We start from the raw sequence: 56212 nt of genomic DNA on the forward strand, positions 1-56212 counted from the left end.
CGGCCTGACCGAGGACGCGGCAGCATGAGCGAGGGGCCTGTGATTACCAAACGACGCTTTATCGCCGGGGCGGTCTGCCCGGCCTGCAGCGAGCCGGACAAATTGATGATGTGGAACGAAGACGGCGTACCGCACCGCGAGTGCGTGGCCTGCGGTTATTCCGACACGCTCAACGAGCAAGGCCTGTCGGTGCCCAAGGAATTGGGCACCCGGGTCAACACCTCGGCGCTCAAGGTGCCGGACGCCAAGGTCCAGGCGGTGCAGTTTTTCCCCAATCCCAAGTTGAAGAAAAAAACCGACTGAATGATCCGGTATCACCTTCCGGGCCCCACGGCCCGGAAGCGATACATATATATCGCCCTGCCGCACACCGGCCTGCCCAGACTGTTCATCCCGTTCAGTCCATGGAAGGCTTCCGATGCCCACCGATGACAATCCGCTGTTGCAGGCCCATGACCTGCCGCCTTTTTCCCAGATCCAAGCCCGGCATTTTTCGCCGGCCCTCGACCAGATCATTGCCGAGAGTCGCGCTCAAGTGGCCGAGATCATCAGGACCCAGACACCGTTTCCCACCTGGGACGACCTCGTGTTGGCAATGGACGAGATTCACGCCCGGTTGAAGGGCTTCGGTTATGTGCTGGAGCGTCTGGCCTGGAACAGGATCGGTGACGACTGGGTGCAGGCTTCGCTGGACTGCAGCGAACGACTACAGGATTTCCAGCGATCGCTCAAACACAACCCCGAACTGTTTCAGCTTTATCAGCGGTTGGCGAACAGCCCGATAGCCCGGCATTTCACCCTGGCGAGAAAAAGAACGCTGGAAAAAATCCTCCGACAGTTTCGTCGCAACGGATTGGCCGACACCACGCAGACAGGCCTGAAAGACCTGAAGCTGCGCATCCAAGGCGCTCAGATGCTGTTCCTGGAACATGTGTACGAGGCCAATAAAGCCTGGCGCACAGCGTTTGACGATGAAACCCGATTGAGCGGCCTGCCGTCGTCGTTCAAACAACGCATGGCCGACCAGGCGCGCGATGCTGGACACACGGGGTGGTTGCTGACGCTCAATGAAGAGTCGTTTCGCATCGTCACCTGTTACGCCGACAATCACCTTTTGCGTAAGCAAATGTACGTGGCCTACAGCACTCGCGCATCGGATCAAGGACCGCACGCCGGCATATTCGACAACGGTGAAGTGCTCCGGCAATTGCTCAGGGACCGTCATCACTACGCTACCTTGCTGGGCTATTCGAGTTATGCCCAAATGGCGATCGAACCAGAGCAAGCCGAGTCGCCCGAACAGGTCCTGATGTTCTTGCAGGAACAACTCAAACAACAGCAAAGCGTGTTTATCCGGGACGCTCAACAACTGGAGGCATTTGCCACAACACAAGGTTTCAGCGAGCTACAGCCCTGGGATTATCCATACCTGGCAGAAAAGCTTCGTCGGCAGGCGGCTGGTGTTTCAGAACAAAGCGTCAGAGCCTGGTTTGCGCTGGATACCACGTTTTTGCAGCTGACGCTGATCGCAAGGGACCTGTTCGGCGTGGACATCATCGAGCGTAAGGACGTGGCTACTTGGCATCCCGACGTAAGCCTTTTTGAAATTCGCGAGCGGGACGAGACCCTAGGCTATCTCTATTTCGACCCGTTCGAGGATGAGAACGAACAAGGCTTCCCCAATACCACCACCTTGCGAAATCGTCGCGTCACCGCCGAGGGCCGCCCGCGGCATCCCATTGCCGTTCTACATGGCTGGTTACCACGCGCCTCAGATGCCAATCCTGTCCTGTTGGATCATCGGCAGCTACGCATCCTCTTTCATGAGTTCGGCCATTGCTTGCACCACTTGCTGACCCGGGCTGAGTATCGCGATGTTTCGGGCATTACCGAACTGTCCAGGGATACGGCGGAATTTGCCGGAGTCCTGTTCGAGCGATGGTGCTTTTCCAAGCCATGCCTGATTCGCATATCCAAACACCACCAAACCGGGAAGCCTCTGCCGGACAGGATTGCCGATCAGTTGCTGGTCTACCTCAATACCCAGACCAGTTGGGGGTTTGCCGCGTTCTTGCGCGATGCGTTGTTTGACATGCAGGTGCACCATCACCACGGCGACGGACGTACGGCTCAAGACGTGTTCGATCAAGTCAGCGCACACGTCGGCCACCTGCCCGTGTCCGCCACCGAACGCTGGCCCAATGGCCTGGACTATCTGGTGACCGGCTATGGCGCCGGGATCTACGCCTACGCCTGGTCGAAAGAACTGGCGAATAGCGTCTTCCAAAAATTCCAGCGCGACGGGCTGTTCAATCCGCAAACCGGGCGGGCGTTGCGCGAGACGATTTTCGAGCCGGGCGATACGCGACCGTTGTCCGAATCGATCCAGGCGTTTTTAGCCACATGACCGATCAGCGCTCGGGAAGCACAGCCTGAGGATCAAGGTGATGGGCCGTGGTCGTCGAGTTGACCCAACTCTCCAGAGAACAAAGGGCAAAGACGCTGGTGCTGCAATCGCCGTTCGCCAGCGCCGTGCGGAGTTTGTCGACATCGGCCTGCATCATGTAGCGCACGCCGTCCTTGAAGTGATGACTGTCACCGAAGCCACCTTCGGTCATCTCGTTCAACGCGTCCTCCTTGCTCCAACCCTGGACCACCACCCGGTACATGGCGGCCACCAGCCCGGTGCGGTCCGAGCCGTGCTTGCAGTGCATCAGCACCGGCCCCTTGGCTTCGGCCGCCTGGACAGCGCGCAAAGCCCTGAGTATGTCGCTGTCGTCGACATGGTTGGTGCGATAGGGCAACTGCACTTGCTCGATGCCGGGGGTGGACAGCCAGCGTTGGTCCGACTCCGGCAGAAAGTTGATGACCGTGCCGATCCTGAGCTTCGTCAGCCAGGGCAGCGTCCCGCCGTCCGGCAGGGAGCTGCGGTAAAGCGTCGGAGACATCTGATAGAGGTTGTAGTCCTTTGCCACCGGCTGTGCCCATTCAGCGGGCCTTGCATCAATGGAATCGGCCGCTTGGGCGGGCGCCTCGGCCAGCCCGGTGAGCAAGGCCAGGCACAACAACGAATGGGAACAGAGCTTGAGCATGCACGGACGACCGAGTACGAAGAAACACGAGAGGCTCAGTGTCGGCTCGCTCCGGTTAAAAGCCTGTGAGCAGAACGTCAAAGCGTTGTGAACGCCGATCCGGTATTTGGGCTGCTCAATGGCACTGGTCTTAATCGAACACAGCGAATACTGTATGCACATACAGCCATCGGAGTATTCCCATGCCAGCCTCCCTTCCACCGCGCGGCCGCGGCACCGCGACCAACCCGCACAACCGCTTCGCCCCGAGTCGCTCGGTGGCCGAAGATGACGGCTGGTACCAGGAAGTCCCGCCGACCCAAGGCACCGAGGTGCGCATCGAAACGGCGAAGACCATCATTACCCGCAACACCTCGTCCGATATTCCGTTCGACCGCTCGATCAACCCGTACCGAGGCTGTGAACACGGTTGCATCTACTGCTACGCACGGCCCAGCCATGCCTATTGGGACCTGTCGCCGGGGCTGGATTTCGAAACGAAGCTGATCGCCAAGACCAATGCCGCCGATGTGCTGGAAGAGCAATTGTCCCGGCGCGGTTATCAGTGCGCGCCGATCGCACTGGGTTCCAACACCGATCCCTATCAGCCTATCGAACGCGAACAGCGGATAACCCGCCGGATTCTCGAGGTGCTGCTGCGTTATCGGCATCCGGTGACCATCGTCACCAAGGGTTCGCTGATCCTGCGCGACCTGGACCTGCTGACCGAGCTGGCGCAACAGCGCCTGGTGCACGTGATGATCAGCCTCACCACCCTGGACGATGAACTCAAGCGCATTCTCGAACCCCGGGCGGCGGCGCCCAAGGCGCGGCTGCGGGCGATCAAGGTCATGCGCGAGGCGGGCATTGCCGTGGGGGTACTGTGTGCACCGATGATCCCGATGATCAACGACAGCGAGATCGAGAGCCTGCTGGCCGAAGCCCACGCCGCCGGCGCGCAGAATGCCGCCTACGTCATGCTGCGCTTGCCGCTGGAAGTCGCGCCGCTGTTCGAGGAATGGTTGCAGGTGCACTACCCACAACGCGCCGCCCATGTGCTGAGCCTGGTGCGCCAGAGCCGCGGTGGCGAACTGTATGACAGCCGCTTCGGTGCGCGGATGCGCGGCGAAGGCCCGTTCGCCGACCTGCTGGCCCAGCGATTTGCCAAGGCACTCAAGCGCCTGGGGCTGGAGCGCCGTGACGGATACAATCTTGACTGCGATGCCTTCTGTCCGCCGGGCCGACAGATGTCGTTGATTTGATTAAAGTTGACCCTGTAAAGGCCACTGGACATGATCTGCGCCAGTGTTTCGCCACCCCTGGAATCGTTGTCCTAGAGCCTTCGATTTCAGTTTGAGTTAAGTTTCGGCCGCTACCTTGTTCAGCGAGTGACTGACGGGTCGAACATCTCGACCTGGATGTTTTTTAACCAGCCACTGGCGTCATACCGTCAAAGAGGATGAATCATGAGTGACAAGGATAAACAGCCGTTGGCTGCGTCGGCTTCAGCCCAACCCGAGGCGGAAACCGCCGATGCAGCGCTGCAGCATATTGTTGACGGCTTTTTGCATTTCCATCACGAGATCTTTCCGCAACAGGAAGAACTCTTCAAGAAACTCGCCACCGCCCAAGCGCCCCGGGCGATGTTCATCACCTGCGCCGATTCGCGCATCGTGCCCGAGTTGATCACCCATAGCTCCCCCGGCGACCTGTTCGTGACCCGCAACGTCGGCAACGTCGTGCCGCCTTATGGGCAAATGAACGGCGGCGTCTCCACCGCCATCGAATACGCCGTGCTGGCCCTCGGCGTGCAGCACATCATTGTCTGCGGCCATTCCGATTGCGGCGCCATGCGTGCGGTGCTCAACCCCGACACCCTGGAAAAAATGCCCACGGTAAAAGCCTGGCTGCGCCACGCCGAAGTGGCCAAGACCATGGTCCACGACAACTGTCCGTGCGGCGATGAAAAACAGACCATGCCCATCCTCACCGAAGAGAACGTGATCGCGCAATTGCAGCATTTGCGAACGCATCCCTCGGTCGCGTCGCGCATGGCCAGCGGTCAGTTGTTCATCCATGGCTGGGTGTACAACATCGAGACCAGCGAGATCAAAGCCTTTGACGCGGACCAGGGACGTTTCCTGCCGCTCGATGGCAGCCATCCGATACCGGTGGCGACGCCCAAAGCGCGCTTCTAACCACTCTTAAACTTGTGTGGTTCAAGCCTTGCCGCCATTTGCGCGGTAGGGCTTCGCCATGCCTGAAGAAAACTTCGGGAGAGTCGCCATGCGTGCTGCTCAATTAAAAGCTGTTCTACCACGGGAGCTACTGGCTTCGGTGGTTGTGTTCCTGGTGGCGCTGCCCTTGTGCATGGGCATTGCCATCGCCTCCGGCCTGCCACCGGCCAAAGGCCTGATCACCGGCATCATCGGCGGTCTGGTAGTCGGTTTTCTGGCCGGCTCCAAGCTGCAAGTCAGCGGCCCGGCCGCCGGGTTGGCGGTGTTGGTCTTCGAACTGGTACGCCAGCATGGCGTGGCAATGCTCGGGCCGATCCTGTTGCTGGCCGGTCTTCTGCAATTGTTGGCCGGGCGTTTTCGCCTCGGTTGCTGGTTCCGGGTCACGGCGCCTGCGGTGGTGTACGGCATGCTGGCGGGTATCGGCGTGCTGATCGTGTTGTCCCAGGTCCATGTGATGCTCGACGCCGCGCCCAAGCCCTCAGGGCTGGATAACCTCGCGGCGTTCCCGGCGGCGGTGGCCCAGGCCTTGCCGTCCTTCGGCTGGCAGGCCGGCCTGCTCGGCCTGTCGACGATTGCGGTGATGTGGCTGTGGGAAAAATTTCGTCCCCACAGCCTGCGCTTCGTCCCTGGCGCCTTGCTGGGTGTCGGCTTGGCGACCGTCGCCAGCCTGCTGCTGGCCTTGCAGGTCAAGCGCGTGGAAGTGCCGGAGAACCTGGCCGAAGCTATTGATTGGCTGCGCCCGGCAGACCTGTTGAACCTGGCCGACCCGACGCTGCTGGTCGCCGCATTCGCGGTCGCCTTTATCGCCAGCGCCGAAACCCTGCTGTCGGCGGCCGCCGTCGATCGCATGCACAGTGGTGAGCGTGCGGACTTCGATCGGGAGCTGTCGGCGCAAGGGATCGGCAACATGCTCTGCGGCCTGCTCGGCGCCTTGCCGATGACCGGGGTGATCGTGCGCAGCTCGGCCAACGTCCAGGCCGGGGCCACCACGCGGATGTCGACGATTTTCCACGGCCTGTGGTTGTTGCTGTTCGTGCTGTTGCTGTCCAGCGTGCTGCAAAGCATTCCGGTGGCAAGCCTGGCGGGTGTGTTGGTCTACACCGGTTTCAAACTGGTGGACCTCAAGGCGTTTCGCAGCCTGGGTCGTTATGGCCGGATGCCGATGTTTACCTACGCCGCAACGGCGCTGGCGATCATCTTCACCGACCTGCTGACCGGTGTGCTGATCGGCTTCGGCCTGACCCTGGTGAAACTGGCCTGGAAAGCCTCGCGCCTGAAAATCAGCCTGATCGACCTGCCCCAGGAAGGCGAGATGGAACTGCGACTGGTCGGGGCGGCCACCTTCCTCAAGGTACCGGCGCTGACCCAGGTGCTGGGCACCATACCGACAGGCGCGACCGTGCATGTGCCGCTCAATAACCTGAGCTACATCGATCACTCCTGCCTGGAGTTGCTGGAAGAATGGGGCCGGGCGAACGCCAGCAAGGGTTCGAAGCTGCTGATCGAATCCCGTGGGCTCAAGCGCCGGCTGGAAGGGCGGTTGCGTACCACCGTGGGGGTTGGCGCAGCCTCTGCCTGACACCTCGCTCCCATAGGAGTTGGGTGTAGGGCACATGATTCATAAACACCACAGACCCAATGTGGGAGCGAGCTTGCTCGCGATAGCGATGTATCAGCCAACTGCGATGTTGCTGGTCCAATGCAATCGCGAGCAAGCTCGCTCCCACAGGGGTTGTGGTGTCGCGCATATGATTGATGAACACCACAGATTCAATGTGGGAGCGGGCTTGCTCGCGAAAGCGGTGGATCAGTTAGCTAAATGCTGCCTGACACTCCGCCTTCGCGAGCAAGCCCGCTCCCACAAGGGGTTTGCATTTCAACTCATCAAGCCGCCGGCTGATCCAGCTCCAGCCCAACGCCCAGCTGGCGTGACAGGCAAGGCCAGCGCTTCCAGGCTGCACCCGTGTCCGGGCTGCCGATTTTCTCGCGGTAAGACTCCACCGATTCCAGCGCAAAGCTGTCTTCGTCGAGCATTTCATCCACGGCGTGATGCACGGCTTCGTCCAACTGGTTGGCGAACGGCTCGCCGATCAGATGGTGAGCGATCAGGTTGGCGACGGTCATGTCCAACGGAATCAGCGGCTGGCTGAAGTGCTTGATGTACAGATCGTTGACCTCCTCCACCAGCCGGTGGGCCAGGTAGGCCTCGTCCAGCAGGCTGTCCAGGCCAACGTGGCCTTCCATCAACTTCGGTGGCTGAAGAAAAAACTGTTCGGCGATCTTCAGCACCGGCTTGATCTGCGATTCGATCCCGGCTTCGCGAGCCACCTCGTTGGCGGCGTCCAGCAGGTCCGGTACTTGCTCGATGTAAGCGGTGACAAAACGGGTCATGACGCCCTTCGCGTCGATGTCTGGCAATTGGATCGCGGCATGCAGGTGCGGCAGCTGGGCCTCCAGCTGGCGGGTCAATTGGCCGGTCTCGGCTTCGTGTTGTTGGGCTTTTTGGATCTGCTCGCGCAATGCGGCGGTGTTCATGACAACTCCAGGAAACAAGGCAATGAAATAGGGAAGACATAACTTAGCTGGCGCAAAAACACTCCTAAGACCTATTTTTCATAACCGCCTCATCCTTGCTGCGCCACAGTTATATCGGTTTGCCATCACTCAGTTCGCATCCTTCTCCATTCGTGGGCTCTAGCGCAAGCCCCGGCTGTTTCAAACGATTTACGCCATCGCGTTGCGAGGTTGCAGGTGCTGTCTATACTCGGTTTGGAATGGAGTTAGCTGATGACACCCGATTGCATGTGCAGCAAGGCGCGGCGAGTCAATTAAGCAGTCTGAATAGCCGATCCCTTGCCGCAGGCTTTACGCCTACGGGATAACAAGAACGATAAGGGGAACCCGCAATGACGCGACATCCACACGTATGGATGGGCCTCCTGTTGTGGTCGATTTTCAGCCAGGCACAAGCGGCCTGGACTGTGAATATGGCGCCTGGAGCGACACAGATCAGCAACGCAGTATTCGACCTGCACATGACCATCTTCTGGATTTGTGTGGTCATCGGCATCATCGTCTTCGGCGCCATGTTCTGGTCGATGATGATGCACCGCCGTTCAACCGGCCAGAATGCCGCGCATTTCCACGAAAACACCCGCGTCGAAATTCTCTGGACCATCGTGCCCTTCCTGATCCTGGTGCTAATGGCGATTCCCGCCACCGCCACCCTGATCAAGATGTACGACTCCAGCGAGTCGGACATCGATATCCAGATCACCGGCTATCAATGGAAGTGGCACTACAAGTACCTGGGCCAGGACGTCGAGTTCTTCAGCAACCTGGCGACCCCCGCCGAACAGATCCATAACCAGAGCGCCAAGGGCGAGCATTACCTGCTGGAGGTCGACAAGCCGCTGGTGCTGCCGGTCGATGCCAAGGTGCGCTTTCTGGTGACCTCCGCCGACGTGATCCACTCCTGGTGGGTGCCGGCCTTCGCGGTCAAGCGCGATGCGATCCCCGGGTTCGTCAACGAAGCCTGGACCCGTGTCGACAAGCCCGGTCTGTACCGCGGCCAATGCGCCGAGCTGTGCGGCAAGGACCACGGCTTCATGCCGATCGTGGTGGAGGTCAAGAGCAAGCCCGACTACGAAAAATGGCTGGGCGAACGCAAGGCCGAGGCCGCGCAGCTTAAGGAATTGACCAGCAAGGAATGGACGCGCGAAGAACTCGTTGAGCGTGGTGACAAGGTCTACCACACCACCTGCGTGGCCTGTCACCAGGCCGAAGGCCAGGGCTTGCCGCCGATGTTCCCGGCGCTCAAGGGCTCGAAAATCGCCACCGGGCCGATCAAGGATCACCTGAACATTGTCTTCCACGGCAAACCCGGCACCTCCATGGCCGCGTTCGACAAGCAGCTGTCGGAAGTCGATATCGCCGCGGTCGTGACCTATGAACGCAACGCCTGGGGCAACAACAAGGGCGACATGGTGACGCCTAAAGAAGTGCTGGAACTCAAACAGGCGGACAGCCAATGAGCCGGCCTGACGTTTGTTCCCGTAACCGGTCGGGGCTCACCGCCCCGCACCGTCCAGCCCACTCGTTCGAAGGAGACAGGACATGAGTGCTGTGATCGATGACCACGGTCATGCCGGTGCCGACCACGCCCATGGCCCCGCCAAGGGCCTGATGCGCTGGGTACTGACCACCAACCACAAGGATATCGGCACGCTGTACCTGTGGTTCGCCTTCTCGATGTTCCTGCTGGGCGGCTCGTTCGCCATGGTGATCCGCGCCGAGCTGTTCCAGCCCGGCCTGCAGATCGTCCAGCCGGAATTCTTCAACCAGATGACCACCATGCATGGCCTGGTGATGGTCTTCGGCGCGGTGATGCCGGCCTTCGTCGGCCTTGCCAACTGGATGATCCCGTTGATGATCGGCGCGCCGGACATGGCCCTGCCGCGCATGAACAACTTCAGCTTCTGGCTGTTGCCGGCGGCGTTCCTGATGTTGGTCTCGACGCTGTTCACCCCGGGTGGCGGGCCGAACTTCGGCTGGACCTTCTATGCGCCGCTGTCCACCACCTATGCGCCGGAAAGCGTGACGTTCTTCATCTTTGCCATCCACCTGATGGGCATCAGCTCGATCATGGGCGCGATCAACGTGGTCGCCACCATCCTCAACCTGCGCGCCCCCGGCATGACGTTGATGAAAATGCCGCTGTTCGTCTGGACCTGGCTGATCACCGCGTTCCTGCTGATCGCCGTGATGCCGGTGCTGGCCGGCTGCGTGACGATGATGCTGATGGACATCCATTTCGGCACCAGCTTCTTCAGTGCCGCCGGTGGCGGGGACCCGGTGCTGTTCCAGCACGTGTTCTGGTTCTTCGGCCACCCCGAGGTGTACATCATGATCCTGCCGGCCTTCGGTGCCGTCAGCTCGATCATCCCGGCGTTCTCGCGCAAGCCGTTGTTCGGCTACACCTCGATGGTGTACGCCACGGCCGCCATTGCGTTCCTGTCGTTCATCGTCTGGGCGCACCACATGTTCGTGGTGGGCATTCCGCTGGTGGGCGAACTGTTCTTCATGTACGCCACCCTGCTGATCGCCGTGCCCACCGGGGTGAAGGTGTTCAACTGGGCGAGCACCATGTGGCAAGGCTCGCTGACCTTCGAGACACCGATGCTGTTTGCCGTGGCGTTCGTGATCCTGTTTTCCATCGGCGGTTTCTCCGGGTTGATGCTGGCCATCGCCCCGGCGGACTTCCAGTATCAGGACACCTACTTCGTGGTCGCGCACTTCCACTATGTGCTGGTGCCCGGCGCGATCTTCGGGATCTTCGCCTCGGCCTACTACTGGCTGCCGAAATGGACCGGCCACATGTACGACGAAACCCTCGGCAAGCTGCACTTCTGGCTGTCGTTCATCGGCATGAACCTGGCGTTCTTCCCGATGCACTTCGTCGGCCTGGCGGGCATGCCCCGGCGGATTCCCGACTACAACCTGCAGTTCGCCGACTTCAACATGGTCTCGTCTATCGGCGCGTTCATGTTCGGCACCACGCAGATCTTCTTCCTGTTCATCGTGATCAAGACCATCCGTGGCGGCGAGCCGGCACCGGCCAAGCCGTGGGATGGGGCCGAAGGGTTGGAGTGGAGCGTGCCGTCGCCGGCGCCGTATCACACCTTTACTACGCCGCCGGAAGTGAAATAGATGACACCGGGGCCCTATGTGGGAGCGAGCTTGCTCGCGATAGCGGCGACTCGGTGTGTCAGACACACAGCTATCGCGAGCAAGCTCGCTCCCACAGGGTTCTGGGTAGGGATTGGAAATCATGGCTGACTCGATTTCGCTGAAGAAGCTGGTCACTCGCCTGCTGATAGTGGTGGTGGCGATGTTCATCTTCGGGTTTGCCCTGGTGCCGATCTACGACGTGATGTGCAAGGCGTTCGGCATCAACGGCAAGACCGGCGGGCAGTACCAAGGCGAGCAGACCGTCGATGAATCACGCCAGGTCCGCGTGCAGTTCCTGTCGACCAATTCGGTGGACATGGTCTGGGACTTCTACCCCAAGGGCGATGAGCTGGTGGTCAAGCCCGGGGCGGTCAACGAGATGGTGTTCGTCGCCCACAACCCCACCGACCGGCCGATGAGCGCCCAAGCAGTGCCGAGCATCTCGCCGAGCAACGCGGCGGCGTATTTCCACAAGACCGAATGTTTTTGTTTTACCCAGCAAGTGCTGCAACCCGGCGAACGCATCGAAATGCCCATGCGCTTCATCGTTGACCGGGACATGCCCAAGGAAGTGAAGCATCTGACGCTGTCCTACACGCTGTTCGACATCACCGCTCGTCATCCACCGGTGGCTCTAAACACTGACCGATAGCGTGCCCGATAAGGAGAACAATAAATGGCAACTCACGAACACTATTACGTTCCGGCCCAGAGCAAATGGCCGATCATCGCCACGGTCGGGATGTTCGTCACGGTGTATGGCCTGGCGACCTGGTTCAACGACCTGAAGGCGGCGCGCCCGGATTCCCACGGCCCGCTGATCTTCTTCGTCGGCGGCCTGCTGGTGGCCTACATGCTGTTCGGCTGGTTCGGCGCGGTGATCAAGGAAAGCCGCGCCGGGCTGTACAGCGCACAGCTCGACCGCTCGTTCCGCTGGGGCATGAGCTGGTTCATCTTTTCCGAAGTGATGTTCTTCATCGCCTTCTTCGGTGCGCTGTTCTATGTGCGCACGATCTCGGCGCCGGGCCTGGCGGGTGAAGGCAGCAAGGGCTTGTCGGAAATGCTCTGGCCGAACTTCGAATACGTCTGGCCGTTGTTGAACAACCCCGATCCCAAGCTGTTCCCACCGCCCAAGGATGTGATCAGCCCGTGGGGGTTGCCGCTGCTCAACACCATCCTGCTGGTCAGTTCCAGCGTCACCGTGACCATCGCCCACCATGCCCTGAAAAAAGGCCATCGCGGCGCGCTGAAAATCTGGCTGGCGATCACAGTGCTGCTGGGTTGCGCCTTCCTGGGCTTCCAGGCCGAGGAATACATCCACGCCTATAAAGAGCTGGGCCTGACGTTGGGCTCGGGCATCTACGGCGCGACGTTCTTCATGCTCACCGGGTTCCACGGCGCCCACGTCACCATCGGCACGATCATTTTGTTCGTGATGCTGATGCGCATCATGCGCGGGCATTTCGACAACGAGCATCAGTTCGGCTTCGAGGCCGCGAGCTGGTACTGGCACTTCGTCGATGTGGTGTGGATCGGCTTGTTCTTCTTCGTCTACATCCTCTGAGGCAGCCGTTACCAGGGCGCTTGGGACACCAACTGGCCGCTGAAAAAACCCCAGGCGATCAAGCCGACGGTGGCGGCGGCCAGACTGACCCGAATCGCCAGGGCGATGACCAGGCGATTGGAACTGCTGTCGTCCTTGACCAGAAAAAACAGGCCGCTGAACAGGCTGGCAACCGTGGCAATCAGCATCAGGACGATGGCTGCTTTTAGCATTAGGGACACTCCGGGGGGACGCGATGCACGTGAGTATAGCTATCCCGTTCGATGGCTTTCGGACGGCGCCATGAAAGGTTTCCGGCCAGGCATCGTGCCGTCATTGGTGGTGGCCGTGCTGGTGCCGGTGATGGTGTGCCTGGGGTTCTGGCAATTGAGCCGGGGCGAACAGAAGCGTGTACTCATGGACACTTACGCCGAGCGCCGCGTGGCGTCGCCGATGGACAGCACCGAGCTGGCGCAAACCGCCGACCCGGCGTTTCGGCCGGTCACGCTGCAGGGCCAGTTCGACGCCGAGCACAGCCTCCTGCTGGACAACCGCCAACACGACGGCAAGGTCGGCGTCGAGTTGCTGCAACCGTTCCTCGACCACCGCACCGGGCTCTGGCTGCTGGTCAATCGCGGCTGGCTGCCTTGGCCCGACCGACGCACTCCGCCGGTCTTCAACACACCGGAACAACCCGTAAGCCTCCAGGCCTGGGTCTATGTCGCCCCCGGCGCGACGTTCCAGCTCCACGCCGACCCGGCGAGCGCCCCCTGGCCGCGACTGGTCACCGCCATCGAGCCGGACAAGCTCTGGGCCGAACTGGACCGCAACGGCTTCAACTATGAATTACGCCAACAAAGCGGCCCTGGCGCCTACCGGACCGATTGGCCGGTGGTGGCCATGGGCCCGGAAAAACACCTCGGCTATGCCGTGCAGTGGTTCGCCATGGCGGCGGCACTGTTCGGCCTGTTCCTTTATCTCGGATGGCACAACGCAGGGAGACACCATGGGAAGCACCATGAATCCAACCAACACGTCTGAGGCGCCCGTGACACCCAACCGTCGCAAGGGCCGCGTGCAATTGCTGTTGATCGTGCTCGGGGTGATCGGCCCGATGATCCTGGCCACCGGCATGTACAAGTTCCAGTTCTGGGTGCCTGACAGCCGCAGCTACCACGGTGAGCTGATCGGCAACGGCCAGACCCGCGCCGAGATTGGCGTGCAGGCCGATGAGCAGCGCTGGCAGATCCTGGTCACGGCGCCACAGGAGTGCTCGGTGGATTGCCGGCAACTGGTGTACCTGGCCCGCCAGGTGCAGATCGGCCTGGGCCGCGAAGCCGGCCGCGCCAGCCATGCCCTGGCGATCGCACAACCGCTCGATGCCGAGTACGACGCCCAACTGCAGCGCGAATACCCACAACTGCAACGTTATCCACTGGACCTGCCGGCCTATCAGAAAGGCGCCCAGGGCTCCGGCGGCGCCCAACTGTGGATCATCGACCCCCACAGCAACCTGGTGCTGCGCTACGACGCCCGGGTCAAGGGCAAGGACTTGCTCAACGACCTGCGCCACTTGCTGAAACTGTCGAACATCGGATGAGGGCATCGACATGGCCAAACCTGGATTTCGCCTCGCGCTGTTCGCCACGTTGCTGGCATTGATCGTCGTCCTGCTGGGCGCCTACACCCGGCTCACCCACGCCGGCCTCGGTTGCCCGGACTGGCCCGGTTGCTACGGGTTCATCAGCGTGCCCAAGAGCGAAGCCCAACTGGCCCATGCCGAACTGCACTTCCCCGACACCCCGGTGGAGGCCCACAAAGGCTGGAACGAAATGGTCCACCGCTACTTCGCCGGCGCCCTGGGGCTAATGATTACCGTACTGGCCGCCCGGGCCTGGATGAACCGTCGCCACCCCGGCCTGCCGTTGAAACTGCCGCTGTTCCTGCTGGCCGTGGTCTTCGCGCAAGCGGCATTCGGCATGTGGACCGTGACCCTCAAGCTCTGGCCGCAGGTGGTCACCGGGCATTTGCTGGGTGGGTTCGCGACCTTGAGCCTGCTGTTCCTGCTGACCTTGAGATTGTCCGGCGTGCTGCCGGCGCTGACCGTGCCCAAGCGCCTGCAACACTGGGCCACGGCCGGGCTGCTGCTGGTGATCGGCCAGATCGCCCTGGGCGGCTGGGTCAGCTCCAATTACGCGGCGGTGGCCTGCATCGACTTCCCCACCTGCCACGGCCAATGGCTGCCACCGGCCGATTTTGCCAACGGCTTCCACCTGACCCAGCACATCGGCCCCAACTACCTGGGCGGGCAACTGGACAGCGACGCCCGCACCGCCATCCACCTGACCCACCGCATCGGCGCCTTGCTGGTGACCGTGGTGCTGCTGGGGCTGGCCTGGCAATTGAAGACCGTCGGCATGACCCGGCTGGCCGGGCTGGTGCTGACAGCCCTGGCGGCGCAGATCACCTTGGGCATCAGCAACGTGCTGTTCCACCTGCCGTTGCCGGTGGCCGTCGCCCACAACGCCGGGGGCGCCGCGTTACTGCTGACCCTGGTATTGGTCAACTATCACGCCCGGACCAGCCTGGTCCGGGTCAAGCATCAGGTCCCGCTGCGCTGGCGGTTCAACCCGCATAAACACAGCGTCAGCCCCATAACAATAAAAGGAGAGATGCCATGGCAACCTTGACCGGTGAACGCCACAACCAGGCGATCTGGCGCGACTATCTGGAGCTGACCAAGCCGAAAGTGGTGGTGCTGATGCTGATCACCTCCCTGGTCGGCATGTTCCTCGCCACCCGTGCCGGCGTGCCGTGGACGGTCCTGGTGTTCGGTAACCTGGGCATCGCCCTGTGTGCCGGCGGCGCGGCGGCGGTCAACCATGTGGTGGACCGCCGCATCGACGCGGTCATGGCCCGCACCCACAAGCGGCCGTTGGCCGAGGGCAGGGTCTCGCCGGCCGCCGCCCTGACCTTCGCCCTGGCCCTGGCCGTGGCCGGCCAAGCCCTGCTGCTGGCCTTCACCAACCCGCTGACCGCCTGGCTGACCCTGGCCTCGTTGCTGGGCTATGCGGTGGTCTACACCGGTTTCCTGAAACGGGCAACGCCGCAAAACATCGTCATCGGCGGCCTGGCCGGCGCGGCGCCACCGCTGCTGGGCTGGGTGGCGGCCACCGGTCATGTCAGCGCCGAACCGCTGCTGCTGGTGCTGATCATCTTCGCCTGGACCCCGCCACACTTCTGGGCGCTGGCGATTCACCGCAAAGAGGAATACGCCAAGGCCGACATCCCCATGCTGCCGGTGACCCACGGCGAGCACTACACCAAGATCCATATCCTGCTCTACACCCTGGTGCTGCTGGCGGTGAGCCTGATGCCGTTCGTGATCCACATGAGCGGGATGCTCTACCTGGTGTGCGCGCTGGTGCTCGGTGCCAGGTTCCTGCAATGGGCCGTGGTGTTGTACCGTGGCAGTCGGCCGCACGCGGCGATCAACACGTTCAAGTACTCTATCTGGTACTTGTTCCTGCTGTTCATCGCCCTGCTTGTAGATCATTACTTACTGTTGAGCCTATGACTCGAACCCAGAAAACCGTCTTCATTCTCGTGGCCGTGATCGCGCTGATCCTCGGCCTGACCATCAACAAAGTGCTGTCCGGCAAAGGCCAGGGCGACCCGACCGCGCTGATCGATGCCGGCATCATCCTGCTGCCCCAAAGCCGCAACCTGCCGGACGTGAAAATGACCGACCAGGACGGCCAGCCCGTAGCGATGGACGGCTTGAAAGACAAATGGAGCCTGCTGTTCTTCGGCTACACCTTCTGCCCGGACATCTGCCCGACCACCCTCGCCCAACTGCGCCAGATCAAAAGCGAACTGCCGCCCGAGGCTGTGGATAAGTTGCAGATCGTGCTGGTGAGCGTCGACCCGAACCGCGACACACCCAAGCAACTCAAGCAGTACCTGGGTTACTTCGATCCGCAGTTCAAAGGCCTGACCGCTTCATCGGTTGAAGACCTGCAGAAACTGGCGAATGCGGTGAGCATTCCGTTCATTCCGGCGGATACCAGCAAGCCCAACTACACGGTTGATCACAGCGGTAACCTCGCGGTCATTGGGCCGGACGGTACCCAGCGTGGGTTTATCCGGGCGCCGTTGAATAATCAGAAGTTGGTGGCGCAGTTGCCGGAGATGCTCAAGCGTAAATAAGGCCAAGGCGAGCCCCCTGCGGAATACAGTATCTGCAACACCCCGATCCCCTGTGGGAGCGAGCTTGCTCGCGATGACGCCCGCCCAGACACCCCCATGGCGAGGGAGCTTGCTCCCGCTCGGCTGCGCAGCAGTCGCAAAACCGGACGATGCGGTTTGCCTGAAGAAATGCAGGGGCCTGCTGCGCAGGCCAGCGGGAGCAAGCTCCCTCGCCACAGGGGTTTGTGTCGAACCGAATATCCAGCCCAACGCAGCCCCCTGTGGGAGCGGGCTTGCTCTATCGAGGCGTCATGTGGCACAGGGTATTCATCAGTTGATTGAGCTGAGTTCGTTGCTGGCGAATCGAGTGTTGGATAACGTGGAGCCGCGGCAATAGTATTTATTCTCCAACGAAAAACCTGACGTGTTGCGTCAGGTTTTGGTTTTCCATGGAGGCAGACGAATCCAGTTGAGAATAATATGAAAGTTCGAAAAGCCTTACTCACCGATGCAGAATCGGTGTCCAAACTTCTGAACCAGTTAGGCTACCAAGCCTCGCCAAAGCTAGTCCGAGATAAGCTTGAAGCTTTAGAACTCAGCGCTCGCGATACCGTGCTGCTGGCACAGGAAGGTAAAAATATTATCGGTGTTATAAGTTTGCATGTGCTTGAGCTGTTTCATCAGCCCGGTAGGCTCGGACGCATTACCTCCCTTGTCATTGATGATGACTTCCGAGGACAAGGAGTTGGGGCAATGCTGGTTTCTGCTGCGGATGCGTTTTTTTTAGAGCAACTTTGCGTCCGGGCTGAAGTGACTAGCAGCGACCACCGAATACAGGCTCACACTTTTTATCAGCAGCAAGGTTACGCGGTCGACGAGCGTCGGTTTGTCAAACGGTATGGCTCTTTGGGGCATAGCGGAAACGGGGACAGATCACGATTATGAGACGGTCCGATTACAGGTGAATGAGAAAAGGAGAAAAGGGGACAGATTTATTTCCAGCAAATGATTCTGTCCCCTTTTCAGTCAACGCAGGATGCACCGACCGCTGTCGCCCGGCGCAACTGCGACATGACGTTCCCCGCCGTAATCACCGCTGCAGGCGACATTGGACAGTTGCTCGCGGCCAGCGCCTCTGCGACCCAGGTATTGCAGGTATAAAACAGCGAATAGCGACCCTCGGCCTGGTAGAACCGGCTCTCTCCATACAGGCCTGGCCCGAGCACCACCAAGGTGCCCGTCGCTGAGCGGGTGAAGGTCCCGGCCACGAACGCGAGCAGTCGTTGGTAGCTGTCCTCCGTCACCCGCACTTCGATGACCTCGCTTGTGGCGAAACGCCGCCTGGGGTCCCCGTCAATCTTGACCGCATGCAGCACGGTTGCCGTCGACCCGAACAAGGCTCCCAAGGCGAGGCTCAAGGTGGCCTGTGGGGCTCGATAAAAATCCTCGTCGCCCCAACCGAGCTCAACGAAGTCGCCGTCGCTGAACGCTTCGGCCAATGCGGGAAGCACCTGAAGTAGATCGGGGCGCGCAATGACCAACCCGGTATGCAGGCCATGATTCACTACATAGAAGGACCGCCAATCGCCACCCTCGCCCCTCGGCCGGTCCGACGCGGTAGCGCAGCCGAACAGCATGAGGACCAGGGCCAGCACTACAATGCGCATACACAAGGGCTTGGAGGCTCGCTAACGAAACGTGGGAAAACCCGGCGGGGGTTGGCGCTATATCTCGGCCAGAAGCAACCATGGCGCTTAGACACCCAAAGCAGCCATACGCCACAAGATATCTCAGAGACCAAGCCTAGCATTCAGAGCTTGGGGCACTCGCCAACGCTCTCCCCTTTTCAAATCCCCTTTTTACTCAAAAATCGATAGTCCCCGAGAACTTCACCAAGCGCGGGTCACCCTGCGAGAGGTAGCCGCCGTTTGCCGACGCCCAGTAGTTCTTATCGGTAATGTTTTCCACGTTGACGCGCAACGTCAGGTCTTTCTCCACGAATTTCATCTTGTAACGTGCGCCCGCGTCGAAACGGTTCCAGGTAGGCAAGCTCAGGTTGTTAGCCTGATCAGCGTACTGCCCGCCAGTGCGCAACATCCTTGCGCTGAGCGCGGCCCCTTCGATACCCGGAACATCCCAATCTACGCTGGCATTGAGCTGAAACGTTGGCACGCCAATGGCGTGATTGCCATCGTTGAGACCGCCAGCGGTTTTTTTCAGCTCAGACGTCATGCGGGTACCGCCGGCCATCAACCGGAGGCCTTCGATGGGCTCGCCGAAAACGCTGAGCTCCAGCCCCTTGTTGACCTGCTCGCCATCACGCACATAGAGCCTCTGCGCGTTGTCGACGTATCCATCGGAAGGTTTCTCGATACGGAAAACACCCAGGTTGGCACCGAAGGTTTGCAGGTCCAACTTGATACCCGCTTCCAACTGCTTTGTGCGGCCAGGGGGAAAGGCTTCACCCAGGTTCGTGATACCGGAACCGGACGCCACCGGCCCTTTTGCAAGGCCTTCGATTCGGTTGGCGTAGAGCGACACGCTCTCCACAGGCTTGTAGACGATGCCATAAACAGGCGTGGTAATGGCTTCATCGTAGAGCGCGCTACGACTGCCATCGTTTGCTGGATTGGCTCCACCGTTTGAAGTAGTGCCATCGTACTTATAGTTTTCGACACGCAACTGCTGACGACGGACACCATAAGTGACCAGCAATTTGTCATCGAACAAGCCCAGCGTGTCGGAAATCGCCAGACTACGGTTGCGGGTTTTGCCGGTCACCCCGGGATCGCCCATTTTGCCGCCAGTGCTGGACACCGTAGTCGGTTTAGGAAGCTTGGGGGTGTCGTAGATATTGCTGTTCCCGGTCACGGAACGATAGAACGTGTAGGCGTTTTCCTGCTCGGTCCAGATCGTTGAGCCGCCGATCGCAACCTGGTGAGAAACAGGGCCCGTGTTGAAGCGCCCGTTCAACCCGCCACTGAACGATGTGTTGTCTTCATTGTGAGGAATTTCCGAACCACCGATCGTAGCCACGCCGTTATTGCCGACCAGTGTCGGTGTGGCGTACACCCCAGTTTCTCGGGTGTGCTTTACACCACCAGCCAGGTAGGCGGTCCAGTTTTCGTTCAGATCCCAATCGCCACGAACCATGCCGAAAGTGTCTTCAGTTTCGGCGTAAGTCCAGTCCTGTCCATAATTGTGGCTGGCGTGCGGAGCAGTGGGAATCCGGGTGGCGCTGCCGACGTTCACAGAATTACGCAGCCCATTGATACGCTGTTTCTGATACCCGAAATCGGTGGAAACGCGGAAGTTATCCCCTTGATAGTCCAGGCCCGCAACGAACAACTTTGTGCGCTGGTCCTGGTTGTCGATCGCTGTTTCACCTTCCCGCTGGCTCAGATTCAACCTGGCGCCAAAGCGGTTATCCTCGCCAAATCGCTGCCCGATATCCAAATGCTCGCCAATGCGGCCATCGGTGCTGATGTCCTGGGTATAACGACGAGTCGGGACATCTTCTGCGCGTTTGGGCTGCAAGTTGACGCCGCCCCCAAGACCCGAGCCCGTCGGACTGACACCGTTGATAAACGCGTTGGGGCCTTTGAACACCTCGACACGCTCGATAGCATCCGTCGACAGAATTTGACGCGGTAAAACGCCATACAGCCCATTGTAGGAAATGTCGTCGCTGTTAAGTGGCAAGCCTCGGATCACGAACACTTGGGATTGATTACCAAACCCATAGGCTTGGCGCACCGACGGATCATTGAGCAGCACATCACCCACATCTTCAGCTTGTTGATCTTCAATCAACTGCGAGGTGTAACTCGTCATCACGAACGGGACATCCATGTTGTCCTGATTTCCCAGCACCCCCATCTGGCCTCCCCTCGCCACCTGGCCTCCCGCATAGGGCGGGGGTAGCGTGTTGGAATTGGTCGCACTGGCAGTAACGTCGGTCGCTCCCAATTCAATAGGGGCTGCCGCCTGGGCAAGAAAACTGACTGAGCAGCACGCAGCCAGCAATGTAAGGCGAGATGGAAATAGCATGGGATGAGTACCTGCGGGGAAACGGGAAGCCAATGCAGGTAATGCTAATGATTCGCAGATAGATTATCTATAAGAAATGGCACGTTGCCATAAAAGATTTGGAAAGCGGTTTAGTCAGCCCCGACAGCTCCCTCCCACACAGATGTGAACATAGTATCTGCAACAACCCCAATCCCCTGTGGGAGCGAGCTTGCTCGCGATGAAATCGCCTCAGGTCCAGAGCCGAACACCCCACCCGCATCACCAAAAACCTCCCTCCTACAGCCCCCACCTACACCCCGCTATCAAGCTACGCATCCTTGCGCCTTTGCCTACAACTACGCCAGAATCCGCCCGCTTGTGCGCCTTGTCCCTGGGTTCTATTGTCTTCCTGCCACTGCCCATCAGTGGTCGGGTTTAGTAGCCCGGTTTACGTCTCGGTGCACGAGTCTCATCAGTCAGGCGTTGCCTGTTCTCGATGGTGGCTGTGCGCATGGCACCTTCGGGTGCGCCGGGTTTGACGTAATCACCGGTCTACTAACTTGCGCACAGCCGCCACCCTTTCGTTTAGTAGCGAGAGGGTTGCGGCCTAATTGAGAGATTACGTCAATGTTCAAAACAACTCCGAATCCGCCAAAAGCAGATTCCACCTCTACATCCGCAAAATCCAAAGCCAAACAGCAAGACGAAACCACCAAACGCGTGCTCGATCACTACTTGCTACCGAAACCGGATAAATCCCAAGACGACCCCAAACCAGGGCAGCTATACACCGTCGTGAAAGGCCTCGATAACGAATGCCTGCTCGCCAACCTCAGCGAAACCCTGGCTTCGGCTGATGCCATGGTGAGTGATCTGGCGTTTGATCTGGAAGGATCGAGGCGTCATGTGGCGCAGGGGATTCAGCAGTTGATTGAGCTGAGTTCGTTGCTGGCGAATCGGGTGTTGGATAACGTGGAGCCACGGCAGTAGGATTTAATTCCTCAACGAAAAAACCCGACGTTTTGCGTCGGGTTTTGTTTACGAAGAGTTGCGCGTATGCATCAATCTGTGGACGTTCGACGTACCAAGCTTCGTGGTTGCCTTGGTCAGCACAGTAGCTGTAACTTCGATCTTCAGTTAGCGAGGAAATCTCATTGAACGACTCTGAACATCTGAAAGAACTGTGCGCACGTTTCAACTCTGGAGAACATCTGAGCTTTACGTTTTTCTGGGGGCACCAGCGCAGCAAAACTGTCGTCACGGCGTCGTGCTTCAGCCAATGGTTCGAGGCTGGGTTCATTGTCGAGGGGCAACATTACCCGACGGCCGAACACTTCATGATGGCCGAGAAAGCGGCCTTGTTCGACGATCAGGAAATTCGTGCGCAGGTGCTCCAAGCCCCTACTCCTAATGCCGCCAAAGCACTTGGCCGCAACGTGCGCGGATTCAATGATAAGGTTTGGCTGCAACACCGATACGACATTGTCGTTCGAGCGAACCAGGCCAAGTTCTCTCAGAATCCGCAGTTGAACGAATATCTTCTACAAACCGGTTCGCGCGTTATTGTCGAAGCCAGCCCGGTTGATAACATCTGGGGTATAGGGCTCGCACAGGACAACGCAGATGCGAACAATCCGACTCTGTGGAAAGGCTTGAATCTGCTGGGATTTGCACTGATGCAGGTGCGGGACGGGACTAGTACGCCAGCCCCAAGGTAGTGCCCTGACCTTACTCACGAAAAACGCAAAAAACCTTGGCGAACACAGAGGGCGCACAGAGGGGACAGATTTATTTTCCAGCAAATAAATCTGTCTCCTTTTCACTGGCTATGGGTTCACAAGTTGTGGCCCTAGGTGAAAGGCGAAACCCGGCCACGAGGGGGCGTAGTCTCGCTGCCGAGCCTATAATATCTCGAAGGTAGATGGCATGGGTCATTTGAAAACTCTGAAGAAATTATACAAAACACCTATCTTGAGTGCTTCGATCATTATTGATACATTCCAACGCCGCGAAGGTATCTCAGTGGTTGTCGAAGAGGTTGACGTAGGAAAACCGGGATTCAAGATAGCTAGCGATAAGGGCGTTTATCTTTTACTTGAGCAGCCTATCGATTACTACAATAACAATTGGGGAAGGGTAACAAATATTCAGTCCCTTATGCTTCCTTATGGAATTCCGGTGCCACTGTATTTAGGGCAGGGAGATATGACGACAAGACTCCATAAAGCCACAACCTCGAATGATCCCGGTGCCGCTGTAGAAAAATGGCTTTACGACATATTCGAAATTGATTTGGTGTCTGCGTATTTTTTGAATTATTTTTCAAAAAGCGAGGCGCTTAAAGACTATAGGTTAATAATCTTTGAGGCTATTGAGTCTTTCTATATGGGGCTTGATCATGTAGCAATAATGTCTCTTGTTCCTGTATTTGAAGGCGGCTTGCGCAATATACAAAACTTAATGCTGAATGAGGATAAGGATAAGGATAAGGGTAATGTAGCGGGTGCTGTCTTTGAAAAAAGACTTCGAGCAATTCTGAAGAACTGGGGGGCTAGCCGTGTTAGCGATTATGACTGGCACCCTGGGATGTATGGTATCGACTGCATTGAGGTGGATTTCTACACACATATATGTCCTCAGTCCGACGTCATAAATTCTTTTAGACTCTTCTTCAAAAATGTTCTCTACAAACCTTCTGATTCGCACGACGAAGGTTTCAATAGGCATGTGATACTTCACATGCTCGGAAATAACTTCAATCGAGCTACGAATTTTTACAGGGTCTTCCTCGCGCTAACCCACATCACTTTTATTGAGAGTCTAACCAATAAAAACGTGCCATTTTTTTGGCCGGGCTACGACGATGAATCACGACGCCTAGGACAGTATTTAAAACAAATATCGACATTTATGGGTGACCGTCGTAACTTGATAAAAAGCTTCGGAATACCAGGGTATCCAAAAATATCAGCCCCGTGAGCCTCAGAATAAGCATAAAAGGACCAGAAATAAGACAGATTTATTTCCAACACGTTGTTAAAAACTTATATTTGTACGGGTGAAAGGAATGGATGCTGCACTAGGTGTTTTTTTTGATTTTCTAGGATCGGTTCCTGATGTAGTTTGGTCGGGAATTATTGCATCCTTATTGACCTTCCTAGGTGTGATGCTTTCAAATGGGAGCAATACTAAACGCTTAAAAATCCAGCTTAAGCATGATGCTAAAGAAAAGGCTAAGGAGCGTATATCTGTTCTTCGTAGAGATGTATATCTAAAAGCGATTGAAGAGCTTAATCGCGTTAACGCAAAACTGGCTGCTCTTGCACAAGCAGATTTTGTTAATTCCAACCCAACAAATGATCTACAAGATTTTTATGCTGCAGCATCAAAATTGCAGCTAATAGCAGAACCCAAAACATCGATTCTTGCTAGCAAGCTGGTGGCGTCTTACGGGATGTTAACTATGCGATTACTATCAAAACTTGGACCGCTTAACGATATTAAAATTGAAATAAACATAAGCGATCGCGCCTATGAGGTTGCGACTACAGAAGTCAATAGGATACTGGAAAAGCAACGTCTTCTTATTGAGTCTGGTCAACCTGATCAAATTCAAATGACCGCGCTGAATAATGCGTATAACTTTAGTAGCTCGCAAGTCAACAAGTATTCCGATCAACGTGCCGCTGCATGGGAAAAGCTTCATCTACATCATGTCGAGTATGTTAAGTTAGTGATGTTTGAGTTAAAAATTATCGGTGAACAGCAGATACCTCTGATGACCGCAATTCGTATGGATCTAGGACTTACAGAACAGATCGAGATCATTCAAGAACATCTAGATTTACAATGGGAAGAAATGGAAAAAGTATTTGATGAATCCTTGGATATTGCTTCAAAAGTTAGATAGCGCCTGCTAAATGAATTGTGTAATGTAAGTTTTTTTATCTGAAGCGGCTCCGGCCTAATAAGTGTTTTCAGTCTGATTTTGACAGAGCGATGGTTTGGGCCAACGTCCGCCTGTGGCCGAAAGCAAAAAATCTTTTGGTTTTCGGTATGTCAGACAAACCGCATTGGCTGTTTCGGGCTGCTGCGCAGCCCGGCGGGGATAAATCCCCTCGCCACAAGGGTTTTGTGTGTTGGCTGATTGGCGGGCTGGTATTAAAAACGCGGTGAGCTTTTTTGTGAGTGCTTCGCACTCAAGCGGGAGCAAGCTCCCTCGCCACAAAAAGCGGTTTGTGTGAATTCAGGGATGGCGATCCAATTTTTGAAGAATAGGCCTGCTTGCCGCCGTGGGCTCGGGCAGCTTCCAGGCCTTGTTCTCAGGCTGGCGTGCTGCCGTTTGCGCTCTACACCCAGACGTCGTCAGCCACTCCGACCAACCGAATAGCCTCCTCTTCCAAAGGCTCGGCGAAGATGATGTTCAAGTTACCGTAACCGGAGTGATCCCCCACCAGGCTCAACTCAAATCGAGCCCCAGAGGCGTCAGCTTCATAACTCTTCAAATAAGTCAGGTTCTTGGCCTCATTGAGAACCACATCCAACGTGCCGTCGTAACCATCCCCCAGCCGGGTAAAGCCCAAGGCCGACAAGTCGATCGTGTCTTCACCCGCGGTATAGTCCATCAGGCGGTCCGTATGGTTTTCGGTGGCAGTACGGTAGCTGTCGCTCAGTCCGTCGAAGCGGAACACATCGTTGTTACCGCCACCCACCAACAGGTCCCGACCCTCTCCGCCAACCAACACATCATTCCCTAGCGCGCCATAAAGGCGATCATCGCCCGCGAACCCCTCGATGATTTCGCTTCGAGCGTTGCCTTGTAAACGATCGGCCCCTTCGGTGCCCATCAACCTGGCTTGCTGAAACACGAGGTTGGTTTCATTCAGCGTTTGGCCCAAGTTACCGTCGAAGACCAATTCGAAGCGTTCCCCATCCGCGTTAGCCTCGAAGCTTTTGAGGTAGGTCCGCGTCCCGCTTTCATTGACGCGTATCGCCAGCGTTCCGTCATGGCCATTGCCCAGCCCGAGGAAGCCCAGGGAGGAGAGGTCGAGGGTATCGGTGCTGGGGTCGAAGTCGGTGATGCGGTCGCTATGGGCCGCGGTTGCGGTGCGGTAGCTGTCTGTGACTGACTGGTAACGGAACGTGTCGGCCCCGGCATCGCCCGTCAGCAGGTCACGCCCTTGCTGGCCATCGAGCAGGTCGTTTCCGGCCCCGCCAAAGATCGCATCGTCGAACGAGGCCGTCCCGAGCAAGAAGTCATCGTCGTGGCCACCGTCAAGGTGGTAATAGCCGTCGTCGGGATTGCCAAAGCTGTGGTCCAGGCTGCCGTCGGGGTTCAACTGGACCAAGGCGGCCAGGTAGCCGTCCGCGCGCGTACCTTGGCTTCCACCAATCAATAGTCTGCCGTCGGCCAGCACGATCATGTCGGCGACTGCGAAAGGAGCGCTTTCCGAACCCCAACTTACCCGACCCTGTTCACCGAAACCGGTGTCGAGTGAGCCGTCGGCATTGAGTCGGATGACGCTCGCCACGCCGCCCGTGGCGCCCGCCAGCAGGATTTTGCCGTCATTCTGGATGACGAGGGCGTCTGCATGGACATCCAGGGCCAGGCTGCCCCCGTTCGCAAAGCTGCTATCCAGCGTACCGTCCGGGTTGAGGCGGGTCAGGGTGTCTTGCCCCGTGACCAATACCTTCCCGTCCCCCTGCAGCGAAACGTCGAGCGTGCCGCTGGGGTGAATGCCGACAGATGCTGGCAGATGCAGGACCCCAGCCTCTCCAAAAGACGAAACCAAGGCCCCCGTCGCGTCGAAGCGGGCGATGTAGATCTCTCCAGAGGGATACCCAGCGCTTGCGAAAAAACTGCCGTCGCGTTGCACGGAGAATGACGCTTGCTGGCCTAGATCTTCATTCCAATAGAAAGGCACTGTCACGGTGCCGCCGTTCCCGAAACTCGTGTCGAGGCTGCCGTCGGCCAAGTTACGACTGATGCCCGACACCCAGGCGTCGCCTACTTTCACGTAGCGCGCCACCAGGTAGCCTCCGCCCGGCTGCACGGCGGCATTACCGCCGTCCTCGATGTCGAGCGACACCGAGAGAAGGGATTTACCGTCGCCGCTGAAGTTGCGGTCCAGGCTACCGTTGGCATTGAACCGGACCAGGCTGCCGGTGAAGCCTGAATCCTCTTCGCCTCCCAGCCCCAGGCGGCTATAAGCGCCAAGCCAGATAGCACCGTCCGGATCGACCGTGATACCCGCGATTTTGTCCGAGCCCCATAAGGTCGTGGCGACCATGCCTGTTTTTTGCGCAGTTGAAGCGGCGGGTGAAATGCTCTGGCTCATGTCCATGCCTCCGGTAGCTATCTAGCGCCAAAGACTATAGGCACGGCTTAGTCAGGTTGCCACTTTACGAGACGAAGGGAGGTGCTTGGACGACCTTCTGCTATCGATGCAACCGGTCTCCGGCAACTGCGCAAGATAACGCTAGGTTGGCCGAAGTTGCGTATTGGCTGTTTGGGGCTGCTTCGCAGCCCAGCGGGGATAAATCCCCTCGCCACAGAGGTTTGTGTGTTGGCTGCTTGGCGGGCTGGGATTCGGCGCGTGGTGGGCTTTTTTGTGAGCGCTGCGCACTCAAGCGGGAGCAAGCTCCCTCGCCACAGGTGCGTGGCGTTCAGGGGTGGCGATCCAGTTTTTTGAGGAACACGGTCATTTCTTTTTCGGCTTGTTTGTCGCCGTGGGCGCGGGCGGCTTCGAGGCCTTGTTCCCAGGCTTGGCGGGCTGCCGGTAGGTTGCCTTGGCCTTGGTGGGCCTTGCCCAGTAGCTTCCATGCTGCTGAATACTTGGGGTCGAGTTCGACGCAGCGTTGGAGGTGTTCGGCGGCGCGGGGGAATTCGCCTAGGTCCAGGTAGCCTTTGCCCAGGCCGAAGCGCAGCAGGGCGTTGTCCACACCTTTGGCGAGCATTTTTTCCAGGGAGTCGAGCATGGGGGGCATCCTTATCAATTGTGTCAGTGATTGATTAGTTGGGAGGTCGATCGCAATCGCGGGCAAGCCTTGCTCCCACAGATCTCCCCACAGATATCCCACAGATCTCCAACAGACTGCGTTCGGCTCTTGAGGGGACGCAGAGCGTCCCTGGCTGCATTCCCACGCGGAGCGTGGGAATGATCAGTGGATCAGAAGAAACTCAACCCCACATGGAACAGCTTCTCCACATCACGAATGTGCTTCTTGTCCACCAGGAACAGGATCACATGGTCGCCGGTCTGGATGGCGGTGTCGTCGTGGGCGATCAGCACTTCTTCGTCGCGGATGATCGCGCCGATGGTCGTGCCCGGTGGCAGGCCGATGTCGCGGATGGCTTTGCCGATCACTTTGCTGGACTTGGCATCGCCGTGGGCAATCGCCTCGATGGCTTCGGCCGCGCCACGGCGCAGGGAGTGCACGCTGACGATGTCGCCGCGGCGCACGTGGGCCAGCAGGGTGCCGATGGTTGCCAGTTGCGGGCTGATGGCGATGTCGATGTCGCCGCCCTGGATCAGGTCGACGTAGGCCGGGTTGTTGATGATGGTCATGACCTTCTTCGCCCCCAGGCGCTTGGCCAGTAGCGACGACATGATGTTGGCTTCGTCGTCGTTGGTCAGGGCCAGGAAGATGTCGGCATCGGCGATGTTCTCTTCCAGCAGCAGGTCGCGGTCCGAGGCACTGCCCTGCAGCACCACGGTGCTGTCGAGGGTGTCGGAGAGGTAGCGGCAGCGCGCCGGGTTCATCTCGATGATCTTGACCTGGTAGCGGCTTTCGATGGCTTCGGCCAGGCGCTCGCCGATCTGCCCGCCACCGGCGATGACGATGCGCTTGTAGTTCTCATCCAGGCGACGCATTTCGCTCATGACCGCGCGAATATTCGCTTTGGCGGCGATGAAAAATACCTCGTCGTCGGCTTCGATCACCGTGTCGCCCTGGGGCAGGATCGGCCGGTCACGGCGGAAGATCGCCGCAACGCGGGTTTCCACATTCGGCATGTGCTCGCGCAACTGGCGCAGTTGCTGGCCCACCAGCGGCCCGCCGTAGTAGGCCTTGACCGCCACCAGTTGCGCCTTGCCTTCGGCAAAGTCGATCACTTGCAAAGCGCCGGGGTGCTCGATCAGGCGCTTGATGTAGTTGGTCACCACCTGCTCGGGGCTGATCAGCACATCCACCGGGATCGCTTCGTTGTCGAACAGGTCGGCGCGGGTCAGGTAGGCCGCTTCGCGCACCCGGGCGATCTTGGTCGGGGTGTGGAACAACGTGTGGGCGACCTGACAGGCGACCATGTTGGTTTCATCGCTGTTGGTCACGGCCACGAGCATGTCGGCGTCGTCGGCGCCGGCCTGGCGCAGCACCGTCGGCAACGAGCCGCGACCTTGCACGGTGCGGATGTCGAGGCGGTCGCCGAGGTCGCGCAGGCGTTCGCCGTCGGTGTCGACCACGGTGATGTCGTTGGCCTCGCTGGCCAAATGTTCCGCCAGCGAACCGCCGACCTGCCCTGCACCGAGGATGATGATTTTCATCCAGCCACTCCTATCGAATCGGTTTAACCGCGTGCGGCGGCAATCTTGATCAACTTGGCGTAATAGAACCCATCGTGCCCGCCTTCTTGGGCCAGCAACTGACGGCCATGGGGCTGCTTGAGGCCGGCCTGGGTTGCGATGTCCAGCTCCCGGGCACCCGGGGTGCGAGCGAGGAATGCCTCGATCACCTCGGTGTTCTCGGTCGGCAAGGTCGAACAGGTGGCGTATAGCAGCATGCCGCCCACGTCCAGGGTCGACCACAGGGCATCGAGCAGTTCACCTTGCAGCACGGCCAATGCGGCGATGTCGTCCGGCTGGCGGGTGAGCTTGATGTCTGGATGCCGGCGGATCACGCCCGTGGCCGAGCATGGCGCGTCCAGAAGGATGCGCTGGAAGGGCTTGCCGTCCCACCAGGTCGCGGTGTCGCGGCCATCGGCGGCGATCAGCTCGGCATCCAGGCCCAGGCGTTCGAGGTTTTCCTTGACCCGCACCAGGCGCTTGGCTTCCAGGTCCACCGCCACCACACCGGCCAGCTTCGGCTCGGCCTCGAGGATGTGACAGGTCTTGCCCCCCGGCGCGCAGCAGGCGTCCAGCACCCGTTGACCGGGCGCCAGTTCCAGGAGGTCGGCGGCCAGTTGGGCAGCTTCGTCCTGGACGCTGATCCAGCCCTCGGCAAAGCCCGGCAGTGCCCGTACATCGCCCGGGGTTTCCAGGACGATGCCGTCGCGGCTGTACTGGCACGGGATGGCTGGGATGCCCGCCTCGCCCAGCAACGCCAAGTAGGCATCGCGGCTATGGTGGCGACGATTGACCCGCAGGATCATCGGCGGATGGGCATTGTTGGCGGCGCAGATGGCTTCCCATTGCTCGGGCCAGAACGCCTTGAGGGATTTCTGCAACCAGCGCGGGTGGGCGGTGCGCACCACCGGGTCGTGTTCCAGCTCGGCCAGCAGGGTTTCGCTTTCCCGCTGGGCGCGGCGCAACACGGCATTGAGCAAGGCCTTGGCCCAGGGCTTTTTCAGCTTGTCGGCGCAGCCCACGGTTTCGCCGATGGCGGCGTGGGCGGGGACGCGGGTGTAGAGCAGTTGATAGAGCCCCACCAGCAGCAGCGCCTCGACGTCGGCATCGGCGGCCTTGAACGGCTTCTGCAACAGCTTGGCCGCCAGGGCCGACAGCCGTGGCTGCCAACGGGCGGTGCCGAACGCCAGGTCCTGGGTGAAACCGCGATCACGGTCTTCCACCTTGTCCAGTTGGGTCGGCAGGGAACTGTTCAGCGAGGCTTTCCCGCTGAGTACCGCGGCAAGTGCCTTGGCGGCGGCCAGACGCGGGTTCATGAGGCGTCCGTCGCTTGGCCGAGATGGGTGCCGACGGCAAATTTCTCACGGCGGCTGTTGAACAGGTCGCTGAAGTTCAGCGCCTTGCCACCCGGCAGTTGCAGGCGCGTCAGGCACAACGCCTGCTCACCACAGGCAACGACGAGGCCGTCCTTGCTGGCGCCGAGGATTTCACCCGGTGCGCCCTTCCCTTCGGCGTAATTGGCCGCCAGCACTTTCAGGGCTTCGCCGTTCAGGGTGCTGTGACAGATCGGCCAAGGGTTGAAGGCCCGCACCAGGCGTTCCAGCTCAACGGCTGGGCGGCTCCAGTCGATACGGGCTTCGTCCTTGTTCAGTTTGTGCGCGTACGTGGCGAGGCTGTCGTCCTGCACGTCGCCCTCCAGCGTGCCTGCGGCCAGGCCAGCGATGGCCTGGACCACGGCGGGCGGGCCGATCAGGGCGAGGCGGTCGTGCAGGCTGCCACCGGTGTCTTCGGCGCTGATGGGGGTGCTGACCTTGAGCAACATCGGCCCGGTGTCCAGGCCGGCCTCCATGCGCATCACCGTGACGCCGCTCTCGGCATCGCCGGCTTCCACGGCGCGCTGGATCGGCGCGGCACCGCGCCAGCGCGGCAGCAGCGAGGCGTGACTGTTGATGCAACCCAGGCGCGGGATGTCCAGCACCACTTGGGGCAGGATCAGGCCGTAGGCGACCACCACCATCAAGTCCGGCTTCAGTGCCGCCAGTTCGGCCTGGGCTTGTGCGTCGCGCAGGGTCGGTGGCTGCAACACCTCGATGCCATGCTCCTGGGCCAGTTGCTTGACTGGGCTGGGCATCAGTTTTTGCCCGCGACCGGCCGGCCGGTCCGGCTGGGTGTAGACCGCGACGATGTCGTGGGGGCTGGCCAGCAGGGCCTTGAGGTGTTCGGCGGCAAATTCGGGAGTGCCGGCAAAGACGATGCGCAGGGGCTCAGTCATGGGTAGCTCTCAATTACAAAGCAGTCGCAAAAAGAAAAAGGCTTGCCGCGGCAAGCCTTTGAAGGGGGGCATCAAGCATTCTGGCGATGAAGTTTTTCCAGTTTTTTCTTGATCCGGTCACGCTTGAGGGTAGACAGGTAATCCACGAACAGCTTGCCGTTGAGGTGGTCGCACTCGTGCTGGATGCACACCGCCAGCAAGCCTTCGGCGATCAGTTCATAAGGCTGGCCGTCACGGTCCAGGGCCTTGATCTTGACCTTCTGCGGACGGTCGACGTTTTCGTAGAAGCCCGGCACCGAAAGGCAGCCTTCCTGGTACTGGTCCATCTCGTCGGTCAGGGTTTCGAACTCGGGGTTGATGAACACCCGGGGCTCGCTGCGGTCTTCGGATAGGTCCATCACGACGATACGCTTGTGCACGTTGACCTGGGTCGCGGCGAGGCCGATGCCTGGCGCTTCATACATTGTTTCAAACATGTCGTCGACCAACTGACGCACTTCGTCGTCCACTACGGCCACCGGTTTGGCGATAGTGCGCAGGCGCGGGTCCGGAAATTCGAGAATGTTCAAAATGGCCATAAGCTTGATAAATGCACGTGTGAGGTAAAGTCGGGTGGCTGGCCTGGCGTGTCTTGGGATGCAGGCTACCGTTGTAAAACGATGCGCTTGTGGAGAATAGCTCCTTAAGCAGCGAGCCACGGGGGCTCTGGCGTTTTACGCGAACGCACATAATAAAGGGATTCACCGCATGAGGAAATCACTACTCGCCCTGCTGCTCCTGGCCTCGGCCGGTATCGCGCACGGGCAAGTGCAACTTCGGGAAGGTTTTCCCCAGCAATACACGGTGATGACGGGGGACACATTGTGGGACATTTCCGGCAAATACCTGCGCGAGCCGTGGAAATGGCCCGAGCTCTGGCAGGCCAACCCGCAGATCGAAAACCCCCACCTGATCTATCCGGGCGACACCCTGTCGCTGGTCTACGTCAACGGCCAACCGCGCCTGACCCTCAATCGCGGCGCCTCGCGCGGCACCATCAAGCTGTCGCCGCGCATTCGCAGTTCGCCGGTGGCCGATGCCATCCCGAGCATTCCGCTGCAAGCCATCAACAGTTTCCTGCTGAGCAACCGCATCGTCGACACGCCTGAGGATTTCGACAAAGCGCCCTACGTCGTCGCCGGCAATGCCGAGCGGGTGCTCAGCGGCATGGGGGATCGGGTCTTTGCCCGTGGCGCATTCGACTCGAATCAGTCGGCCTATGGCATCTTCCGTCAAGGCAAGGTCTACACCGACCCCGAAACCAAGGAGTTTTTGGGCATCAACGCCGACGACATTGGTGGCGGCGAAGTGGTCGCCACCGAGGGAGATGTCACCACCCTGGTCCTGCAACGCACCACTCAGGAAGTGCGCCTGGGTGATCGCCTGTTCAGCGGCGAAGAGCGTTCGATCAACTCGACCTTCATGCCCAGCGCGCCGAAATCGGACATCAACGGCTTGATCCTCGACGTGCCCCGGGGCGTGACCCAGATCGGCGCGCTGGACGTGGTCACCCTGAACAAGGGCCGCCGTGATGGCCTGATCGAAGGCAACGTGCTGGCGGTGATGAAGACCGGTGAAACCGTACGCGACCGCATCACCGGCGCGCCGGTGAAAATCCCCGATGAACGGGCCGGCCTGCTGATGGTATTCCGCACTTACGACAAACTCAGCTACGGCCTGGTGCTGTACGCCTCACGCTCGCTGTCGGTGCTCGATAAGGTCCGTAATCCATAACGGGTCTCACAAGTTACCAACAGAGTTATCCACAGCTTGTTCCCGTTTTTACGGGGCTCATAACGGTCAAGGATGATCGCATGTCATTACCTGAATCTGCTCCGGTTTCCCCTGCGGAACTGGAGGCCCGGCTACGCCTTCACCGCTTGCCGGAACTCGGTCCCAAGCGTTTCATGACCCTGATGGAGGCCTTCGGCTCGGCCTCCAAAGCCATCAGTGCACCGGCCAGTGCCTGGCGTGCATTGGGCTTGCCGCTGGTCTGCGCCGAGGCCCGGCGCAACCCGGATGTGCGTGACGGGGCCGCCCATGCATTGGCCTGGCTAGAGCGTGCGGGCCAGCATTTATTGATGTGGGACCAACCCGACTACCCGGCGCTGCTGGCGCAAATCAGCGACGCGCCGCCGCTGCTGTTTGTCGCCGGCGCCGCCTCGATCCTGGAAAAACCCCAGCTGGCGATGGTCGGCAGTCGACGGGCATCGCGGCCAGGCATGGACACCGCGGCGGCGTTTTCCCGCAGCCTGGCCGGGGCCGGTTTTGTCATCACCAGCGGCCTGGCCTTGGGCATCGATGCGGCGGCCCATCAGGCCGCGCTGGATGTTGGCGGACGTACCGTCGGTGTGTTGGGCACTGGCCTGGAAAATTTTTATCCACAGCGCAATCGTCGGCTGGCGGACGCGATGATTGCCCAAGGCAGCGCGGTGCTGTCGGAGTTCCCGTTGGACGCGCCGCCCCACGCCAGCAATTTTCCGCGACGCAACCGGATCATCAGCGGCTTGTCCCTGGGGGTGCTGGTGGTAGAAGCCAGTGTCGCCAGCGGCTCGCTGATCACCGCTCGCCTGGCGGCGGAGCAGGGCCGCGAGGTTTATGCGATTCCTGGATCGATCCATCACCCCGGGGCCCGAGGCTGCCATCAGCTGATCCGCGACGGTGCGGCGCTGGTGGAAACCGTCGAGCACATCCTCGAAGCGCTGCGCGGTTGGCAGCGGTTGCCGCTGGCCGCGATGCCTGAGCCGGTGACCCATCCGCTGCTGCGCCTGCTGCATGCCGCGCCGTTGAGCAGCGAGGCGTTGGCCGACGCCAGCGGCTGGGGCTTGCCCAAAGTGCTGGCGGCGTTGACCGAGCTGGAGATGGAAGGACGCGCCAGCTGTGACAACGGACGTTGGTTTGCACGCTAGGTTTTATGGGGAAGATCGGTAAACTGCCCACAGCCTTATTTGCGTTGCGGGAGAATCGTTCATGGTCAACAGTTGGCGTGTGCAACAAGCCGCGCGAGAAATTCGCGCCGGGGCGGTGATTGCCTATCCAACCGAAGCGGTCTGGGGCCTGGGTTGTGACCCGTGGAACGAGGAGGCGGTGGAACGCCTGCTGGCGATCAAGTCGCGGCTGCCCGACAAAGGCCTGATCCTGGTGGCTGACAACATCCACCAGTTCGACTTTCTGTTCGAAGACTTCCCCGAAACCTGGATGGACCGCATGGCCAGCACCTGGCCGGGGCCCAATACCTGGTTGGTCCCGCACCAGAACCTGCTGCCGGAATGGATCACCGGCGTGCACGACACCGTTGCCCTGCGGGTCAGCGATCATCCCACCGTGCGCGACTTGTGCTCGTTGGTCGGGCCACTGGTGTCCACCTCGGCCAACCCCCAAGGACGCCCGGCGGCGCGCACGCGGATTCGCGTCGAGCAGTATTTCCGCGGGCAGATCGACCTGGTGCTGGGCGGCAACCTGGGCGGGCGCAAGAACCCCAGCGTGATTCGTGACCTGGCGAGTGGGAAAGTAGTACGGCCGGACTGATTCCGAACACACATTCTGCATCTTGCACAAAACCACTGTGGGAGCGAGCTTGCTCGCGATAGCGTCAGATCAGCCCAGGATTGATGTTGACTGACACACCGCTATCGCGAGCAAGCTCGCTCCCACAGGGGATTTGCGGTGGCCAGGGAAATCGAACTCACCACTGATCCGAGTGTGGGAGCGGGCTTGCTCGCGAAGGCGTCGGCACATTCAACATTGATGCAAGCTGACCCACCGTTTTCGCGAGCAAGCCCGCTCCCACAAGGTTTTGTGTTGCACACAGTATTTATGAACACGACAGGTTCTTCAGCGAGCTCTAAATCAAGGCAGAAGAATGGTCGAACCGGTCGTGCGCCGCGCCGACAGTTCGGCCTGGGCCTTGGCCGCTTCCGCCAGTGGATAACGCTGGTTGATGTCCACCGTGATCTTGCCGCTGGCGATCATCCCGAACAGTTCATCGGCCATGCGCTGCAGGTTTTCCGCATTGTTGGCGTAAGTCGCCAAGGTCGGGCGGGTGACGTACAGCGAGCCCTTGGCCGAGAGAATCCCCAGGTTCACACCGTCCACCGCACCCGAGGCATTGCCGAAGCTCACCACCAGGCCACGGGGGGCGACGCTGTCCAGGGAGGTCAACCAGGTGTCCTTGCCAACCCCGTCGTACACCACGGGCACCTTCTTGCCGTCAGTCAATTCCAGCACGCGCTGCGGGACGTTTTCCTTGCTGTAGTCGATGGTTTCCCAGGCGCCGTGGGATTTGGCGATGGCGGCTTTTTCCGGCGAACTGACGGTGCCGATCAGCTTCACGCCCAAGGCCTTGGCCCACTGGCAGGCCAAGGAGCCCACGCCACCGGCGGCGGCGTGGAACAGGATGGTTTCGCCGCCCTTGAGTTCATAGGTCTGGCGCAACAGGTATTGCACGGTCAGGCCTTTGAGCATCACGCCGGCGGCCTGTTCGAAACTGATGGATTCGGGCAGGTGCACCAGGTTGGCTTCGGGCAACACATGCACATCGCTGTAGGCCCCCAGCGGGCCGCTGCCGTACGCCACCCGGTCGCCGACCTTGAACCGCGTGACGCCCGAACCGATGGCCTCGACCACGCCCGCGCCCTCGGCGCCCAGGCCCGAAGGCAGCGTCGGTGGCGGATACAGACCGCTGCGGTAGTAGGTGTCGATGAAGTTCAGGCCGATCGCCTTGTTGCTGACGCGCACCTGCTGCGGGCCCGGCTCGGCAGGCTGATAACCCACATACTCAAGCACTTCGGGACCACCGTGGGAACTGAACTGGATACGTTTGGCCATCTTCACTTTCTCCTTGTCGCAGGACTTTTTACCAAGCCTGCTATCGGACTCCTAAGCTTGACCGTCGTCAACTGTGGCGTGGGCAAGTGCGGTGGTATCCTGTGCGCCCATTTGCCACCGGCCCGCTATACGCCGCTTAGCGTAGCCCTGATCAAGGTGATGTCATGTCCACTCGCACCGAGGCCGTGAAAGCCTACCTGCTCGACCTGCAAGACCGTATCTGCGCCGTCCTGGAAACCGAGGACGGTGGCACGCGCTTCGTCGAAGATGCCTGGACCCGGCCGGCCGGTGGTGGCGGTCGCACGCGGGTGATCGAAAACGGCACGGTGATCGAAAAGGGCGGCGTCAACTTTTCCCACGTCTTCGGCAGCGGTCTCCCACCCTCGGCCAGCGCCCATCGGCCAGAACTGGCCGGTCGTGGCTTCGAAGCCTTGGGCGTGTCGCTGGTGATCCACCCGCACAACCCCCACGTACCGACCTCCCACGCCAACGTGCGTTTCTTCATCGCCGAGAAGGAAGGTGAAGAGCCGGTCTGGTGGTTCGGTGGTGGCTTCGACCTGACGCCTTACTACGGCGTGGAGGAAGATTGCGTGCATTGGCACCGCGTCGCCGAGCAAGCCTGCGCGCCGTTCGGCCCCGAGGTGTATCCGCGCTACAAGGCTTGGTGCGACAGCTACTTCCACCTCAAGCATCGCAACGAGCCCCGGGGTATCGGCGGCCTGTTTTTCGACGACCTGAATGAGTGGGATTTCGACACCTGCTTCGCCTTCATCCGCGCCATTGGCGACGCCTATATCGAGGCGTACCTGCCGATCGTGCGCCGCCGCAAGCACAACGCGTTCACCGCCAAACAGCGGGAGTTCCAGGAGTTCCGCCGTGGGCGCTACGTGGAGTTCAACCTGGTCTACGACCGTGGCACGCTGTTCGGCCTGCAATCGGGCGGACGGACTGAATCGATCCTGATGTCCCTGCCACCGCAAGTGCGCTGGGGCTACGACTGGAAAGCCGAACCGGGCAGCGAAGAGGCGCGGCTGACCGAGTATTTCCTGCAGGATCGCGATTGGCTGGCGACGGCCTGAACGGGGATTATCCATGGACCGCTACGTTGTAATGGGTAACCCGATCGGCCACAGCAAGTCGCCGTTGATCCATCGCCTGTTTGCCGAGCAGACCGGGCAAACCCTGGACTACAGCACGCTGCTGGCGCCCCTGGAGGATTTCGCGGGTTGCGCCCGAGAATTTTTCCGCGAGGGTCGTGGGGCAAATGTCACGGTGCCGTTCAAGGAAGACGCCTTCCGGCTGGCCGACAGCCTGACCGAGCGGGCCCAGCGAGCCGGGGCGGTCAATACATTGAGCAAACTGGCCGACGGGCGCCTGTTGGGTGACAACACCGACGGCGCCGGACTGGTCCGGGACCTGACCGTCAACGCCGGCTTCAGCCTCCAGGGCAAGCGCATCCTGTTGCTCGGGGCCGGCGGCGCGGTGCGCGGTGCCCTGGAACCGCTGCTGGCCGAAGCGCCGGCCTCGGTGATCATCGCCAACCGCACGGTGGAAAAAGCCGAATTGCTGGCCGAGTTGTTCGCCGACCTGGGCCCGGTCTCGGCCAGCGGGTTCGATTGGCTGCAAGAGCCGGTGGACCTGATTATCAACGCGACCTCCGCAAGCCTGTCGGGGGATGTACCGCCGATTGCCGCCAGCTTGATCGAGCACGGCAAGACGGTCTGCTACGACATGATGTATGGCAAGGAACCGACGTCATTCTGCCGTTGGGCCAAGGAACACGGCGCGGCAGTAGCGATGGATGGCCTGGGCATGCTCGCCGAACAGGCGGGGGAAGCGTTCTACCTGTGGCGCGGGGTACGCCCGGACACCGCGCCGGTGCTGGCCGAGTTGCGCCGCCAACTGGCGCTCTAGGCTTCAAGCTGTTGTGGCGAGGGGATTTATCCCCGCTGCACTGCGAAGCAGTCCCAAAAGACGGGGCCGCTGCGCGCCCCAGCGGGGATAAATCCCCTCGCCACAGGTGTATGTGTGAGCCTTAAGCTCTCTGCGATTTCTTCAGTCCTCGAAATGGATCGGGCACTTCTGCGCCCCCTCCAGCTTCAACAACTCCTCCACCACCTGGGGCCGGGCCATGCGCAAGGTCAGGCTACGTCCCTGGCTGCGTAGGCGCCGGGCTTCCTGGTGGAGCATTTCCACCCCGGAATAATCGATGAAGTTGATCTGCTGGGCATCGATGACCACCCGCTGCGCCTGCAACCGTTGCAGGCGTACTTGCAGGTAATGGCTGGCGCCGAAAAAGATCGAACCGCCCACCCGCAGGATCTCCGCCTCCCCTTCGCGAAAATGCTGCACCCGCGGCTGCGAGGTGCGCTTGAGGTAGAAGAACAGCGAAGCCAGCACGCCGGCGTAGATGGCGGTTTGCAGCTCCAGCAGCAACGTAGCCAGGCAGGTCAGGCTCATCACCATGAATTCGGCGCGACTCACGCGGAACAACGCCCGGATACCGCGGTGGTCCACCAGCCCCCAGGCGATCAGCAGGATGCTGCCGGCCATGGCCGGAATCGGGATGTGTGCGATCAGTTTCGCCCCGGCGACCGCAAACAACGCCACCCACAAGGCCGAGAACACCCCGGCCAGGGGCGAGCAGGCCCCGGCTTCATAGCTGAGGCCGGAACGGGTAAAGGAACCGGCCGACAATGATCCGGCGAAAAATCCGCCCACGATGTTGGAAAGCCCCTGCGCCCTCACCTCCTGATTCGCATCGAGCAGTTGCCCGGACCGTACCGACAACGAACGGGCGATGGACAGGCTGGTGACCAGCCCGAGCATGCCCACCGCGACGGCCCCGGGCAGCAGGCGCAGGATCAGCTCCAGGTCCAGCGGCAGCGGCGTGAGCGGCGGCAGGCGCCCGGCAAAGGCGCTGACCAGCGCCACATGCCCGAACATCGCCGGCCACAACCAGACCACCAGGCTGCTGATGACTAAAGTTATCAACAGGCTCGGCCAGCGCGGCAGCAAGCGCTTGAGCACAATGCCCAGGAGCAGCGTGCCCACCCCCAGCAACAGCGAGGGCTTATCCACAGCCCCGATGTGATCGACCAGCATCAGCAGGCCCCTCAGCGCCGTGGCTTCGTTCGCCAGGTCGAGGCCCAGCAGGTTCGGCAACTGCCCCAGGGCAATGACCACCGCCGCGCCCAGGGTGAACCCCAGCACCACCGAGTGGGAAACGAAATTCACCAGCGCACCGAAACGCAGCAACCCCAGCAGCCATTGGAAAATACCCGCCAGCACCGTCAGCAGCAGGATCAAGGTGATGTAGTCCTGGCTGGCAGGCACGGCCAGCGGACTGACGGTGGCGTACAGGACGATGGAAATCGCCGCCGTGGGGCCGCAGATCAGGTGCCACGACGACCCCCACAGGCAGGCGATCAGCACTGGCACGATCGCCGCGTACAAGCCGTATTCGGGGGGTAAACCGGCAATCAAGGCGTAGGCAATGGACTGCGGCAACGCGAGAATCGCGCCGCTCAGGCCGACGATCAGGTCGCGGCCGACACTGGCGCGGGTCTGCCGGGGCAGCCAGCTCAGGAACGGAAAGAGTGAATGGCGCGTGGGGATTGCCATGGGGCCTCAAGGATGGGGTTTGCGAGCAAGGGTATCAGGACAAGGCACCATTCTCCCTGTGGCGAGGGGATATATGTGGGAGCAAAGCTTGCTCGCGAAACAGGCACCTCGGTCTCTGAAAGACCGAGTCGTCTTCATCGCGGGCAAGCCTTGCTCCCACAATAATCCCCTTGCGACAGTGCTCCGCCGTCAGAGCTTGGCCTTCACCGCCGCCAACGCATCCTTGCCATCCAGGGTTTTCACACCGTCCAACCACTTATCCAGCACCGCCGGGTTGGCCTTGATCCAGGCCTTGGCCGCATCGGCGTTGCTGACTTTGTTGTTCACCACCTCAGCCATGATGCTGTTTTCCATCTCCTGGGTGAAACTCAGGTTGGTCAGCAGCTTGCCGACGTTCGGGCAGGCCTGTGCATAACCTTTGCGGGTCAGGGTGTAGACGCTGCCGGTGTCGCCGAAGTATTTCTCGCCGCCCTTGAGGTAGTGCATTTTCAACTGCACGTTCATCGGATGCGGGGTCCAGCCGAGGAAGGTCACGAATTTCTGTTTTTTCACCGCCCGGGAGACTTCCGCCAGCATCGCCTGCTCGCTGGACTCCACCAGTTTCCACTCGCCCATGCCGAAGTCGTTGGTCTTGATGATTTCTTTCAAGGAAAGGTTGGCCGGGGCGCCGGAGCCGATGCCGTAGATCTTCTTGTCGAACTTGTCGGCGAATTTGTTCAGGTCGGCAAAGTTATGCACACCGGCGTCCCAGACGTAGTCCGGGACCGCCAGGGTGAACTCGGTGCCGTCCAGGTTCTTGGCCAGTTGCGTGACGTCGCCATTGGCCACGAACTTGTCATAGAAGCCCTGCTGCGCCGGCATCCAGTTACCCAGGAACACATCCACCTGGCCGTCCTTGAGGCCACCGAAGGTGATCGGCACCGCGAGGGTGTCGACCTTGGCTTTGTAGCCCATCCCGTCCAGCAGGAAACCGGTGATGGCGTTGGTCGCGGCGATATCGCTCCAGCCCGGATCGGCCATCTTCACGGTCTCGCAGCTTTGCTCGGCCCAGGCCGAAACACTGCTCAACGCCAACAGTCCAGCGGTCAGTACTGTGGATAACTTTTGCATGTGCGTGCCCCTTACGTTATTGGTTTTGGCAGGGTTGTGGATAACGGGCCTTGCGCTCCAGATCGTCGAGGTCGATGTGGTTACGCATGTACTGCTGGCTGGCGTCCACCAGCGGCTGGTGGTCCCAGCTCTTGAGTTTGCCCAGGGTCAGCGCCTGGGCGACGAAACGACGGCGACGCTGGCTGGCGAGCACCTGTTGGTGAATCGCCGGAATATCCCACTTGGCGCGAGCTTCGGCGAGAAAATCGGCGAATAGGGTTTGATGCTCAGGGGATTGGCTGAGATCTTCCAATTCCTTGGGGTCGTTGCGTACGTCGAACAGCAGGCACGGGTCATCTTCGCTGTAGATGAATTTCCACGGGCCACGACGGATCATCATCAACGGGCTGATGGTGCCTTCGGCCATGTATTCACCGAAGACCTCGTCATGTCCGCCCTGCCCTTGCAGATGCGGCACCAGCGAGCGGCCATCCAGCGGCAAGCCCGGTTCCAGCGTGCCACCGGCCAGTTCCACCAGGGTCGGCAGCAAGTCTGCGGTGGACACGGCTGCGCCCACCCGGCCGCTGGCGAACTGCCCCGGCGCACTGATCAGCAACGGTACGCGGGCGGCCATTTCGAACCAGTGCATTTTGTACCAGAGGCCCTTTTCGCCGAGCATGTCCCCGTGATCGCCGGAGAACACGATGATCGTGTCGTCCAGCAGACCGGTGTCTTCCAGGGTTTGCAGTAGCTTACCGACGTTGCTGTCAATGTAGCTGCACGCGCCAAAATAGGCGCGGCGAGCATCCCGAATCTTATCCACAGGCAGTGGCTTGTCCCACAGGTCATAAACCTTCAGCAGCCGCTGGGAATGGGGATCGAGGTCCGTTTGCGCCGGGGTCTGTGGCAACGGGATGTCGTTGTCGTCATACAAATCCCAAAACGCCTTGGGAATCGCGTACGGGTCGTGTGGGTGAGTCATCGATACGGTGAGGCAAAACGGCTGGTCACCCTCCTCGCGGATGTGATCGAACAAGTACTGCTGGGCCTTGAACACCACTTCTTCATCGAAATCCAACTGGTTGGTGCGCACGCAAGGGCCGGCCTGCAACACCGACGACATGTTGTGGTACCAGCTCGGCCGCACGTCCGGCTCATCCCAATTCACCGCCCAGCCGTAGTCGGCAGGATAGATGTCGCTGGTCAGGCGCTCCTCGTAGCCGTGCAGTTGGTCGGGGCCGCAAAAGTGCATCTTGCCGGACAACGCCGTGCGGTAGCCGAGGCGGCGCAGGTAATGGGCATAGGTCGGCACGTCTGCGGGAAAGTCCGCCGCGTTGTCGTACGCACCGATCTTGCTCGGTAACTGGCCGCTTACCAGAGTGAACCGCGACGGCGCGCACAGCGGGCTGTTGCAATAGGCGGCGTCGAACACCACGCCCTCAGCCGCCAGGCGCGACAGGTTCGGCAGCTTGATCGGCGAAGGACCGTAGATCGGCAACATTGGCGCGGCCATTTGATCGGCCATGATGAAAAGAATGTTCTTGCGCTTCATGTATTCGCGGCATTCCATAGTAGGCAGTTATGCGACATTGCTGCGATTGAGCATGTAGCCCCCGGGTTTTGGGGTAAAGCCCATGCAGGATAATGACTAGGATAAGCACAGCTTATGTATGACGCCCTGGGTAACCTGTCCCTGGAACTGTTCCGTGCCTTTGAAGCCGCAGCCCGCCAACAGAGCTTTACGGCGGCGGCGATTGAACTGGGCACCACACAACCGGCCATCAGCCAGCAGATCAAGCGCCTGGAAGAACAACTGGGTACGCGGTTGTTTGACCGGATCTACCGTGGCATCGAACTGACCGAGGCCGGGACGATCCTGTTCGAACAGGTACAGGCCGGCTTGCAGAGCATCGATGCCGGGCTCAGCGCGATCACCGCCCAGCACCAGCACGAGGTGCTGCAGGTCGCCACGGACTTCGCCTTCGCCGCCTACTGGCTGATGCCGCGCCTGCATCGCTTTCACGCCGCCAACCCGCAGGTGGACGTGAGCCTGGTGACCAGCGAACGTAACCACAACATGCTGCGCACCGATATCGACGTTGCCGTACTGTTCGGCGATGGTCGCTTCAAACAAGGCGAAAGTCGCTGGCTGTTCAGCGAAGAAGTCTTTCCGGTGTGCAGCCCACTGCTACTCAAGGAACGTCCCCTGCCCTTGCCCGCCCAGGACTTGGCGGAATTTCCGTTGCTGCACCTGCGCGCGGGTAACAGCAACAGCTGGTTCGACTGGAGCGGCGTATTCCGCGAGCTGGGCATCACCTCGCCGCCAGCCCCCGGGCAATTGCGCTTCGACAACTACACGTTGCTCATCCAAGCAGCGATTGGCGGCCAAGGCGTCGCCATCGGCTGGCGACACCTTGTGGATAACTTATTGGCCCAGGGGCTGCTGTGCCGTCCGATCGCTGAAACGGTGCTGTCGCGGCTGGGGTATTACGTGGTCTTGCCCCAGCGTAAACGGCGCGGGGTGTTGATCAGGCAATTCGTCGATTGGCTGATGGAAGAACAGGCCAACAGTGCCGAATCGCTCACGGGGCTGCCGTTGCCGTCGATTGCTGTTTGAGTACAGGGCGAGGCTTGAGTGGGTCATCGTCTTTTTGGGGCTGCTTCGCAGCCCAGCGGGAGCAAGCTCCCTCGCCACGGTTATCACCGCTCTGTGGCGGCCACGAAGCAGACGTGTTCGCCCACATGCAGGTTCAGGCGCAGCTCATCGGCGATGCCGACCGCCACGCGGTTAAGCCGTTCCAGGGATTCGGCCATGCCGGGTTCGAGGCTGGTACTGACCTGGCTGAAATGTTCGATGCCCAGGCCAGGCGCCGCATAGGGTGCGTTGATCAAGGTCCATTGCAACGTGCTGTTTTTCAGGGCATCGAGCACTTCTTCGGCGGCATGGCGCTGCAAATCGTCGTCGGCCGGTTCTTCGTCGAGCACCGCAAAGTCACCCACCAGGAATAGCCGGGCAATGTTCACCGCCTGCATGCCGGCGATCAGCGCATCCACCGCCAGGACTTGCTCCACCGGGCCGGGAATCAAGGTGCGCTCCACGTGTTCGCTGTTCATCGGCAACCCCGACGCGTTCAACAGACACACCACGGCGTTGGCGCCGGCGACGCTTTGCTTGACCCGCTCCGGGTCGAACAGATCGCCGGTCTTGGTCCGCAGGCCCGGGCGTGGAGCCAGGGCGGTAAGATCGTCGAGAATGGCGATGACCTCATGCTGGCGCCTTAGCATTTCAGCCATCAACGCACTGCCGAGGCTGCTCATGGCACCATAGAGCACCACTTTGATGACCGGGGTTTCGGCGTTTTTCATGGCTGCTTTCCTCTTTGTCCGGCATGTAAAGGCTCTGACCCGCGGCAAACGGCGAGGGTTCGGCCTCTTTTCAAGGAGTGACAGATGCAGCGGATCAAGGGCTACCACGCCCACGTGTATTTCGACGCCACCACCCTCGACCAGGCGCGAGCCCTTTGCGAGGAAGCGGCGCAACTGTTTCCACTGAAAATGGGCCGCGTCCATCAGCGCCCAGTCGGCCCGCACCCGGATTGGAGTTGTCAGCTGGCGTTCGATCCGCAGTACATCGGCGTGGTCCTGCCGTGGCTGGCGCTCAATCGCAAGGGCTTGGTGATTTTCCTGCACCCGGAGACCGGCGATGACCTGGTGGACCACACCGACCATGCGATCTGGATGGGCGCGGTGCGGCCGTTGAATCTTTCGGTATTTTGATTGACCGGTGGCGCACCGACTTTCTGTGGGAGCAAAGCTTGCTCGCGATAAAAACGCCGCAGCTCTCAAGCGGGAATGCGTCAACTTCATCGCGAGCAAGCTTTGCTCCCACAGGTAAACCTCGCCCCCACAGAAAACTCCATTGTCTGCAACGAAAGCTTGCTGAAAGCTAGCGCGATTAGGATCACCTCACTTCCGGCAACAGACCGGTCGGCCAAAAGCGAGTTTCAAAGCTCGTTCGGCCCTTTTAACAACAACAATGGTGATTTCTGATGTCCGCTGCTACCCGTCCCGCAGTACCCACTCCATCCGCTCCCCTCGTGCTTTGCATTTCGCGCTGACCTGTCCGGTTCGCATTTCATAGCCGCGCTACGCCTGGAGTATTTCCCATGCTGACTTTCCTTGGCTTCGCCATGGTCATCACGTTCATGTTCCTGATCATGACCAAGCGCCTGTCCGCGCTGATCGCCCTCATCATCATCCCGATCCTGTTCGCCCTGTTCGGTGGCTTCGCGCCGAAAATCGGCCCGATGATGCTTGAAGGCATCACCAAGCTCGCCCCGACCGGGGTGATGCTGATGTTTGCGATTCTGTATTTTGCCCTGATGATCGACTCCGGCCTGTTCGACCCGGCCGTGCGCAAGATCCTCAAGCTGGTCAAGGGCGACCCGTTGAAAGTTTCGGTCGGTACCGCCGTTCTGGCGCTCGTCGTTTCCCTCGATGGTGACGGCGCGACCACTTACATGATCTGCGTGGCCGCGATGCTGCCGCTCTACAGCCGCATCGGCATGAGCCCACGCATCATGGCGGGCCTGATCATCCTCGCCGGCGGCGTGATGAACATGACCCCATGGGGCGGCCCGACGGCCCGGGCGGCCAGTGCGCTGCATGTGGATCCGTCCGACATCTTCGTGCCGATGATTCCGGCGATGCTGGCCGGTGTCGTGGCGATCCTGGCAATCTCCTACATGTATGGCAAACGCGAGCGCGCACGCTTGGGTGAATTGCACCTGGCAGGTGATGAAATCGACCACAGCGAAATCAGCGTTTCCCAGTTCCCGGATGCCCGTCGTCCGAAGCTGATCTGGTTCAACGGCGCCCTGACCCTGGCCCTGATGTGCACCCTGATCGCCGGCCTGTTGCCGTTGCCGGTGCTGTTCATGGTGGCCTTCAGCATCGCGATGATCGTCAACTACCCGTGCCTGCAACAGCAGAAAGACCGCGTCGCGGCGCACGCCGGCAGTGTGTTGGCGGTGGTCGGGCTGATTTTCGCAGCGGGTATCTTCACCGGCATCCTGTCCGGCACCGGCATGGTCGACGCCATGTCCAAGAGCCTGTTGGCGGTCATTCCAGAGTTCCTCGGTCCTTACCTGGCGGTCATCACCGCGCTGGTAAGCATGCCGTTCACCTTCTTCATGTCTAACGATGCATTTTATTACGGGGTGTTACCGGTTCTCGCCGAAGCAGCCAGCCATTACGGCATCACCGCCGTTGAAATGGCCCGTGCCTCCATCGTCGGCCAGCCTGTCCACCTGTTGAGCCCACTGGTTCCGTCGACCTACCTGCTGGTAGCCTTGGCCGGGATCGAGTTCGGCGATCACCAGCGCTTCACCCTGAAGTGGGCAGTACTGGTTTGCCTGTGCATAATGTTCGCCGCCTTGCTGATGGGGATTTTTCCGCTGTTCAGCACTCTATAAAAGCAACGCTCGCTGCGCCGTGCCCGTCTGACAAAGGCGCGGCACGGCCTAACACTCGCTCAAAGGAACTCACATGGAATGGCTGACCAACCCGGAAATCTGGGTTGCCTTCTTTACCCTGACCGCCCTGGAAATCGTCCTGGGCATCGACAACATCATCATGATCTCGATCCTGGTCAGCCGCATGCCCAAGCACATGCAGGCGCGTACCCGGATCTTCGGCCTGGCGTTGGCCATGGTCACGCGGATCCTGTTGCTGCTGTCCATCACCTGGGTCATGCGCCTGACGGCCGATTTGTTCGAAGTGTTCGGCCAAGGCATCTCCGGTCGTGACCTGATCCTGTTCTTCGGTGGCCTGTTCCTGCTGTGGAAAAGCTCCCAGGAGATGTACCACGCGCTGGAAGGCGAAGACGAAACCGGCGAGACGCCTACGGGCAAGGGCGGCAGCTTTATCTACACCATCGTCCAGATCGCGATCATCGACATCGTGTTCTCCTTGGACTCGGTCATCACCGCCGTGGGCATGGTTTCCCATGTACCGGTAATGGTCGCAGCGATTATCGTGGCGGTGCTGGTGATGATGCTGGCGGCGGGTACCATCAGTGCATTCATCGACAAGCACCCGTCGCTGAAGATGCTGGCGCTGTCGTTCCTGCTGGTGGTCGGTACCGTGCTGATCGCCGAGTCTCTGGACGTGCACGTGCCAAAAGGCTACGTGTACTTCGCCATGGCGTTCTCCCTGGCGGTCGAAGCGTTCAACATCAAGATGCGCACAGCCATGGCGCGCAAGCGCAAGCAGCAGGATCCGGTGAAACTGCGCAAGGACATGCCGGGTCAGTGACGGTATAGGCGATGAATGAAGGGGCTCATGGAGCCCCTTTTTTCATGCCCTCCGGAAAGCAACCAGATGCAAAACCTGTGGGAGCGAGCTTGCTCGCGATGAGGCCATGACATCCAACATCTTCCTTGACTGTCAGGCCGCTATCGCGAGCAAGCTCGCTCCCACAGGGTTCTGGGGTTTTCGATGAAGCGGTTTTTATGACGGTTTTGTTTCAAACGATTCTTTAGCTGTGCAATGCTGGCGCCCGAACCGTTCGCCAACTACAGCTTAAGTACAAGAACGAAGAATGTGGCATCGTCAATTTGTTCCTTTGGGACGCTAACAGGGGGCCTTTCATGCTGACCCTGCTGAATTTGCTCTCCGCCGTGGCCCTGCTGATCTGGGGCACGCATATCGTGCGTACCGGCATCTTGCGGGTCTATGGCTCGAACCTGCGCCATGTCATTGGCCAGAACATGTCCCGGCGCTGGCTGGCGTTTATCGCAGGGATCATGGTCACGGCCATGGTCCAGAGCAGCAATGCCACGGCCATGCTCGTCACCTCGTTCGTCGGCCAGGGCCTGATGGCGCTGACCCCGGCCCTGGCGACCATGCTCGGCGCCGATGTCGGCACCGCGCTGATGGCCCGGGTGCTGACCCTCGACCTGTCGTGGCTGTCGCCGCTGCTGATTTTCCTCGGGGTGATTTTTTTCCTCTCGCGTAAACAGACCCGCGTCGGGCAAATGGGCCGGGTCGGCATCGGCCTGGGCCTGATCATCCTGGCCCTGCAATTGATCGTCGAGGCCGCCGCGCCCATCACCCATGCCCAAGGCGTGAAAGTGATCTTCGCCTCGCTGACCGGCGACATCCTGCTCGATGCATTGGTCGGCGCGCTGTTCGCGATGATCTCCTATTCCAGCCTGGCCGCCGTGCTGCTGACCGCGACCCTCGTCGGCGCCGCGGTGATCAGCCTGCCGGTGGCCATCGGCCTGGTGATCGGCGCCAACATCGGCAGCGGCATTCTGGCGTTCCTCAGCACCAGCATGCAGAACACCGCCGGGCGCCAGGTGGCGCTGGGGAGTCTGCTCTACAAGCTGATCGGGCTGTTGTTGATCATTCCGGTGCTCGATCCTTTGGTGAACTGGCTGGACAGCCTGGATTTCAGCCCCCAGGAAACGGTGATCGGTTTTCATCTGCTCTACAACACCGTGCGGTGCCTGGTGCTGCTGCCCAGCGTCGGCCCGATGGCCAGGCTCTGTGCCTGGCTGCTGCCGGAGCGGCCCGAAACCAACGGCACGGCCAAGCCCCGCCACCTGGACCCCACGGCCCTCGCTACCCCGAGCCTGGCGTTGGCGAACGCGGCCCGGGAAACCTTGCGCATTGGCGACCTGATCGAAAACATGCTCGAAGCCATGCTGGACGTGCTGCGCGGTGCGCAAACGGCGGTGACCCAGGACGTACGGCGCATGAGTGATGACGTCGAAGCCCTGTGCAGTGCCATCAAGTTGCACATGGCGCAAATGCCCCGGGAAGACCTCAGCGAACAGGACAGCCGCCGCTGGGCGGAGATCATCGAACTGGCGATCAACCTCAAGCTGGCCAGCGACCTTATCGAGCGCATGTTGCGCAAGGTCCAGCAGCAGAAGACTTCGCAACGCCGTTCCTTTTCCGATGTGGGCCTGGAGGAATTGGCGGGGCTGCACAGCCACTTGATCGCCAACCTGCGGCTGGGGTTGTCGGTATTCCTCAGCGCCGACCGGGAAAGCGCCCGCCAGTTGCTGCGTGAGAAACGGCGCTTTCGGGCGCAGGAACGGCGTATGGCCCACGCCCATGTCAGCCGTTTGCAACGCAAAGTCGTACAAAGCCTGGAGACCAGTTCCCTGCACCTGGAGCTGATCGCCGACATGAGACGCCTCAATTCGCTGTTTTGCGGCAGCGCCTATGTGGTGCTGGAGACGGCCGAGATCGGTGCGCTGGCGGTCGATGAAATTTCCGACATAACCCATTCGCCGTGAACGACTGGCGCATTGGTCAGTCATTAACAAAGGCTCGGGCCTGAAACCGTTCACCGGCCCGCCTGCTCCCGTTGTCATGAACACCGCATAGATTCGATAGGGGGAGCGAGCCGACTCCGGGCGATGCTCCGCCGATGACGGCCTGCCCGGCACCATGGACCGCCACTCAGCCGCCAGGAAGCCCTTATGCGTTGTCTGTTGCTCGCCTTTCTTTTGCTCGGTTCACTGCCCGTGGTTGCCCTGGACCGGTTCCAGGTCGAAGGCTATACGCTGCCCAACGGCCTGCAGCTGATGCTCAAACCCGGCACCGAGCGCGGGCATGTGGCGATCCGGCTGGTGGTCGGTGTGGGCCTGGACGACTTCAGTTGCGCCGACAAGGAACTGCCGCACCTGCTCGAACACCTGCTGTTCAGCGGCGTCGACGAGAGTGGTGAAGGTGGGCTGGAAGAGCGCATGCAGGCCTTGGGTGGCGAGTGGAATGCCTTCACCAGCAACGCGGACACCACGTTCGTCATTGAGGCGCCGGCGCGCAATCAGCGCAAGGTGCTGGACCTGCTGCTGGCGCTGTTGACCCGCACCCGCATCGATGAAAAAGCCCTGGAGGCGGCCAAACGGGTGGTGGAACGCGAGGACGGCGGCCACTACACCCACTTGCAACGCTGGCTCGATCACCAAGACCTGGGCCACAAGGCCAGCAACCAGTTGGCGGTTGAGTTGGGCCTGCGCTGCGCGGAACGGGCCGAGGTCCAGCGCCATACCCTCGCCCGCCTCGAACAAGTGCGCAAAGCCTGGTATGCGCCGAACAACATGACGCTGATCGTGGTCGGCGACCTCGACCGACTGCTGCCTGCCTACCTGGAACGCGCCTTCGGCGAACTCGAGCCGGTGGAGCCCAGCGCTCACGAGGCGCTGCCGCAGATCCGCTACAAGGCGGTCACCAAGCGTAACTTGATCCGTGGCTTGGCTGGCGACAGCGCCAAGCTTCACTGGTTGTTCCCGGAACCGGTGTTGGACGAGCAGCATGACGAAACCTTCGACCTGCTCAAGGATTACCTGGATTGGGCGCTTTATCGCCAGCTGCGCCTGGCCCGCGGCCTGTCCTACGGGCCGTGGACCGAGCGCGAAGTGTTCGGCGGCGTCGGCTTCTTCAGCCTGAACGCCGACCTGTCCCGCGAAGACTTGCCCGAAGCCGAACAGGCGCTCGAAGAACTGCGCAAGACCTTGCTCAAGGATGGCCTGGACCCCGCCAGTTTCGTGCGCATCAAACGCGCGGCCATCGCCCACCAGTCCTGGGCGGTTCAAGGTAACAGCGCACTGGCCGATTACTACTGGGGAGCCTTGGGCGACTATGAAGACGGGCGCTTCGCCAACCCGGCCGTGCGCCTGCAGGAGGTGAGCCTGGAACAGGCCAACATGGCCCTGCGCGAGCTGCTCAAGGACCCGGGTTACCTGCGCATCGAGAAGCCGTTGCTCAGTGACGATGAGCTCGTTTGGGGACTGGGTGCTGTGCTGGGGTTGCTGTTGCTCGGGTTGGTGGTGTGGCAAGTGCGCCGGCGGGCCCGAACGAACGAAGAATGATCTCGTGGCGGCCCACATTTGTGGCGAGGGCATCTGTCTGCTGTGTGGGAGCAAGGCTTGCCCGCGATGGAAGCGACGCGGTCTTTCCGAAACCGAGGCGTCTGTTTCGCGAGCAAGCTTTGCTCCCACAGCAAATCCCACTTGCCACAAGAGCACTCGTCACATCGATTCCTTGGCGATACTCTGTCAGGGATATTTCCTACGACTTACTGTGAAACCACCGAATGCAAAACCTGACGGTCTATATCCAGCGCATCCTTGAATTGATGAAGCGCTATCCAGGGGTCATTGCGCTCGGCGGTTTCATCTCCGGGGTCGGCAGTTTCATGCTGGTGGACCGCCAGCAGGGCTTGGCGACCTGGATCGCCATCATGATGCTGGTGAGCTGGCTCTGGCTGATGGTCGAAAACAGCATGACCCGGCTGTTCACGCGGATTTTCAAACGGGAAATCCCCCAGCCACTGTTGCGCTACGCCACGCAGATGATTCACCAGGAAAGCCTGTTTTTCGTCCTGCCGTTTTTCTTCATCACCACCACTTGGAACAGCAGCCAGCTGCTTTTCACCGGTTTGCTGACCATCGCGGCGCTGATCTCGATCATCGACCCGCTGTACTACAAATGGCTGGCGCCCCGGCGCTGGGCGTTTCTGGCGTTGCACACGCTGACGCTGTTCGCCGCCCTGCTCACCGCGTTGCCGGTGATCCTGCACCTGACCACCGACCAGAGCTTCAAGTTGGCGCTGGGCATCGCCATGCTGCTGTCGTTTCCCAGCCTGGCCTCGATCTTCCCGATCCGCACCGTGCGCAACGCCGTGGCGATCCTCTGCATCACCGTGGGGATTGGCGCCGCCGGCTGGGTGCTGCGCTCCTGGGTGCCGCCGGCCACGCTGTGGATGACCGAAGTGGCGATCAGCACCCAAGTGGAGGACCGCACGCCGGGTGCCAGTCTCAAGCAGGTCAGCGCGGCGCAGATCCGCGGCAATGGCCTGTATGCCTACACGGCCATCAACGCGCCGCGAGGGCTCGACGAGCGGATTTATCACGTCTGGCAGTTCAACGGCAAAGAAGTCGACCGCATCGCCCTGGACATCCACGGCGGGCGCAAGGAAGGCTATCGCGCCTGGACCCACAAGCAGAACTTCCCGGACGACCCGACAGGCAAATGGCAGGTGCGGGTGCTCACGGAAAACGGCCAGTTGATCGGCGTGCTGCGTTTCGAGGTGAACGCTGCCGTACCCGAGGCAAAATAACGGTGGTCGTGCTATTAGGTAGCGCTGTTCAAGTCGAACGAGCATGGAGCATATGACCCCCGGATCCCACACTGGCACTGCCCGGCTGGACACGTCAGGCTCTGCGGCGAAGCTCTGGGTCGGCGGCGACTGGACGCTGGCCCATTACGCGCAGCTCAAGCGCGTGAGCGAATCCTTGCGCGGCCAATACGACGAAAACACCCTGATCGACCTCAACAGCCTCGGCGCCCTCGACACCGCCGGGGCTTCGTTGCTGGTGGAACTGCTGGGGTCGGAACGGCTGGGCAAGACCGCCGAGCACCCCGATTGCAGCTTGCCGGCCGCCGAGCGAGCGCTGTTGCAGACGGTCTACTGCTCGCTGACGGACTTCTGTGTGCCGGTGAAAGAGCCGCAGGTCAGCGTGATGACCCAGTTGCTGACGCGTATCGGCCGCGCCGTGGACAAAGTCTGGCAAGACACCCTGCAACTGCTGGGTTTTGTCGGCCTGATCCTGGAAACCCTGGCCCGCAACCTGTTTCGCCCCAAGCGCTGGCGCATGACAGCGATGGTCGTTCATATCGAACAGACCGGCCTGGACGCGGCCCCCATCGTCGCCCTGCTGACGTTCCTGGTAGGCGCGGTGGTGGCGTTCCTCGGCGCGACGGTGCTGGCCGATTTTGGCGCCAGCATCTTTACCGTGGACCTGGTGGCGTTCTCGTTCCTGCGCGAATTCGGCGTTTTGCTCACGGCCATCCTCATGGCGGGCCGCACCGCCAGCGCGTTCACCGCGCAGATCGGCTCGATGAAGGCCAATGAAGAAATCGACGCGATCCGCACCCTTGGCCTCGATCCGGTCGAGTTGCTGGTGATTCCACGGGTGCTGGCGCTGTTGGTGGCGCTGCCGATGCTGACCTTCCTGGCCATGCTCTCCGGGATTATTGGTGGGGGTGTGGTCTGCGCTTTGTCGCTGGGTATTTCACCGGCCATGTTCCTGACGCTGTTGCAGTCAGACATCGGCGTGCAGCATTTCGTGGTGGGGATGGTCAAGGCGCCGATCTTTGCCTTCCTGATCGCTGCCGTGGGCTGCCTGGAAGGTTTCAAGGTCAGTGGCAGTGCCGAATCGGTCGGAGCTCACACCACCTCCAGCGTGGTGCAGTCGATTTTCGTGGTGATTGTGCTCGATGCCGTGGCCGCGCTGTTTTTCATGGAGATGAACTGGTGAGCCAACCCTTACGGCCGCCCACCGAGGCGGTGATTCAGGTGCGGGGCCTGTGCAATCGCTTTGGCCGCCAGAGCGTGCATGAAAACCTCGATCTGGATGTGTACAAGGGCGAGATTCTCGCCGTGGTCGGCGGCTCCGGCAGCGGCAAATCGGTGCTGCTGCGCAGCATCGTCGGCCTGAATCGGCCCAGCGAGGGTGCTGTGCGGGTGTTCGGCGAGGACTTGCCGAGCCTGCCCCCGGAACAACGTTCGCGGGTGGAACGGCGCTTTGGCGTGTTGTTCCAGAAAGGCGCGCTGTTTTCGTCACTGACCGTGACAGAAAACGTCGCCCTGCCACTGATCGAACACGCCGGGCTCAGCCGGGCCGACGCCGAGCACTTGGCGGCGGTGAAACTGGCGCTGGCCGGGCTGCCACTCTCGGCCGCCGACAAATACCCCGCCTCACTGTCCGGCGGCATGATCAAGCGCGCCGCCCTGGCCCGTGCGCTGGCCCTGGACCCGGACATCCTGTTTCTCGACGAACCCACCGCCGGCCTCGATCCCATCGGTGCGGCGGCGTTCGACCAGCTGATCCTGACACTGCGCGATGCCTTGGGCTTGAGCGTGTTCCTGGTCACCCACGACCTGGACACCCTCTACACCATCACCGATCGGGTGGCGGTACTGGCGCAGAAAAAAGTACTGGTGGCCGATGTCATCGACAAGGTGTCGGAAACCGACGATGCCTGGATTCACGAATACTTCCATGGCCCTCGCGGCCGCGCGGCGTTATCGACCGCTACATCATCCAACGAGGTTTGACATGGAAACCCGAGCCCATCATGTGTTGATCGGCCTGTTCACCGTCATTGTGGTGGCCGGCGCCCTGCTGTTTGGCCTGTGGCTGGCCAAGTCCAACGTGGACAGTGAATTCAAGTATTACGAAGTGGTGTTCAACGAGGCGGTCAGCGGGCTGTCCCGGGGCAGCTCGGTGGAGTACAGCGGGATCAAGGTCGGCGACGTCGTCAATCTGCGCCTGGACCCGAACGACCCGCGCCGGGTGTTGGCACAGGTGCGCTTGAGCGGGGAAACACCGGTCAAGCAAGACACCCAGGCCAAGCTGGCATTGACCGGCATCACCGGCACCTCGATTATCCAGCTCAGTGGCGGCACGCCCCAGAGCCCGGCGCTGACAGGGCACGACGGTGAACCGCCGGTGATCATCGCCGCACCCTCGCCCATCGCCCGCCTGCTCAACAACAGCGATGACTTGATGACCAGCATCAACCTGTTGCTGCACAACGCCAATGAGGTGTTTTCCTCGGACAACGTCCAAAGCCTGGGCAAGACGCTTGAGCATCTGGAGCAAACCACTGGGGTCATTGCCGAGCAGCGCGGCGATATTCGCCAGGCCATGCAGCAACTGGCGTCCATCGGCAAACAGGCCAGCGCCGCGCTGGAACAGACCACGGCGTTGATGCGCAACGCCAATGGTTTGCTCAACGACCAGGGCAAACAGGCGTTCGGCAACGCCGGCCAGGCCATGCAGTCCCTGGCTCGCAGCACCGCGACCCTCGACAAACTGTTGAGCGACAACCGCGATTCGTTGAATAACGGCATGCAAGGCCTCAATGCCCTGGCGCCAGCCGTGCGTGAGCTGCGCGAAACCCTGAGTGCCTTGCGGGGGATCTCCCGGCGCCTGGATGCCAACCCCAGCGGCTATTTGCTGGGCAATGACAAGGACAAGGAGTTCACGCCATGAAGCCGTCCAACCGGTTTATCCGCCCTCTTCTCTTGCTGGCAGGATTTGCCCTGGCAGGTGGTTGCTCGATTTTGCCCAAGGCCGAACCTTCGGATGTGTATCGCTTGCCGGCCACCCAGGCCCCGATATCTGCGGGCACGCCGGTGAGCTGGTCGCTGCGACTGGCCAGCCCCCAGACCAGCGAGGTGCTCAACAGCCCGAAAATAGCGGTGATTCCCCAGGGCAATCTGTTCAGCAGTTACGCCGCCTCGCGCTGGAGCGACCCAGCCCCGGTGCTGTTGCGCAACCGCCTGCTCGATGGTTTTGCCCAGGACGGGCGCGTCAGGCTGTTGAGCGTCGCCGACAGCAACCTGCAAGCGGACCTGGAACTGGGCGGACAACTGCAGGCGTTCCAGACCGAATACCAGGGCACAGCGGCGAGCGTGGTGATTCGCCTGGACGCACTGTTGGTGCGCGGGTTCGACCAACGCATCCTGGCCAGTCGCCGTTTTGAAGTGCGCCAGCCGTTGAGCGATGTGAAAGTGCCGGCGGTTGTGGACGGTTTTGGCCGGGCCGGTGACCGGCTGACGGCCGAAGTGATGGCCTGGACATTGGAGCAAGGCCAGCGTTTCGCAACGCCGACCCAACCCTAGGGGCCGCGGGGAGAATCAGGTCAGCCAAAGAACCAGTAGCAAACGCCAATCGCCGCCACGACCCCCGCCAACTCCGCCAGCAACGCGCAGCCCACGGCATGGCGCGCCCGCTGGATACCCACGGCACCGAAATAGACCGCCAGCACGTAGAACGTGGTCTCGGTGCTGCCCTGAATGGTCGCCGCCACCAGGGCCGGGAAGCTGTCCACGCCGGAAGTCTTCATGGTCTCGATCAGCATGGCCCGGGCGGCGCTGCCGGAGAATGGCTTGACCATGGCGGTCGGCAAGGCATCGACGAAACGGGTGTCCA

At 60.5% G+C, this 56212-nt stretch carries 53 protein-coding genes and 1 pseudogene (2 of these 54 only partly in view); 37 read left to right on the forward strand and 17 right to left on the reverse strand.

Annotation, left to right across the window (positions count from 1 at the left end; all coding sequences use genetic code 11):
• From prlC to AC3A5O_RS23700, 3 genes are all read left to right on the forward strand, one after another.
• Positions 1-28, forward strand: partial view of an oligopeptidase A gene (prlC, locus tag AC3A5O_RS23690; RefSeq protein WP_163006813.1) — the end only. 2051 nt of this gene lie to the left of the window's left edge; only the last 28 of its 2079 coding nucleotides appear in the window; its start codon lies off the left edge, out of view; it ends in the stop codon at positions 26-28.
• A complete protein-coding gene (locus tag AC3A5O_RS23695) occupies positions 25-303 on the forward strand; it encodes a YheV family putative zinc ribbon protein (RefSeq protein ID WP_047230061.1) in 279 nt (92 codons plus the stop codon). The genes prlC and AC3A5O_RS23695 overlap by 4 nt, the downstream gene beginning before the upstream one ends.
• A 115-nt stretch (positions 304-418) precedes the next feature.
• Positions 419-2407: a M3 family metallopeptidase gene (locus tag AC3A5O_RS23700; RefSeq protein WP_487753798.1), complete on the forward strand. Its 1989-nt coding sequence runs from the start codon at positions 419-421 to the stop codon at positions 2405-2407.
• 4 nt (positions 2408-2411) lie between these two features.
• On the opposite strand, the gene AC3A5O_RS23705 is transcribed toward AC3A5O_RS23700, so the two are convergent.
• Positions 2412-3092 (reverse strand): dual specificity protein phosphatase family protein, encoded by a 681-nt coding sequence (locus tag AC3A5O_RS23705; protein WP_305469030.1) that lies wholly within the window; start codon positions 3090-3092, stop codon positions 2412-2414.
• A gap of 182 nt (positions 3093-3274) precedes the next feature.
• On the opposite strand from AC3A5O_RS23705, the gene AC3A5O_RS23710 reads away from it, so the two are divergent.
• The 3 genes from AC3A5O_RS23710 (at position 3275) to AC3A5O_RS23720 (ending at position 6887) form a co-directional block, all read left to right on the forward strand.
• Positions 3275-4333, forward strand: coding sequence for a PA0069 family radical SAM protein (locus AC3A5O_RS23710; RefSeq protein ID WP_460080893.1), 1059 nt, complete (start codon positions 3275-3277; stop codon positions 4331-4333).
• A 204-nt stretch (positions 4334-4537) separates the two neighbouring features.
• Complete coding sequence (locus tag AC3A5O_RS23715) at positions 4538-5269, forward strand: carbonic anhydrase (RefSeq protein ID WP_060739823.1); 732 nt, start codon at positions 4538-4540, stop codon at positions 5267-5269.
• An 88-nt stretch (positions 5270-5357) separates the two neighbouring features.
• A complete protein-coding gene (locus tag AC3A5O_RS23720) occupies positions 5358-6887 on the forward strand; it encodes a SulP family inorganic anion transporter (RefSeq protein ID WP_122567771.1) in 1530 nt (509 codons plus the stop codon).
• 305 nt (positions 6888-7192) lie between these two features.
• On the opposite strand, the gene AC3A5O_RS23725 is transcribed toward AC3A5O_RS23720, so the two are convergent.
• Positions 7193-7843, reverse strand: coding sequence for a hypothetical protein (locus tag AC3A5O_RS23725; RefSeq protein WP_122567770.1), 651 nt, complete (start codon positions 7841-7843; stop codon positions 7193-7195).
• A gap of 371 nt (positions 7844-8214) precedes the next feature.
• On the opposite strand from AC3A5O_RS23725, the gene coxB reads away from it, so the two are divergent.
• The 4 genes from coxB to AC3A5O_RS23745 all read left to right on the forward strand — a co-directional run bounded on the left by coxB (position 8215) and on the right by AC3A5O_RS23745 (position 12602).
• On the forward strand, positions 8215-9342 hold the full coding sequence (gene coxB / locus AC3A5O_RS23730) for a cytochrome c oxidase subunit II (protein ID WP_487753799.1): 1128 nt from the start codon (positions 8215-8217) through the stop codon (positions 9340-9342).
• 82 nt (positions 9343-9424) lie between these two features.
• Entirely contained in the window at positions 9425-11017 is a 1593-nt protein-coding gene (gene ctaD, locus AC3A5O_RS23735) for a cytochrome c oxidase subunit I (RefSeq protein WP_092167716.1), read from the forward strand.
• A gap of 121 nt (positions 11018-11138) precedes the next feature.
• The gene (locus AC3A5O_RS23740) at positions 11139-11690 is read left to right on the forward strand and encodes a cytochrome c oxidase assembly protein (protein ID WP_122567768.1); all 552 of its coding nucleotides are present in this window, start codon (positions 11139-11141) and stop codon (positions 11688-11690) included.
• 24 nt (positions 11691-11714) lie between these two features.
• A complete protein-coding gene (locus tag AC3A5O_RS23745; RefSeq protein WP_072411165.1) occupies positions 11715-12602 on the forward strand; it encodes a cytochrome c oxidase subunit 3 in 888 nt (295 codons plus the stop codon).
• Positions 12603-12610: 8 nt separating this feature from the next.
• On the opposite strand, the gene AC3A5O_RS23750 is transcribed toward AC3A5O_RS23745, so the two are convergent.
• The gene (locus AC3A5O_RS23750; protein WP_122567766.1) at positions 12611-12814 is read right to left on the reverse strand and encodes a twin transmembrane helix small protein; all 204 of its coding nucleotides are present in this window, start codon (positions 12812-12814) and stop codon (positions 12611-12613) included.
• 70 nt (positions 12815-12884) lie between these two features.
• Between AC3A5O_RS23750 and AC3A5O_RS23755 the strand changes: the two genes are divergently transcribed.
• The 7 genes and pseudogenes from AC3A5O_RS23755 to AC3A5O_RS23785 all read left to right on the forward strand — a co-directional run bounded on the left by AC3A5O_RS23755 (position 12885) and on the right by AC3A5O_RS23785 (position 17714).
• Positions 12885-13622, forward strand: a complete 738-nt coding sequence (locus AC3A5O_RS23755; protein WP_122567765.1) for an SURF1 family protein — start codon at positions 12885-12887, stop codon at positions 13620-13622.
• The gene (locus AC3A5O_RS23760; protein WP_122567764.1) at positions 13588-14181 is read left to right on the forward strand and encodes a hypothetical protein; all 594 of its coding nucleotides are present in this window, start codon (positions 13588-13590) and stop codon (positions 14179-14181) included. Before AC3A5O_RS23755 ends, AC3A5O_RS23760 begins: the two co-directional genes overlap by 35 nt.
• Positions 14182-14191: 10 nt before the next feature.
• A complete protein-coding gene (locus AC3A5O_RS23765; RefSeq protein WP_122567763.1) occupies positions 14192-15271 on the forward strand; it encodes a COX15/CtaA family protein in 1080 nt (359 codons plus the stop codon).
• Positions 15259-16158 (forward strand): heme o synthase, encoded by a 900-nt coding sequence (cyoE, locus tag AC3A5O_RS23770; protein WP_122567762.1) that lies wholly within the window; start codon positions 15259-15261, stop codon positions 16156-16158. Before AC3A5O_RS23765 ends, cyoE begins: the two co-directional genes overlap by 13 nt.
• Positions 16155-16790, forward strand: a complete 636-nt coding sequence (locus AC3A5O_RS23775) for an SCO family protein (RefSeq protein ID WP_109752904.1) — start codon at positions 16155-16157, stop codon at positions 16788-16790. The genes cyoE and AC3A5O_RS23775 overlap by 4 nt, the downstream gene beginning before the upstream one ends.
• A gap of 280 nt (positions 16791-17070) precedes the next feature.
• A pseudogene (locus AC3A5O_RS23780) lies at positions 17071-17166 on the forward strand (DUF6124 family protein); the annotation flags it as partial.
• Between the two features lie 83 nt (positions 17167-17249).
• Positions 17250-17714, forward strand: a complete 465-nt coding sequence (locus AC3A5O_RS23785; RefSeq protein ID WP_305482127.1) for a GNAT family N-acetyltransferase — start codon at positions 17250-17252, stop codon at positions 17712-17714.
• Between the two features lie 77 nt (positions 17715-17791).
• On the opposite strand, the gene AC3A5O_RS23790 is transcribed toward AC3A5O_RS23785, so the two are convergent.
• Positions 17792-18436 carry a DUF2459 domain-containing protein gene (locus AC3A5O_RS23790; protein ID WP_487753800.1) on the reverse strand — a complete coding sequence of 215 codons (645 nt, stop codon included), beginning with the start codon at positions 18434-18436 and terminating at the stop codon, positions 17792-17794.
• Between the two features lie 196 nt (positions 18437-18632).
• Positions 18633-20819, reverse strand: a complete 2187-nt coding sequence (locus tag AC3A5O_RS23795) for a TonB-dependent receptor (protein WP_487753801.1) — start codon at positions 20817-20819, stop codon at positions 18633-18635.
• 588 nt (positions 20820-21407) lie between these two features.
• Here AC3A5O_RS23795 and AC3A5O_RS23800 point away from each other — a divergent pair.
• The 4 genes from AC3A5O_RS23800 (at position 21408) to AC3A5O_RS23815 (ending at position 24690) form a co-directional block, all read left to right on the forward strand.
• Positions 21408-21770 carry a DUF6124 family protein gene (locus tag AC3A5O_RS23800; protein ID WP_487753802.1) on the forward strand — a complete coding sequence of 121 codons (363 nt, stop codon included), beginning with the start codon at positions 21408-21410 and terminating at the stop codon, positions 21768-21770.
• Positions 21771-21934: 164 nt separating this feature from the next.
• Positions 21935-22498 carry a riboflavin biosynthesis intermediates N-glycosidase gene (ybiA, locus tag AC3A5O_RS23805; RefSeq protein WP_487753803.1) on the forward strand — a complete coding sequence of 188 codons (564 nt, stop codon included), beginning with the start codon at positions 21935-21937 and terminating at the stop codon, positions 22496-22498.
• A gap of 208 nt (positions 22499-22706) precedes the next feature.
• A complete protein-coding gene (locus AC3A5O_RS23810) occupies positions 22707-23759 on the forward strand; it encodes a hypothetical protein (protein ID WP_487753804.1) in 1053 nt (350 codons plus the stop codon).
• An 88-nt stretch (positions 23760-23847) separates the two neighbouring features.
• Positions 23848-24690 (forward strand): hypothetical protein, encoded by an 843-nt coding sequence (locus tag AC3A5O_RS23815; RefSeq protein ID WP_487753805.1) that lies wholly within the window; start codon positions 23848-23850, stop codon positions 24688-24690.
• A gap of 439 nt (positions 24691-25129) precedes the next feature.
• Here AC3A5O_RS23815 and AC3A5O_RS23820 read toward each other — a convergent pair whose 3' ends face one another.
• The 6 genes from AC3A5O_RS23820 to def form a co-directional block, all read right to left on the reverse strand.
• Positions 25130-27118 carry a M10 family metallopeptidase C-terminal domain-containing protein gene (locus tag AC3A5O_RS23820; RefSeq protein WP_487753806.1) on the reverse strand — a complete coding sequence of 663 codons (1989 nt, stop codon included), beginning with the start codon at positions 27116-27118 and terminating at the stop codon, positions 25130-25132.
• A gap of 328 nt (positions 27119-27446) precedes the next feature.
• On the reverse strand, positions 27447-27758 hold the full coding sequence (locus AC3A5O_RS23825) for a tetratricopeptide repeat protein (RefSeq protein WP_487753807.1): 312 nt from the start codon (positions 27756-27758) through the stop codon (positions 27447-27449).
• A gap of 191 nt (positions 27759-27949) precedes the next feature.
• Positions 27950-29323 (reverse strand): Trk system potassium transporter TrkA, encoded by a 1374-nt coding sequence (gene trkA / locus AC3A5O_RS23830; RefSeq protein ID WP_487753808.1) that lies wholly within the window; start codon positions 29321-29323, stop codon positions 27950-27952.
• Between the two features lie 23 nt (positions 29324-29346).
• Positions 29347-30657 carry a 16S rRNA (cytosine(967)-C(5))-methyltransferase RsmB gene (gene rsmB, locus AC3A5O_RS23835; RefSeq protein ID WP_487753809.1) on the reverse strand — a complete coding sequence of 437 codons (1311 nt, stop codon included), beginning with the start codon at positions 30655-30657 and terminating at the stop codon, positions 29347-29349.
• Positions 30654-31613 (reverse strand): methionyl-tRNA formyltransferase, encoded by a 960-nt coding sequence (fmt, locus tag AC3A5O_RS23840; protein WP_487753810.1) that lies wholly within the window; start codon positions 31611-31613, stop codon positions 30654-30656. Before fmt ends, rsmB begins: the two co-directional genes overlap by 4 nt.
• A 71-nt stretch (positions 31614-31684) precedes the next feature.
• Complete coding sequence (gene def / locus AC3A5O_RS23845; protein ID WP_003196300.1) at positions 31685-32191, reverse strand: peptide deformylase; 507 nt, start codon at positions 32189-32191, stop codon at positions 31685-31687.
• Positions 32192-32360: 169 nt separating this feature from the next.
• On the opposite strand from def, the gene AC3A5O_RS23850 reads away from it, so the two are divergent.
• The 3 genes from AC3A5O_RS23850 to tsaC all read left to right on the forward strand — a co-directional run bounded on the left by AC3A5O_RS23850 (position 32361) and on the right by tsaC (position 35180).
• Complete coding sequence (locus tag AC3A5O_RS23850) at positions 32361-33386, forward strand: LysM peptidoglycan-binding domain-containing protein (RefSeq protein WP_122567740.1); 1026 nt, start codon at positions 32361-32363, stop codon at positions 33384-33386.
• A gap of 80 nt (positions 33387-33466) precedes the next feature.
• Positions 33467-34561, forward strand: coding sequence for a DNA-processing protein DprA (gene dprA / locus AC3A5O_RS23855; protein WP_487753811.1), 1095 nt, complete (start codon positions 33467-33469; stop codon positions 34559-34561).
• Between the two features lie 61 nt (positions 34562-34622).
• A complete protein-coding gene (gene tsaC / locus AC3A5O_RS23860) occupies positions 34623-35180 on the forward strand; it encodes an L-threonylcarbamoyladenylate synthase type 1 TsaC (protein WP_092205588.1) in 558 nt (185 codons plus the stop codon).
• Between the two features lie 321 nt (positions 35181-35501).
• Here the strand turns inward: tsaC and AC3A5O_RS23865 are convergent, their stop codons facing one another.
• Complete coding sequence (locus tag AC3A5O_RS23865; RefSeq protein WP_305469007.1) at positions 35502-36479, reverse strand: NADPH:quinone reductase; 978 nt, start codon at positions 36477-36479, stop codon at positions 35502-35504.
• A gap of 164 nt (positions 36480-36643) precedes the next feature.
• Here AC3A5O_RS23865 and hemF point away from each other — a divergent pair, with 164 nt between their 5' ends.
• Together hemF and aroE are read left to right on the forward strand one after the other, a co-directional pair.
• On the forward strand, positions 36644-37558 hold the full coding sequence (gene hemF / locus AC3A5O_RS23870; protein ID WP_122567737.1) for an oxygen-dependent coproporphyrinogen oxidase: 915 nt from the start codon (positions 36644-36646) through the stop codon (positions 37556-37558).
• Between the two features lie 13 nt (positions 37559-37571).
• Positions 37572-38393 carry a shikimate dehydrogenase gene (aroE, locus tag AC3A5O_RS23875; protein ID WP_305469004.1) on the forward strand — a complete coding sequence of 274 codons (822 nt, stop codon included), beginning with the start codon at positions 37572-37574 and terminating at the stop codon, positions 38391-38393.
• A 141-nt stretch (positions 38394-38534) separates the two neighbouring features.
• Here aroE and AC3A5O_RS23880 read toward each other — a convergent pair whose 3' ends face one another.
• From AC3A5O_RS23880 to betC, 3 genes are all read right to left on the reverse strand, one after another.
• Positions 38535-40103, reverse strand: coding sequence for a SulP family inorganic anion transporter (locus tag AC3A5O_RS23880; RefSeq protein WP_305469003.1), 1569 nt, complete (start codon positions 40101-40103; stop codon positions 38535-38537).
• Positions 40104-40292: 189 nt separating this feature from the next.
• Positions 40293-41213, reverse strand: a complete 921-nt coding sequence (gene choX / locus AC3A5O_RS23885) for a choline ABC transporter substrate-binding protein (protein WP_014335844.1) — start codon at positions 41211-41213, stop codon at positions 40293-40295.
• Between the two features lie 16 nt (positions 41214-41229).
• Positions 41230-42744 (reverse strand): choline-sulfatase, encoded by a 1515-nt coding sequence (gene betC / locus AC3A5O_RS23890; protein ID WP_487753812.1) that lies wholly within the window; start codon positions 42742-42744, stop codon positions 41230-41232.
• Between the two features lie 114 nt (positions 42745-42858).
• Here betC and AC3A5O_RS23895 point away from each other — a divergent pair, with 114 nt between their 5' ends.
• The gene (locus tag AC3A5O_RS23895; RefSeq protein ID WP_305469001.1) at positions 42859-43809 is read left to right on the forward strand and encodes a choline sulfate utilization transcriptional regulator; all 951 of its coding nucleotides are present in this window, start codon (positions 42859-42861) and stop codon (positions 43807-43809) included.
• A gap of 83 nt (positions 43810-43892) precedes the next feature.
• On the opposite strand, the gene AC3A5O_RS23900 is transcribed toward AC3A5O_RS23895, so the two are convergent.
• The gene (locus tag AC3A5O_RS23900) at positions 43893-44558 is read right to left on the reverse strand and encodes an NAD(P)-dependent oxidoreductase (protein ID WP_487753813.1); all 666 of its coding nucleotides are present in this window, start codon (positions 44556-44558) and stop codon (positions 43893-43895) included.
• A gap of 84 nt (positions 44559-44642) precedes the next feature.
• Here AC3A5O_RS23900 and AC3A5O_RS23905 point away from each other — a divergent pair, with 84 nt between their 5' ends.
• The 10 genes from AC3A5O_RS23905 to AC3A5O_RS23950 all read left to right on the forward strand — a co-directional run bounded on the left by AC3A5O_RS23905 (position 44643) and on the right by AC3A5O_RS23950 (position 55902).
• On the forward strand, positions 44643-44969 hold the full coding sequence (locus AC3A5O_RS23905; protein WP_487753814.1) for a DOPA 4,5-dioxygenase family protein: 327 nt from the start codon (positions 44643-44645) through the stop codon (positions 44967-44969).
• Positions 44970-45358: 389 nt separating this feature from the next.
• A complete protein-coding gene (locus tag AC3A5O_RS23910) occupies positions 45359-46666 on the forward strand; it encodes a CitMHS family transporter (RefSeq protein WP_060739862.1) in 1308 nt (435 codons plus the stop codon).
• 73 nt (positions 46667-46739) lie between these two features.
• The gene (locus AC3A5O_RS23915) at positions 46740-47507 is read left to right on the forward strand and encodes a TerC family protein (RefSeq protein ID WP_122567730.1); all 768 of its coding nucleotides are present in this window, start codon (positions 46740-46742) and stop codon (positions 47505-47507) included.
• Between the two features lie 335 nt (positions 47508-47842).
• Positions 47843-49501 carry a Na/Pi cotransporter family protein gene (locus tag AC3A5O_RS23920; RefSeq protein ID WP_487753815.1) on the forward strand — a complete coding sequence of 553 codons (1659 nt, stop codon included), beginning with the start codon at positions 47843-47845 and terminating at the stop codon, positions 49499-49501.
• A 186-nt stretch (positions 49502-49687) separates the two neighbouring features.
• Positions 49688-51079 carry a M16 family metallopeptidase gene (locus tag AC3A5O_RS23925; protein WP_305491423.1) on the forward strand — a complete coding sequence of 464 codons (1392 nt, stop codon included), beginning with the start codon at positions 49688-49690 and terminating at the stop codon, positions 51077-51079.
• 224 nt (positions 51080-51303) lie between these two features.
• Positions 51304-52329: a DUF5924 family protein gene (locus tag AC3A5O_RS23930; protein WP_122567727.1), complete on the forward strand. Its 1026-nt coding sequence runs from the start codon at positions 51304-51306 to the stop codon at positions 52327-52329.
• 52 nt (positions 52330-52381) lie between these two features.
• Positions 52382-53530 carry an MlaE family ABC transporter permease gene (locus tag AC3A5O_RS23935; protein ID WP_122567726.1) on the forward strand — a complete coding sequence of 383 codons (1149 nt, stop codon included), beginning with the start codon at positions 52382-52384 and terminating at the stop codon, positions 53528-53530.
• On the forward strand, positions 53527-54330 hold the full coding sequence (locus AC3A5O_RS23940; RefSeq protein WP_122567725.1) for an ABC transporter ATP-binding protein: 804 nt from the start codon (positions 53527-53529) through the stop codon (positions 54328-54330). Before AC3A5O_RS23935 ends, AC3A5O_RS23940 begins: the two co-directional genes overlap by 4 nt.
• Position 54331: 1 nt before the next feature.
• Positions 54332-55270, forward strand: a complete 939-nt coding sequence (locus AC3A5O_RS23945) for an MlaD family protein (RefSeq protein ID WP_122567724.1) — start codon at positions 54332-54334, stop codon at positions 55268-55270.
• A complete protein-coding gene (locus AC3A5O_RS23950) occupies positions 55267-55902 on the forward strand; it encodes an ABC-type transport auxiliary lipoprotein family protein (protein WP_487753816.1) in 636 nt (211 codons plus the stop codon). The genes AC3A5O_RS23945 and AC3A5O_RS23950 overlap by 4 nt, the downstream gene beginning before the upstream one ends.
• A 20-nt stretch (positions 55903-55922) precedes the next feature.
• Here the strand turns inward: AC3A5O_RS23950 and AC3A5O_RS23955 are convergent, their stop codons facing one another.
• Positions 55923-56212 carry the 3' end of a nucleoside recognition domain-containing protein gene (locus tag AC3A5O_RS23955; RefSeq protein ID WP_487753817.1) on the reverse strand. The gene runs 940 nt beyond the window's last position, so the window shows 290 of its 1230 coding nt (coding positions 941-1230); its start codon lies beyond the right edge, outside the window; its stop codon occupies positions 55923-55925.

This window comes from Pseudomonas sp. Soil_N_39 (assembly GCF_057655955.1).

Bases quoted from the DNA above. Each gene is read 5' to 3' on its own strand.
- AC3A5O_RS23880 (WP_305469003.1), bottom strand. From the start codon at position 40,103: ATGGCAATCCCCACGCGCCATTCACTCTTTCCGTTCCTGAGCTGGCTG.
- AC3A5O_RS23715 (WP_060739823.1), top strand. From the start codon at position 4,538: ATGAGTGACAAGGATAAACAGCCGTTGGCTGCGTCGGCTTCAGCCCAA.
- AC3A5O_RS23935 (WP_122567726.1), top strand. From the start codon at position 52,382: ATGACCCCCGGATCCCACACTGGCACTGCCCGGCTGGACACGTCAGGC.
- betC (WP_487753812.1), bottom strand. From the start codon at position 42,744: ATGAAGCGCAAGAACATTCTTTTCATCATGGCCGATCAAATGGCCGCG.
- aroE (WP_305469004.1), top strand. From the start codon at position 37,572: ATGGACCGCTACGTTGTAATGGGTAACCCGATCGGCCACAGCAAGTCG.
- AC3A5O_RS23900 (WP_487753813.1), bottom strand. From the start codon at position 44,558: ATGAAAAACGCCGAAACCCCGGTCATCAAAGTGGTGCTCTATGGTGCC.
- AC3A5O_RS23795 (WP_487753801.1), bottom strand. From the start codon at position 20,819: ATGCTATTTCCATCTCGCCTTACATTGCTGGCTGCGTGCTGCTCAGTC.
- AC3A5O_RS23755 (WP_122567765.1), top strand. From the start codon at position 12,885: ATGAAAGGTTTCCGGCCAGGCATCGTGCCGTCATTGGTGGTGGCCGTG.
- AC3A5O_RS23920 (WP_487753815.1), top strand. From the start codon at position 47,843: ATGCTGACCCTGCTGAATTTGCTCTCCGCCGTGGCCCTGCTGATCTGG.
- AC3A5O_RS23895 (WP_305469001.1), top strand. From the start codon at position 42,859: ATGTATGACGCCCTGGGTAACCTGTCCCTGGAACTGTTCCGTGCCTTT.
- AC3A5O_RS23850 (WP_122567740.1), top strand. From the start codon at position 32,361: ATGAGGAAATCACTACTCGCCCTGCTGCTCCTGGCCTCGGCCGGTATC.
- AC3A5O_RS23930 (WP_122567727.1), top strand. From the start codon at position 51,304: ATGCAAAACCTGACGGTCTATATCCAGCGCATCCTTGAATTGATGAAG.
- AC3A5O_RS23740 (WP_122567768.1), top strand. From the start codon at position 11,139: ATGGCTGACTCGATTTCGCTGAAGAAGCTGGTCACTCGCCTGCTGATA.
- AC3A5O_RS23905 (WP_487753814.1), top strand. From the start codon at position 44,643: ATGCAGCGGATCAAGGGCTACCACGCCCACGTGTATTTCGACGCCACC.
- AC3A5O_RS23720 (WP_122567771.1), top strand. From the start codon at position 5,358: ATGCGTGCTGCTCAATTAAAAGCTGTTCTACCACGGGAGCTACTGGCT.
- AC3A5O_RS23790 (WP_487753800.1), bottom strand. From the start codon at position 18,436: ATGCGCATTGTAGTGCTGGCCCTGGTCCTCATGCTGTTCGGCTGCGCT.
- AC3A5O_RS23910 (WP_060739862.1), top strand. From the start codon at position 45,359: ATGCTGACTTTCCTTGGCTTCGCCATGGTCATCACGTTCATGTTCCTG.
- AC3A5O_RS23820 (WP_487753806.1), bottom strand. From the start codon at position 27,118: ATGAGCCAGAGCATTTCACCCGCCGCTTCAACTGCGCAAAAAACAGGC.
- AC3A5O_RS23945 (WP_122567724.1), top strand. From the start codon at position 54,332: ATGGAAACCCGAGCCCATCATGTGTTGATCGGCCTGTTCACCGTCATT.
- hemF (WP_122567737.1), top strand. From the start codon at position 36,644: ATGTCCACTCGCACCGAGGCCGTGAAAGCCTACCTGCTCGACCTGCAA.
- rsmB (WP_487753809.1), bottom strand. From the start codon at position 30,657: ATGAACCCGCGTCTGGCCGCCGCCAAGGCACTTGCCGCGGTACTCAGC.
- AC3A5O_RS23815 (WP_487753805.1), top strand. From the start codon at position 23,848: ATGGATGCTGCACTAGGTGTTTTTTTTGATTTTCTAGGATCGGTTCCT.
- AC3A5O_RS23800 (WP_487753802.1), top strand. From the start codon at position 21,408: ATGTTCAAAACAACTCCGAATCCGCCAAAAGCAGATTCCACCTCTACA.
- AC3A5O_RS23785 (WP_305482127.1), top strand. From the start codon at position 17,250: ATGAAAGTTCGAAAAGCCTTACTCACCGATGCAGAATCGGTGTCCAAA.
- cyoE (WP_122567762.1), top strand. From the start codon at position 15,259: ATGGCAACCTTGACCGGTGAACGCCACAACCAGGCGATCTGGCGCGAC.
- ctaD (WP_092167716.1), top strand. From the start codon at position 9,425: ATGAGTGCTGTGATCGATGACCACGGTCATGCCGGTGCCGACCACGCC.
- AC3A5O_RS23925 (WP_305491423.1), top strand. From the start codon at position 49,688: ATGCGTTGTCTGTTGCTCGCCTTTCTTTTGCTCGGTTCACTGCCCGTG.
- fmt (WP_487753810.1), bottom strand. From the start codon at position 31,613: ATGACTGAGCCCCTGCGCATCGTCTTTGCCGGCACTCCCGAATTTGCC.
- AC3A5O_RS23695 (WP_047230061.1), top strand. From the start codon at position 25: ATGAGCGAGGGGCCTGTGATTACCAAACGACGCTTTATCGCCGGGGCG.
- dprA (WP_487753811.1), top strand. From the start codon at position 33,467: ATGTCATTACCTGAATCTGCTCCGGTTTCCCCTGCGGAACTGGAGGCC.
- AC3A5O_RS23705 (WP_305469030.1), bottom strand. From the start codon at position 3,092: ATGCTCAAGCTCTGTTCCCATTCGTTGTTGTGCCTGGCCTTGCTCACC.
- trkA (WP_487753808.1), bottom strand. From the start codon at position 29,323: ATGAAAATCATCATCCTCGGTGCAGGGCAGGTCGGCGGTTCGCTGGCG.
- def (WP_003196300.1), bottom strand. From the start codon at position 32,191: ATGGCCATTTTGAACATTCTCGAATTTCCGGACCCGCGCCTGCGCACT.
- AC3A5O_RS23825 (WP_487753807.1), bottom strand. From the start codon at position 27,758: ATGCTCGACTCCCTGGAAAAAATGCTCGCCAAAGGTGTGGACAACGCC.
- AC3A5O_RS23760 (WP_122567764.1), top strand. From the start codon at position 13,588: ATGGGAAGCACCATGAATCCAACCAACACGTCTGAGGCGCCCGTGACA.
- AC3A5O_RS23700 (WP_487753798.1), top strand. From the start codon at position 419: ATGCCCACCGATGACAATCCGCTGTTGCAGGCCCATGACCTGCCGCCT.
- AC3A5O_RS23745 (WP_072411165.1), top strand. From the start codon at position 11,715: ATGGCAACTCACGAACACTATTACGTTCCGGCCCAGAGCAAATGGCCG.
- AC3A5O_RS23865 (WP_305469007.1), bottom strand. From the start codon at position 36,479: ATGGCCAAACGTATCCAGTTCAGTTCCCACGGTGGTCCCGAAGTGCTT.
- AC3A5O_RS23915 (WP_122567730.1), top strand. From the start codon at position 46,740: ATGGAATGGCTGACCAACCCGGAAATCTGGGTTGCCTTCTTTACCCTG.
- AC3A5O_RS23775 (WP_109752904.1), top strand. From the start codon at position 16,155: ATGACTCGAACCCAGAAAACCGTCTTCATTCTCGTGGCCGTGATCGCG.
- AC3A5O_RS23750 (WP_122567766.1), bottom strand. From the start codon at position 12,814: ATGCTAAAAGCAGCCATCGTCCTGATGCTGATTGCCACGGTTGCCAGC.
- tsaC (WP_092205588.1), top strand. From the start codon at position 34,623: ATGGTCAACAGTTGGCGTGTGCAACAAGCCGCGCGAGAAATTCGCGCC.
- choX (WP_014335844.1), bottom strand. From the start codon at position 41,213: ATGCAAAAGTTATCCACAGTACTGACCGCTGGACTGTTGGCGTTGAGC.
- AC3A5O_RS23765 (WP_122567763.1), top strand. From the start codon at position 14,192: ATGGCCAAACCTGGATTTCGCCTCGCGCTGTTCGCCACGTTGCTGGCA.
- AC3A5O_RS23950 (WP_487753816.1), top strand. From the start codon at position 55,267: ATGAAGCCGTCCAACCGGTTTATCCGCCCTCTTCTCTTGCTGGCAGGA.
- AC3A5O_RS23725 (WP_122567770.1), bottom strand. From the start codon at position 7,843: ATGAACACCGCCGCATTGCGCGAGCAGATCCAAAAAGCCCAACAACAC.
- AC3A5O_RS23810 (WP_487753804.1), top strand. From the start codon at position 22,707: ATGGGTCATTTGAAAACTCTGAAGAAATTATACAAAACACCTATCTTG.
- coxB (WP_487753799.1), top strand. From the start codon at position 8,215: ATGACGCGACATCCACACGTATGGATGGGCCTCCTGTTGTGGTCGATT.
- AC3A5O_RS23710 (WP_460080893.1), top strand. From the start codon at position 3,275: ATGCCAGCCTCCCTTCCACCGCGCGGCCGCGGCACCGCGACCAACCCG.